51 protein-coding genes, 1 tRNA gene and 1 riboswitch (2 of these 53 only partly in view) are annotated in these 57,671 nt (G+C 49.5%); of the genes, 37 read left to right on the top strand and 15 right to left on the bottom strand.

Going from position 1 to position 57,671, the window contains the following annotated elements; translation table 11 throughout:
- From BN98_RS03615 to BN98_RS07865, 3 genes are all read left to right on the top strand, one after another.
- Positions 1–969 carry the 3' end of an oxidoreductase gene (locus BN98_RS03615; protein WP_019189678.1) on the top strand. It extends 1,323 nt beyond the left edge of the window, so 969 of the gene's 2,292 nt are visible here — the last part of the coding sequence; its start codon lies off the left edge, out of view; the stop codon is at positions 967–969.
- A 57-nt stretch (positions 970–1,026) separates the two neighbouring features.
- Positions 1,027–1,515, top strand: coding sequence for a hotdog domain-containing protein (locus tag BN98_RS03610; protein ID WP_019189679.1), 489 nt, complete (start codon positions 1,027–1,029; stop codon positions 1,513–1,515).
- A 352-nt stretch (positions 1,516–1,867) separates the two neighbouring features.
- Positions 1,868–3,163 carry a GIN domain-containing protein gene (locus tag BN98_RS07865; RefSeq protein ID WP_019189681.1) on the top strand — a complete coding sequence of 432 codons (1,296 nt, stop codon included), beginning with the start codon at positions 1,868–1,870 and terminating at the stop codon, positions 3,161–3,163.
- A 35-nt stretch (positions 3,164–3,198) separates the two neighbouring features.
- On the opposite strand, the gene BN98_RS08690 is transcribed toward BN98_RS07865, so the two are convergent.
- Positions 3,199–3,429 carry a hypothetical protein gene (locus BN98_RS08690; RefSeq protein WP_019189682.1) on the bottom strand — a complete coding sequence of 77 codons (231 nt, stop codon included), beginning with the start codon at positions 3,427–3,429 and terminating at the stop codon, positions 3,199–3,201.
- A gap of 22 nt (positions 3,430–3,451) precedes the next feature.
- A complete protein-coding gene (locus tag BN98_RS03595) occupies positions 3,452–4,192 on the bottom strand; it encodes an SDR family NAD(P)-dependent oxidoreductase (RefSeq protein ID WP_019189683.1) in 741 nt (246 codons plus the stop codon).
- Between the two features lie 188 nt (positions 4,193–4,380).
- Between BN98_RS03595 and BN98_RS03590 the strand changes: the two genes are divergently transcribed.
- From BN98_RS03590 to BN98_RS03530, 14 genes are all read left to right on the top strand, one after another.
- Positions 4,381–5,076, top strand: coding sequence for an ABC transporter ATP-binding protein (locus BN98_RS03590; RefSeq protein ID WP_019189684.1), 696 nt, complete (start codon positions 4,381–4,383; stop codon positions 5,074–5,076).
- Positions 5,076–7,379: an ABC transporter permease gene (locus BN98_RS03585; protein ID WP_040942523.1), complete on the top strand. Its 2,304-nt coding sequence runs from the start codon at positions 5,076–5,078 to the stop codon at positions 7,377–7,379. Before BN98_RS03590 ends, BN98_RS03585 begins: the two co-directional genes overlap by 1 nt.
- A 328-nt stretch (positions 7,380–7,707) precedes the next feature.
- Complete coding sequence (locus tag BN98_RS03580) at positions 7,708–8,283, top strand: CPBP family intramembrane glutamic endopeptidase (protein ID WP_195891101.1); 576 nt, start codon at positions 7,708–7,710, stop codon at positions 8,281–8,283.
- A gap of 52 nt (positions 8,284–8,335) precedes the next feature.
- Entirely contained in the window at positions 8,336–9,169 is an 834-nt protein-coding gene (locus BN98_RS08585; protein ID WP_242826673.1) for a DUF1538 domain-containing protein, read from the top strand.
- Between the two features lie 17 nt (positions 9,170–9,186).
- On the top strand, positions 9,187–9,813 hold the full coding sequence (locus tag BN98_RS08580) for a DUF1538 domain-containing protein (protein ID WP_242826672.1): 627 nt from the start codon (positions 9,187–9,189) through the stop codon (positions 9,811–9,813).
- Positions 9,806–10,471 carry a P-II family nitrogen regulator gene (locus BN98_RS03570; protein WP_019189687.1) on the top strand — a complete coding sequence of 222 codons (666 nt, stop codon included), beginning with the start codon at positions 9,806–9,808 and terminating at the stop codon, positions 10,469–10,471. Before BN98_RS08580 ends, BN98_RS03570 begins: the two co-directional genes overlap by 8 nt.
- Before the next feature lie 9 nt (positions 10,472–10,480).
- Positions 10,481–10,717, top strand: a complete 237-nt coding sequence (locus BN98_RS03565; protein WP_019189688.1) for a GlsB/YeaQ/YmgE family stress response membrane protein — start codon at positions 10,481–10,483, stop codon at positions 10,715–10,717.
- Between the two features lie 29 nt (positions 10,718–10,746).
- Positions 10,747–12,336, top strand: a complete 1,590-nt coding sequence (locus tag BN98_RS08150; protein ID WP_019189689.1) for a TatD family hydrolase — start codon at positions 10,747–10,749, stop codon at positions 12,334–12,336.
- A gap of 8 nt (positions 12,337–12,344) precedes the next feature.
- Positions 12,345–14,126, top strand: coding sequence for an ABC transporter ATP-binding protein (locus tag BN98_RS03555; RefSeq protein WP_019189690.1), 1,782 nt, complete (start codon positions 12,345–12,347; stop codon positions 14,124–14,126).
- Positions 14,123–14,887 (top strand): SDR family NAD(P)-dependent oxidoreductase, encoded by a 765-nt coding sequence (locus tag BN98_RS03550; protein WP_019189691.1) that lies wholly within the window; start codon positions 14,123–14,125, stop codon positions 14,885–14,887. Before BN98_RS03555 ends, BN98_RS03550 begins: the two co-directional genes overlap by 4 nt.
- 24 nt (positions 14,888–14,911) lie before the next feature.
- Complete coding sequence (locus BN98_RS03545) at positions 14,912–15,586, top strand: SGNH/GDSL hydrolase family protein (protein ID WP_019189692.1); 675 nt, start codon at positions 14,912–14,914, stop codon at positions 15,584–15,586.
- Positions 15,576–16,670, top strand: coding sequence for an Mbeg1-like protein (locus BN98_RS03540; protein ID WP_019189693.1), 1,095 nt, complete (start codon positions 15,576–15,578; stop codon positions 16,668–16,670). The genes BN98_RS03545 and BN98_RS03540 overlap by 11 nt, the downstream gene beginning before the upstream one ends.
- 40 nt (positions 16,671–16,710) lie before the next feature.
- Positions 16,711–18,129: a TldD/PmbA family protein gene (locus BN98_RS03535; RefSeq protein WP_019189694.1), complete on the top strand. Its 1,419-nt coding sequence runs from the start codon at positions 16,711–16,713 to the stop codon at positions 18,127–18,129.
- Between the two features lie 8 nt (positions 18,130–18,137).
- Positions 18,138–19,418, top strand: a complete 1,281-nt coding sequence (locus tag BN98_RS03530) for a metallopeptidase TldD-related protein (RefSeq protein WP_019189695.1) — start codon at positions 18,138–18,140, stop codon at positions 19,416–19,418.
- Between the two features lie 324 nt (positions 19,419–19,742).
- On the opposite strand, the gene BN98_RS03525 is transcribed toward BN98_RS03530, so the two are convergent.
- A complete protein-coding gene (locus tag BN98_RS03525; RefSeq protein ID WP_019189697.1) occupies positions 19,743–20,012 on the bottom strand; it encodes a hypothetical protein in 270 nt (89 codons plus the stop codon).
- A gap of 446 nt (positions 20,013–20,458) precedes the next feature.
- Between BN98_RS03525 and BN98_RS03520 the strand changes: the two genes are divergently transcribed.
- Entirely contained in the window at positions 20,459–21,280 is an 822-nt protein-coding gene (locus tag BN98_RS03520; RefSeq protein ID WP_019189698.1) for a hypothetical protein, read from the top strand.
- Positions 21,281–21,872: 592 nt separating this feature from the next.
- Here the strand turns inward: BN98_RS03520 and pdxT are convergent.
- On the bottom strand, positions 21,873–22,469 hold the full coding sequence (pdxT, locus tag BN98_RS03515; RefSeq protein ID WP_019189700.1) for a pyridoxal 5'-phosphate synthase glutaminase subunit PdxT: 597 nt from the start codon (positions 22,467–22,469) through the stop codon (positions 21,873–21,875).
- Positions 22,469–23,344 carry a pyridoxal 5'-phosphate synthase lyase subunit PdxS gene (pdxS, locus tag BN98_RS03510; protein WP_019189701.1) on the bottom strand — a complete coding sequence of 292 codons (876 nt, stop codon included), beginning with the start codon at positions 23,342–23,344 and terminating at the stop codon, positions 22,469–22,471. The genes pdxT and pdxS overlap by 1 nt, the downstream gene beginning before the upstream one ends.
- Before the next feature lie 57 nt (positions 23,345–23,401).
- Here pdxS and BN98_RS08465 point away from each other — a divergent pair, with 57 nt between their 5' ends.
- Positions 23,402–23,575: a hypothetical protein gene (locus BN98_RS08465; protein ID WP_207636712.1), complete on the top strand. Its 174-nt coding sequence runs from the start codon at positions 23,402–23,404 to the stop codon at positions 23,573–23,575.
- Positions 23,576–23,584: 9 nt separating this feature from the next.
- Positions 23,585–24,982: a MocR-like pyridoxine biosynthesis transcription factor PdxR gene (pdxR, locus tag BN98_RS03505; RefSeq protein ID WP_019189702.1), complete on the top strand. Its 1,398-nt coding sequence runs from the start codon at positions 23,585–23,587 to the stop codon at positions 24,980–24,982.
- 30 nt (positions 24,983–25,012) lie between these two features.
- Here the strand turns inward: pdxR and BN98_RS07860 are convergent, their stop codons facing one another.
- The 5 genes from BN98_RS07860 to BN98_RS03480 form a co-directional block, all read right to left on the bottom strand.
- Positions 25,013–25,885 (bottom strand): alpha/beta hydrolase, encoded by an 873-nt coding sequence (locus BN98_RS07860; protein WP_019189703.1) that lies wholly within the window; start codon positions 25,883–25,885, stop codon positions 25,013–25,015.
- Complete coding sequence (locus tag BN98_RS03495; protein ID WP_019189704.1) at positions 25,870–26,256, bottom strand: DUF1667 domain-containing protein; 387 nt, start codon at positions 26,254–26,256, stop codon at positions 25,870–25,872. The genes BN98_RS07860 and BN98_RS03495 overlap by 16 nt, the downstream gene beginning before the upstream one ends.
- On the bottom strand, positions 26,253–27,512 hold the full coding sequence (locus BN98_RS03490) for an NAD(P)/FAD-dependent oxidoreductase (protein ID WP_019189705.1): 1,260 nt from the start codon (positions 27,510–27,512) through the stop codon (positions 26,253–26,255). Before BN98_RS03490 ends, BN98_RS03495 begins: the two co-directional genes overlap by 4 nt.
- Entirely contained in the window at positions 27,499–28,956 is a 1,458-nt protein-coding gene (locus tag BN98_RS03485; RefSeq protein ID WP_019189706.1) for an NAD(P)/FAD-dependent oxidoreductase, read from the bottom strand. Before BN98_RS03485 ends, BN98_RS03490 begins: the two co-directional genes overlap by 14 nt.
- A 65-nt stretch (positions 28,957–29,021) precedes the next feature.
- Entirely contained in the window at positions 29,022–29,879 is an 858-nt protein-coding gene (locus BN98_RS03480) for an aminotransferase class IV (protein ID WP_019189707.1), read from the bottom strand.
- A gap of 146 nt (positions 29,880–30,025) precedes the next feature.
- Between BN98_RS03480 and BN98_RS03475 the strand changes: the two genes are divergently transcribed.
- On the top strand, positions 30,026–31,261 hold the full coding sequence (locus BN98_RS03475) for a diphosphate--fructose-6-phosphate 1-phosphotransferase (protein ID WP_019189708.1): 1,236 nt from the start codon (positions 30,026–30,028) through the stop codon (positions 31,259–31,261).
- Between the two features lie 105 nt (positions 31,262–31,366).
- A complete protein-coding gene (locus tag BN98_RS03470) occupies positions 31,367–31,951 on the top strand; it encodes a DJ-1 family glyoxalase III (RefSeq protein WP_019189709.1) in 585 nt (194 codons plus the stop codon).
- A gap of 463 nt (positions 31,952–32,414) precedes the next feature.
- Here BN98_RS03470 and BN98_RS03465 read toward each other — a convergent pair whose 3' ends face one another.
- Complete coding sequence (locus tag BN98_RS03465) at positions 32,415–32,843, bottom strand: flavodoxin (protein ID WP_019189710.1); 429 nt, start codon at positions 32,841–32,843, stop codon at positions 32,415–32,417.
- Positions 32,844–32,943: 100 nt separating this feature from the next.
- Entirely contained in the window at positions 32,944–33,588 is a 645-nt protein-coding gene (locus tag BN98_RS07855; RefSeq protein WP_019189711.1) for a DUF3793 family protein, read from the bottom strand.
- Positions 33,589–33,853: 265 nt separating this feature from the next.
- Here BN98_RS07855 and asnB point away from each other — a divergent pair, with 265 nt between their 5' ends.
- The 6 genes from asnB to BN98_RS07850 all read left to right on the top strand — a co-directional run bounded on the left by asnB (position 33,854) and on the right by BN98_RS07850 (position 43,902).
- Complete coding sequence (asnB, locus tag BN98_RS03455) at positions 33,854–35,698, top strand: asparagine synthase (glutamine-hydrolyzing) (RefSeq protein WP_019189712.1); 1,845 nt, start codon at positions 33,854–33,856, stop codon at positions 35,696–35,698.
- 91 nt (positions 35,699–35,789) lie between these two features.
- Positions 35,790–35,890: riboswitch (purine riboswitch) on the top strand.
- 51 nt (positions 35,891–35,941) lie between these two features.
- Complete coding sequence (locus BN98_RS03450) at positions 35,942–37,303, top strand: NCS2 family permease (RefSeq protein WP_019189713.1); 1,362 nt, start codon at positions 35,942–35,944, stop codon at positions 37,301–37,303.
- Between the two features lie 306 nt (positions 37,304–37,609).
- Complete coding sequence (locus tag BN98_RS03445; protein WP_040942680.1) at positions 37,610–37,831, top strand: FeoA family protein; 222 nt, start codon at positions 37,610–37,612, stop codon at positions 37,829–37,831.
- 41 nt (positions 37,832–37,872) lie between these two features.
- Positions 37,873–40,395, top strand: a complete 2,523-nt coding sequence (feoB, locus tag BN98_RS03440) for a ferrous iron transporter B (protein WP_019189715.1) — start codon at positions 37,873–37,875, stop codon at positions 40,393–40,395.
- A 738-nt stretch (positions 40,396–41,133) separates the two neighbouring features.
- Complete coding sequence (gene brnQ / locus BN98_RS03435) at positions 41,134–42,423, top strand: branched-chain amino acid transport system II carrier protein (protein ID WP_019189716.1); 1,290 nt, start codon at positions 41,134–41,136, stop codon at positions 42,421–42,423.
- A 648-nt stretch (positions 42,424–43,071) separates the two neighbouring features.
- Positions 43,072–43,902 carry a hypothetical protein gene (locus BN98_RS07850; protein ID WP_019189718.1) on the top strand — a complete coding sequence of 277 codons (831 nt, stop codon included), beginning with the start codon at positions 43,072–43,074 and terminating at the stop codon, positions 43,900–43,902.
- Positions 43,903–44,706: 804 nt separating this feature from the next.
- Here the strand turns inward: BN98_RS07850 and BN98_RS03425 are convergent.
- The 3 genes from BN98_RS03425 to BN98_RS03415 all read right to left on the bottom strand — a co-directional run bounded on the left by BN98_RS03425 (position 44,707) and on the right by BN98_RS03415 (position 49,310).
- Positions 44,707–46,398, bottom strand: coding sequence for an ABC transporter permease subunit (locus BN98_RS03425; protein WP_019189720.1), 1,692 nt, complete (start codon positions 46,396–46,398; stop codon positions 44,707–44,709).
- 16 nt (positions 46,399–46,414) lie between these two features.
- Positions 46,415–47,923, bottom strand: a complete 1,509-nt coding sequence (locus BN98_RS03420; RefSeq protein WP_040942522.1) for a sugar ABC transporter ATP-binding protein — start codon at positions 47,921–47,923, stop codon at positions 46,415–46,417.
- An 82-nt stretch (positions 47,924–48,005) separates the two neighbouring features.
- Positions 48,006–49,310, bottom strand: a complete 1,305-nt coding sequence (locus BN98_RS03415) for a substrate-binding domain-containing protein (RefSeq protein ID WP_019189722.1) — start codon at positions 49,308–49,310, stop codon at positions 48,006–48,008.
- Positions 49,311–49,676: 366 nt separating this feature from the next.
- Between BN98_RS03415 and BN98_RS03410 the strand changes: the two genes are divergently transcribed.
- The 9 genes from BN98_RS03410 to BN98_RS03370 form a co-directional block, all read left to right on the top strand.
- Positions 49,677–50,018: a hypothetical protein gene (locus BN98_RS03410; protein ID WP_019189723.1), complete on the top strand. Its 342-nt coding sequence runs from the start codon at positions 49,677–49,679 to the stop codon at positions 50,016–50,018.
- Positions 50,019–50,181: 163 nt separating this feature from the next.
- Positions 50,182–51,513, top strand: a complete 1,332-nt coding sequence (brnQ, locus tag BN98_RS03405) for a branched-chain amino acid transport system II carrier protein (protein WP_019189724.1) — start codon at positions 50,182–50,184, stop codon at positions 51,511–51,513.
- Entirely contained in the window at positions 51,510–52,190 is a 681-nt protein-coding gene (locus BN98_RS03400) for an aspartate/glutamate racemase family protein (RefSeq protein ID WP_019189725.1), read from the top strand. The genes brnQ (BN98_RS03405) and BN98_RS03400 overlap by 4 nt, the downstream gene beginning before the upstream one ends.
- Entirely contained in the window at positions 52,177–53,382 is a 1,206-nt protein-coding gene (locus BN98_RS03395) for a carboxylate--amine ligase (protein WP_019189726.1), read from the top strand. Before BN98_RS03400 ends, BN98_RS03395 begins: the two co-directional genes overlap by 14 nt.
- A gap of 285 nt (positions 53,383–53,667) precedes the next feature.
- Positions 53,668–55,056, top strand: a complete 1,389-nt coding sequence (locus tag BN98_RS03390; protein WP_019189727.1) for an MATE family efflux transporter — start codon at positions 53,668–53,670, stop codon at positions 55,054–55,056.
- A gap of 103 nt (positions 55,057–55,159) precedes the next feature.
- A complete protein-coding gene (locus BN98_RS03385; RefSeq protein ID WP_019189728.1) occupies positions 55,160–56,326 on the top strand; it encodes an iron-containing alcohol dehydrogenase in 1,167 nt (388 codons plus the stop codon).
- 42 nt (positions 56,327–56,368) lie between these two features.
- A complete protein-coding gene (locus tag BN98_RS03380; protein WP_019189729.1) occupies positions 56,369–57,145 on the top strand; it encodes a beta/alpha barrel domain-containing protein in 777 nt (258 codons plus the stop codon).
- Positions 57,146–57,233: 88 nt separating this feature from the next.
- Positions 57,234–57,306, top strand: a tRNA-Ala gene (locus BN98_RS03375).
- Between the two features lie 108 nt (positions 57,307–57,414).
- Positions 57,415–57,671, top strand: partial view of a nucleoside kinase gene (locus BN98_RS03370; protein WP_019189730.1) — the start only. The gene runs 1,426 nt beyond the window's last position; only the first 257 of its 1,683 coding nucleotides appear in the window; the start codon lies at positions 57,415–57,417; its stop codon lies beyond the right edge, outside the window.

Below are 57,671 nucleotides of genomic sequence, written 5' to 3'. Positions count from 1 at the left end.
GTGACGAAGCTCAAAGAAGGACGTCGCGATGAAATTCGCCCGTGCATCCTTTGCCACAATGCGTGCTTTAATATGAGCAAATGGGAAGGTACGCCGAATATGCAGGAGATGGAGGATTCGCTGCATTTGGCACGCTGTGCAGTCAATGCGGAAACCATGCAATGGGATAAACACCATATTGAAAAAACGACACAGAAAAAAACGGTGCATATCATTGGTGGCGGCGTGGGCGGCATGGAGGCAGCGCGCGTGTTGAAGCTGCGAGGCCATGAGCCGGTGATTCATGAAAAGAGCGATGCTCTGGGCGGCGTGGTGATTCCGGGCGGTGCCGAGTCGTATAAAAAGCCCATGCGCGATCTCTTAGATTGGTATCGCGGCGAAATGAAGCGACTTGACATTACCGTACAATTAAAAGATACGATAAGCGCCGATGAAAGCTTTGGAGACGATCCTGTGATCATTGCTACGGGAGCAACGCCCATTATGCTGAAAAAAGTATCGGGCTTTGAGAAGACGGTGGAAGCCACGGATTTTTTAATGGGTAAACAAGTTGGCGAAACGGTGGCCGTTATCGGCGGCAGTCTGACGGGCTGTGAAATTGCGTATGAATTGGCGTTGGAGGGGAAGAAGCCCTTTATTATTGAAATGAAGGAAGACCTGATCGCCACTCCGGGCGTGTGCCTAGCCAATTCGTCGTATTTGCGCGAATGGTTTGCTTGGAAGAACGTACCGGTGTATCTCAATGCAGCCTTAACCGAGGTGAAGGACGGTTGCATCGTATACAAGGATCAGTCGGGCGAGAGCCATGAACTGCCCTGCGATTCGGCTATCTCCGCTGTCGGCTACGTGCCAAAACCGCTCATCGCGAAGGGGACACGCACCAATACCTATTGGATTGGCGATTGCAATAGCGTCGGCAATATTCAAACGGCGGTGTGGCAAGCGTATGAAACGGCCATGCAAATTTAATGTGGCAGAATAGAACGTGGTCGGTTGCGACCGAATACAATCAAAAAGGAGCTTATCATGACAGAAAACAACCATACATCCATTGCCATTCAGGATTGCTACGGGGAGCGTTTCCAACATTGCTGGGGATGCGGACCGAAAAATAAGATGGGTATGCATCTGCATTCGTATCCGAGCGATGATGGGGAAATGTGTGTATGTCATTTTACGCCGGATGCGCAGTATACGGGCGGGGTGCCGGCGAATCTTTTCGGCGGTATGATAGCAATGGTCTTCGATTGCCATGGGACGGCGTCGGCAGCGTGGTTTGCTCATCATAAGAAGGGGCTGACGCTCACGCCGGAAACGGTGATCGGACGTTTTATTACCGCGCATTTGGAAGTGGATTTTAAGAAACCGGTACCCATGGAGCAAGAGATTACGATTCGCTCGTATCTGGAAGAACTTGGCGAAAGAAAAGCCATTGTGCGTATGGAAATGGAAGTAAAGGGCGAAGTGCGTGCGAAAGCGAAGATGGTGGCTGTGGCAGTAAAAGATACGATGTAACGTTAAGGGGGACAGATGGCGGAAACCTCACCGGCCTTGCGCCATGCGCAAAACCCGTACTGCTTTTGTTCTCTCTCTAGCCAAGAAAGAGTCTTCAGCAAAAGTACGTAACCATCTTTTGCAGTTTGAACAGTGCGCCGCCACATGGTCTAACGCCGGCGAAGCAGCAGATGAAAAGCAATTTGTTGCTTTATTAAAGGAAAAAGTCGGGCTCTGAGAGCTTAATAATATACAACGGAGAGTTGTACAACAAAGCGTTGCCGGGGAAAAGCCCTTTTTCAACCATCCGTATGTGGAAGTGGAATCAACCGACCGCTACGATGAGGACAGAAAGGGAGCAAAGGAGGCAACTATGTTTCAAAATGCACAAATCGGACAAATCATTCAAGAAAGACGGAAAACATTGGGCATGACGCAGACGGAATTGGCGGGACAGCTCGGGATATCGCCGCAAGCGGTGTCAAAATGGGAAAATGGGATGGGCAGCCCGGATATTTCGCTGCTGCCGGAAATTGGTAACATTTTGCACCTGAGTATGGATCAGCTTTTCGGGTTGGCATCGGTGGAGTTCGACGATGCGCCTTCCTATGGCGATGGCGGAGCCGCCAAGGCGGCAGACCACGCCGAAGAGGCGACGCAAGACGAACACGACGGAAATGCCACCTCGTATGCGGAATCGGCATCGGCGTTTCCAGAAACCTACCACGGTTTAACTTTTGTGGCCAGTTTTCGCAATCGCGCTTGTTATAGCAATGTACCACTTTCGCATCGCGATGGGGAACATTTGTATTTTGAGAACGGCTCGGAAGCGGATTTGTCGGAAAATGTCGTGGTGAATCACGACCGCAGTCGGATTGAGATTGTGTTTCTTGAGGAGATTCGCCGAGAGGCGGCAAAGGAAGCAAAAGAAGCATCGAATTTGGGCAATGCGGAAGAAATTTCGCGCTTAAATCTGGAGTTGCATGGCAGCTGCAAAGTGCAGATTCGCAAGACGACAGCTTCGCAATTTTCCTGGCGTGCGGAAGGCAGTCAATCCTTTCTTCGCTCGATCCAAGCCACACAAGAAAATCATTGCTTGCGCCTGACGATAGATCCAAAAGAAAATGCGCATTCCCTGCGCATTTTCAATAATCCAATTTTTGGAAAGGACAACAACACCATTACGATCGATTGCCCGAGCGATACTTTGGAGGAATTGCGCCTGCGCACCGCAGGTTCGAGCGATGTGGATGCTTCGGTTTCTTTTCAGAGGGCTTCGATTCGAACCGCAGGTTCTTCCGATGTCAATTTAGCAAGAGTAGAAAATCTCGAACTGAATATGGCCGGTTCCGGCGATGTGGACGTCGAAACGTGTTCCGGTGCCTCAATTCGTATGGCCGGCTCCGCCGACGCCTGCATTCATCAAATTTATGGTGTCCTGCACGTGGATTTAAGCGGCTCCGGCGACTTCAAAGTGGACCAAGGTGAAGTATCCGAGTTTCGCTGTTCTCTCAGAGGCAGCGGCGATGTGGATGCCCGCGGTCTTGTCGTTGATGATTCCGAGGTGGTCATTCGAGGCTGTGGCGATGTGGTCATCGGTCGCGTGAAGGGCAAGTCCGTGGAGCAGCTCTCCATGAGCAGCACGCTCGAGATTTTGCAGCGCGGCTGAGTCCGATAGAAACGCGCCGATGGTGCCATTTCTGCCTACCAGCAGGCAATGGCACCGTCGGCGCGTTTTTCAGTGCCACCGACGAGAACGCCGTTTTGTTTGCGCCAAATGATTTGGCCGCGGCCCATGGCATTGCCGCCCTTTTTTAACATGGCAAGGCCCGCCTGTGATGCTAGGGGCTGGGTGGTGCAAACCATGCCGCGGCGGGCGTAAACGACCTCACGCTGGGAGGTGTAGGTGCGTAGCGATGGCCCAAAATTGACCATGGATCCCCCTTTCTCCTTTGCGTCAGATGCGAGGGAAGCCGCCATCAACGGGCAGATTGACGGCTGTAATATATTTGGCCTCATCGGAAATGAGGAACAGTGCCGCATACGCGATGTCGTCCGGCTCACCGTTCTTTTTCATCGGTACCACTTGGGCAAGTTTTTCCAGCGATTCTTTGTCACTGACGGGCAGAATCGGGGTTTCGATGATGCCGGGGCAGATACCGTTGACGCGGATGCCTTGGGCGGCATAGTTTTTGGCCAGAACTTGCGTCAGCATATTGAGCGCAGCTTTGGAGGTGTTGTAGGCGTAGCCGCCGATGGAGGGCTTGAGACTCGCAACAGAGCTGATGTTCAGGATATTGCCATGACTCTTTAGAATGTGAGGCATGGCTTTCTTTGTGAGCAGGAAGACGGACTTTAGATTCGTATCGATGATACGGTTAAAGTCCTCTTCACTCATTTCCTCGAGAGAGAGCAGTTTAAAGATGCCGGCGTTATTGACGAGAACGTCCAGTTTGCCATACGTTTGAATGGTTTCATCCACCAGATGCTGAAGATCTTCTTCTTTCATCACATCACCGGGGACGAAGATGGCTTCGCCACCATGGGCTTTAATTTCCTCGAGCACGGCAGTGCCGCGCTCTTTATTGCGGCCGTTAATCACGACCTTGGCGCCTTCTTTTGCGAACAGAAGGGCACAATGTTTCCCGATGCCGGAGGTGGATCCGGTGACCAATACGACTTTGTTTTGTAATTTCATAGCACGCTCCTTATGTGTTTTTTTACGTATCCATTATAACGCATGCTCTATTGCCACGGTATTGTCGAAAATGTTAATATTAGCTAACAGAAGATTGCGTGGCATTTGTACTGATGTGGGCATCTATCGTCGTTTTGTGGCTTCCCGTGAGGAAGCCATCGGCTGGAAAATCGGGTGAGGAAATTCTTATGATTCAAATTCAAAGTCTCAAAAAATATTATGGGCGCGGAGAAAACCGGCAAGCTGTTTTGAAGGGCATTGACTTGTCCCTCCCACAAGGCAGCATTACGTGTATCCTGGGACCGTCTGGCAGCGGGAAATCGACGCTTTTGAACATTTTGGGCGGGATTGAAACCATCGACGAAGGAACGGTAACGGTGGATCATTTTACGCTCAATGGAAAAAATAAGCGCGCCTTGGAGAATTATCGTCGCAAGAATATCGGTTTTGTGTTTCAGTTTTACAATTTGGTAAGCAATCTTACTGTGCGCGAGAATATCGAGGTAGGGGCGTATTTGTCCGATGAACCTTTAAATGTGGACGAGGTGAGCGAACACTTGGGTATTGCCGATCAACTTGGAAAATTCCCAAATGAACTTTCCGGCGGACAGGCACAGCGCACCTCCATTGCTCGCGCGATGATCAAGCGTCCGGCACTTCTTCTCTGTGACGAACCGACGGGTGCGCTGGATTATGAAAGTGCGAAAAGCGTGCTCGAACTCATTGAATATCTGAATCAGGAATACGGCATCAGTGTGCTTTTAGCCAGCCACAATCAGCAGATTGCTAAAATGTGTGATACCGTCGTGGAACTGCACGACGGCAGATTGAAGAATGTGCGCGAAAACGAACATAAAATTTCCGCAGAGGAGGTAACTTGGTGATGAGAAATCCTCTACATAAGCGCATTTTTCGCTTGCTTTGGCATAAGCCTGGCACCTATTTGCCACTCTTTCTGATGTTTCTGTTTTCTACGACGTTTCTCTCAGCCTTTTTTATCGCGCAGAACTCGATCGAGCCCCTTTACTATCAGCAGTTGGAAGAAGGGAAAGTGGAAGACGGTCAAATCCTGATGATGGAGCCGCTCTCCGATACAAGCAAAAAAGCGGTGGAGGCGGATGCGTTGTCGCTGTATGAAAATTTCTATAAAGAGCAGAATTTTGGCGACGATACGCATAACGATTCGAATATGCTGCGTATTTTTAAGAATCGTCGTGCGATTAACCTTGCCATGATCAGTGAAGGTCGGCTACCGGAAAAAAACGACGAGATGGCGGTCAATGCCAATCTCGCTTTGGTGAACGACTATAAAATAGGACATCGTCTGCGCGTGGGAGATCGTGATTGGACACTGGTCGGCTTTGTATCTACGCCGGATTATTCCACCGTCCTGAAAAATCCGACGGATTTGGTGATGGATGCGAAGTATTTTGGGCTGGGCTTTGTCACAGATGCCGGTTTTGATGCCATCCGTGGCACCAAAACCAACTATCTCTACAGCTATCGCCTGCATGATACGCATACGGAGGAAGAAGCGCGTGATCTTTTTCAAGATGCTCTGACGCGCGCTGCGCACGAAGGAACCATCCTCTCTGCGATGAATCGCTACGATAATCCGGCAATCCGCTTTTTCATTGATGATATGGGTGGCGATGTACCGATGATGCGTCTGATTATGGTCTTTATGTTCCTGGCCCTGGCCTTCATGACTACGACGCAAACGCGTGGCCTAGTCCATGAAGAAGCGCCTGTGATGGGTACACTTCTGGCCTCCGGTTATTCGCGTAAAAGTCTCTTGGTGCATTACACCTTGTTGCCTTTTACGATGACCCTATTGGCAGCGGTATTCGGCAATCTTATTGCCTATGCAGGCGGTTATAAGCTCTATGCCGATCTTTATTATGAATCCTATGCCTTGCCCAAATTTAAACCCCTTCTGACCCTGCATTCCTTCTGCCTCACGACCCTGGTACCGCTTTGCATTGTGACAATTCTCAATGTTTTTATTTTGCTCTATTATCTGCGCCTTTCGCCATTGCGTTTTTTACGCAGCGACATCAGCAAACGAAGCAAGGGCTCCCACCGCAGCCTTCGTCATGTTCCCTTCCTTATGGCATTTCGCCTGCGCGTCCTCTGGGAGCATCGCGCTAATGTGCTGGCTCTCTTTTTCGGGCTCTTCATCGGTAATATGCTGCTCTTATACGGCGTGGAAGCCCGCACAATGTTTAGTGAATATGGAGAACGCGTCAAGAGCCAAATTCTCTACAACTATACGTATATCGTAAAACAGCCGGTTCCCGCCTATGACAACGAACAAAAGGCGTTACTGACGGAGCTTGACTATCGTATCGATGAGGAAAAAACAAAAAAGGATTCGGCGACCGGTGCACATGCCTTCGCAAAAAAGTCCATTATGACCTATGCGCTGGACAAAGGGTCCCGCTATCACGCAGATCGGTTGGATGCACTGAAAGAGAACGAAATCATTATTTCGCGCGGCATGGCAGATAAATATCATATTGCCGCAGGGGATGCGATTGCCATTAAGACGCGTAGCGATGCGCATTATACGCTTTTCAACGTCAAGGACGTTTTTGATGATGTCAGCGAGCAGCGCCTCTTCATGCCTATGAAAAATCTCAATCGCTTCTTAAAACAACCGGATAATTTTTTTAATACCTATCTCAGCGACCGCACGCTATCCTTCGATCCGGAAAATGTGCTGACTCGCATGGATCGTGAGAAGATCAACAATTATATGGAACATTTTATCGAAGGCTTCAGCGGCGTCTTTGTCTCCGTTCTCATTTTGGCCCTCGTGTTCTACTTTGTCCTTGTCACCACGGTGAGTCGCCAGGTGCTTGATAAATCACGGCGAAACATCACTTACCTCAAGGTCTTTGGCTATCACGACGACGAAATCGCCAGGATCTATTTGCATTCTCTGCTGTTTGCTATGCCCATCTTCTATATCGTCACGCTGCCACTTTTTGACCGACTGTTCACATTTTGTGTCCAATCAGCTCTTACCAAATTGGGCGTTACTCTCCACGTGTATGTTTCGCCCGCCCGCTACGCCATCCTATTCCTTATTGGCTTTGCGCTCTTCCTGCTGGTTCAACTCTTCGAGCGATTCCGTCTGCGCAAGATTGACATGGTGAAGGAACTGAAAGTCATGAATGGCTAACATCTGCTGCCTCGCAGCTTGCTTATTTCAGAACCTCATGGGAAAATAAATGTAGCGTTGCGTATTTCTGAAGTGAGCATGGAGGCGCGATGGAATGACAGAGGATAAGTATCGATCCGAGAGGGAAGAGCCGCAAATGGGTGCGAAATCCTATTTGCTTTGGACGTTTGTAATGACGTGGGGTTGTTGGTGGATAGAAGCAGTACTGCTTAACCTAGGGGTATTGGAGCCGGCGAATCCTATTGCAATGATTCTTTTTTTACTCGGGGGCTTCGGACCTACGATCGCGGCCTTCTTGTGTTCGAAACAAAGACGAACGAAAAAAGGAGTGGGTAATTTTTTGCTGCATTTCCGCAAAGAGGGGCTTCTGTGGTGGGGGCTTTTCATGCTGGCGGAGATTTTATTGTTCGTAGGGACGGCGGTGAAACCGCGGCAGTTGCTGTTTCCAGGAAATCCGGTGGGATCGGTGTTGACGCTGTTCTTGCTGACGACGGCATTAATGGGAGGCAATGAGGAACTCGGATGGCGAGGATCGCTACAACCGGCGTGGCGCGAAAAAGTGCCTTGGCTGCTATTGCCACTTGTTGTCGGATTGCTCTGGGCGTTGTGGCATGTGCCTCTGTGGTTTCTGAAAGGCAATTCGCATCAGGGGACGGCTTTTTTTCCTTTTATGGTGTTGAGCGTGCTGCTGAGTTATTGGCTGGGCGCGATATATGATCTGACCGAATCGGTGTGGGCGTGTGCGTTGACACATGGGTTGACGAATACGCTGCTATCGATGGTGGTGTTGTCAGAGGATAGTACATTTCTTTTGGGTATTGTATTATTGACGATTATAAGCATTTGGTTCAGCAAGACGGCACATGAAAGACGAAAACGTCAGCAAGAGGGCCTGGAAGGCTAGCAGACGAGGTGGTGACTTGAGTATCCTGTGGGAGAAGTGCAAGGAAGTATTGATGTCAGTGTTGCCGATTGTGGCCATTGTGTTGGTGTTGCATTTAACGGTGGCACCGTTGGATCCGACGGCATTGTATGCCTTTTTGATCGGTTCGCTATTGGTGGTGGCGGGACTGACCATCTTTTTATTTGGCATTGATCAGGGGCTGGAGCCTATCGGTAACTTTGCAGGGCGTGTCATTACGCGCAGCAATTCGTATCCGATTTTAATTACGGCCAGTTTGATACTGGGCTTTTTCATTTCTTTTGCGGAGCCGGATTTGCATATTTTAGCAAAGCAGGTAAATCAAGTAACGGGCGGCGCGTTTAATAACTGGATCATGGTGACGGCAGTATCGGTAGGTATCGGCGTGATGATGACCGTCGGAATGCTGCGCATCTTGCATAACGTAAAGGTTCGGCATGTGTTTGCCGCCGCCTATGGTACGATTTTCGTGTTGTCACTGTTTTCGAATTTTGATTTTATGGCGATTGCTTTTGATGCGTCGGGGGCTACGACGGGAGCCATTACCGTACCGTTCATGTTGTCTTTGGCCTACGGTATTTCAGCGATGAAAAAAGATAGTAAAGTAGGTGAGGCGGATAGCTTTGGTGTCATCGGTATTTCGTCGACAGGCGCTATTTTGGGCGTGCTCATTGTGGGCTTGCTGTTTGGGCAGAATCCGTTACAGGGCACTTTGCCGCAGAGTATGGCGGAAAATATGCCGTTGCATGAAGTGTATTTGTCACGCCTTGGCGTTTTGGCGCAAGAATCAGCGCTGTCTCTCTTGCCCATTTTAGTGACGTATCTGGTGCTGCAGATCAGCCCGTTGCGTCATAAAAAAAATAAATAGTCGCGTCTTTACGAGGTGTGGGGCTGACCTTTGCGGGTCTCGTGATTTTCCTGCTGGGTGTCAATGGCGGTTTCATGCACGTCGGCACGGAACTGGGCACGCAGCTGGCGAAAGCGGACTCCATGATCCCTGCTTTATTGGTGGCCTTTTTGCTGGGCGTGACGACTGTATTGGCCGAGCCGGCCGTGCATGTGCTGACGCATCAGGTGGAAGAAGTAACGGGTGGCTCGGTCAAGCGCGTGCTCGTATGCATGTTTTTATCCGTAGCGGTAGGGTTGGCGATATTCTTATCCGCGCTGCGCATTCTGGTACCGGGAATTTCTCTCTGGATGTATCTGTTGCCGGGCTTTGCGCTGGCGGTGGTGTTGTCATTTTTCGTCTCGGATCTATTTGCCGGTATGGCGATGGACACTGGTGGCGTAGCCTCGGGACCCATGACCGCTACGTTTTCTCTGGCATTTGTGCAGGGGATTGCCGCTCAGGTGCCAACGGCGGACGTGATTACGGATGGCTTTGGCATGATTGCCATTGTGGCGATGGTGCCCATTGTGGCGATTGAGCTATTGGGCGTTCTGTACCAAGCCAAGATGCGGAAAAATACATCGGCTCAGTCGGCGCAGAGAGAAGGAGGAGCCCATGAGTGAAATGAGAAGCATGCCCCGGACTGCCTTACTGACTTTGATTTTGAGCATACCGGATGCGAAAAAATGTATTGCCATTGCTCGTAAGGAGGGCGCACAAAACATGTTGGTGATGCGCGGTAAAGGCACGGTGAGCAGCCGTCATTTGCATCTGTTCGGCATCACCAGTCAAGATCGCGCGATCGTAAATATACTGATGGAAAATACCGCAGCCGAGGCGTTATTGGACACACTTACGGATCAGCTGCATCTGCATAAGCCGAACCACGGCATCGCCTATATGGCACAGGTTTCAACAATGGGGAAGTGTCCCGCAGCGCAGGAAGAAGGAGAATCAAAAGGGGAGGACAACGCGATGTTTAAAAAATTAACCATAGTTGTCAATTTGGGCATGGCCGATGATATAATGGATATTGCTCGCGCTGCCGGTGCGCGCGGCGGGACGATTCTGCATGGTCGCGGTACGGGCGCAGCGTATACGGAAAAACTCTTTGGCATAGCCATTGAACCGGAAAAAGAATGGATTGTAATTCTGGTTCCGACGGCAATGGCCGATCGCGTGATTGCAGCGCTAGAAGAGGCACATGATTTTGAGAGTCCGGGCAACGGCATTCTCTTCGTAGAGGATGTTTCGGATGTGCGCGGCGTGGTGGTAGAATAGGGGAAAATTATGATTGGAAGTTTAATCGTTGGTGCGATTATCGGTGGCATTGCGGGCTTTTTCATGCACCGTGAAAGAAAAGCAGGTTGTCTCGTGAATATTGTGGTAGGCCTGCTGGGCTCGGCACTGGGCCAGGGACTTTTTGGTACATGGGGACCATCGCTGTCGGGCATGGCGCTCATTCCCTCGATTTTGGGCGCTGTCATTCTTTTGGCCTTTGCCAATTTTATCAGCAGTAAGCGATAGATTCGTTGTAAGACGGATCGGAGGCATATATGTCGGAAAAGAACATTCCGCAGCGATTTGCACGGCTCGCGCTGTTACTCGGAAAAGAGGGACTAGCGCGTTTAGCAGAGGCACGAGTTTTCGTACTCGGGCTCGGCGGCGTGGGATCCAGCTGTGCGGAAGCGTTAGCAAGAGGAGGGGTTGGCACCCTCCTTCTTTTAGATGGTGATACGGTCGAAGAGAGCAATATCAATCGCCAAGCGCTGGCGTTTGTCTCCACAGTGGGAAAATCCAAAGTGGAGGTAATGCAAGCGATGATTGCGGATATTGATCCGGATTGTCGGGTAGAAACGCGAGATGTGTTTTTAACGCCGGACAATTTGAACGAGGTGTTGTCTTCGTTTCCGCGACCGGACTATGTCGTGGACTGCATTGATACGGTGTCGCAGAAATTGGGCATTGCTGCATGGTGTGCACAGGAGAAGATCCCGCTGCTTTCTGCGATGGGGGCTGCCAACAAGCTGGATCCCTCGTATCTGCGTTTTTCCACCGTGGAAAAAACATCGCAATGCCCGCTGTCGAAAGTCATGCGACGCGAATGTCGTCGGCGGGGGATAAAAAAACTCGAGGTCTTGTATTCGGAAGAGCCTCCGCTTATCTTGGAGCGCAAAGTGAGTACAAAGAAGGCGGATACGCTCGGTTCCATGAGCTATATGCCGCCTGTGATGGGTCAAATGCTCGCGGGGAAAGTGATTCGTCGTTTGGCGGGACTCGAACCGTTTCAGGTGACGCCGGTACGACAACGCCCGTTTTTATTGGATACGCATGCCCATCCGGATTTTTTAACGCCCGACACGAGAAAGGTGGTGCTTGAAGGATTGCATCGCGAACGCATGGCGGTGGTGGCACAAACCGTGCTGCCTTCCACCTATGACGCGCTGCAAAGCGAGTATGGCGCTGACGGTGCAGACGATAAGAGCAGGCCATTATTATCTCTTGGCTTTCATCCGTGGTACATTCGTTCGCCGCAACAGGCGGAAAGCGAATGCGCCCATTTTGATCGTGCCGCCGAAACGACGCGTTTTTACGGGGAAATCGGGTTGGATTATAGTCCGCGCCCGCTGGAACAGGCGGAGGCAGGACTGCAGGAATCCGTTTTTTGTCACATTTTGAACCGTATTAAAGAACGCATGGAAGAGGAGCCGACGCTTCAGCCGGTGGTTTCGATCCATGCGGTTCGTGCTGAGTCACGCGTGCTGGATCTTTGGGAGAAAATTCTCGGAGGAACTTGCGCTGTGCCCATCTTGCATCGCTTCCGTGGCACAAGCGATACATTGTCGCGTCTGATGCGCCTCGGGGGCTTTCTTTCCGTGCATCCGGAAATGCTTACGACAAAGCGCGGCCGTGCGTATGTGAAACAGATTCCCGCCGAGCGATTGCTGTTGGAGACGGATCTGCCGTCACAACAAGAGGGAGAGGGCACAGAGCCCTTCGTCGCGGAGGCCTTACTCTCTACGTGGAAAGAGGATCTTTCGCAATCCTATGCGGCGCTCTGTGCGATGCGTCGTGAGCCCATGGCCACGATTCTTATCGAGACACAGAAACGGCTCTACGGCGTTCCTGCGCTAAAAGAAGAATAGGAGGAACTATGTCACAAACGGTCACGAAGACGTACAAAACGAAAGATCTGCTGCATCGTTTTCTGCCGTATTTATTACGCTATAAAAAAATGCTGGCGTTTGATTTATTTTGTGCCGCGTTAACCACCTTGTGCGATATTGTGTTGCCGCGTATTATGTTTCATTTGACCAATACCGCCATGTATCAGCCGGCGGCACTTACCATCGGCTGGATCGGAAAAGTGGCAGGTCTTTATATTGTGCTGCGCCTCATTGATGCAGCGGCATATTATTACATGTGTTCGCGCGGTCATATTATGGGCGTATACATTGAAACGGATATGCGCATGGATGCGTTTCGAAAGCTTGAAACGCTCAGCGATGCCTATTTTTCGAATACGAAAATCGGACACATTATGGGCCGCATTACCTCCGATCTCTTTGATGTGACGGAATTTGCGCATCACTGTCCGGAGGAGTTTTTCATTGCGGCGATCAAAATCGTCGTCTCATTCATTATTTTGTCGTTTTCCTCATTGCCCTTGACGATACTGGTCTTTGCTTGTTTGCCGCTGATGCTGTTCTTATCCATTCGCCTCAATCATCGTTTCCGCAATGCGACCAAAACGCAACGCATCGAGTTGGGCAATCTCAATGCACGCATCGAAGATTCACTATTGGGCCAACGTGTCGTCAAAGCGTTTACGTCGGAAGATATTGAGCTTGAAAAGTTTGCAGACGGCAATGAACGCATGAAGGACATTAAAAAGGAACGCTATCGGGCGATGGCGAATTTCAATATGTCTACGCGCCTTTTCGACGGATTGATGTATACGGTGACCATCGCTGCGGGCGGCCTGTTTTTGGTGAACGGCGCCATCCGACCGGCGGATCTGGTGGCATATGTTTTGTATGTGACGACGTTAATTGCCACCATTCGCCGCATTGTGGAATTTGCCGAACAATTTTCCATGGGCATTACGGGCATTGAACGTTTCTTTGAACTTATGGATACGCCGACGGATATTACGGATGCGCCGGATGCGAAGGAATTGGAAATTCATGGCGGCGAGATCGTCTTTGATCATGTGTCGTTCGCGTATCCGGATGATCACAATCGCGTGTTGCACGATCTATGCCTTACCATTCATCCGGGTGAAAATCTGGCGCTGGTCGGGGAGAGCGGCGGCGGGAAAACCACGCTCTCTTCACTCATTCCACGCTTCTATGATACGACGGCGGGTAGTGTGCGCATCGACGGACAGGATGTCAAGGATTTGAAGCAGGAAAGCCTGCGTCGGCATATCGGCATTGTGCAGCAGGATGTCTATCTCTTCTCCGGCACGGTGGCGGAAAATATTGCTTACGGGCGTCCCGGTGCCAGCTTGGAAGAGATTCACGAGGCAGCAAAGCTAGCCGGAGCAGACGGCTTTATCCGTGAATTGACCAATGGCTACGAGACCTATGTGGGTGAGCGCGGAATTAAGCTTTCCGGTGGGCAGAAGCAGCGCATTGCCATTGCGCGTGTGTTCTTAAAAAATCCACCGATTCTCCTGTTGGATGAGGCCACCAGTGCGTTAGATAATGAAAGTGAAATTCTCATCGAGCGTAGCTTGGAGGCCCTTTCGGAAGGCCGCACCACGCTTACGATTGCGCATCGCTTAACGACCATTCAGAATGCGGATCGCATTGTCGTGCTGGGCAAGGAAGGCATTGAAGAGGAAGGCACGCACGAGGCATTGCTGGCCAAGAAAGGGACGTATTATCGCCTCTGGACGGGTGGCGGTCGGCATAAAAAGGAGCATGTATGAAAATCATCGATATCATCACTGGTGCTTCTTCCGGTATTGGACGTGAATTTGCGAAGGAACTTGATCCCTTGCACGAGTGTGATGAAATCTGGCTCATTGCACGCCGCCGTGAACGGTTGGAAGCACTTGCAAAAACGTTAAATACGCCGTGCCGACTGTTGGATGGCGATCTGACCGATCCGGCATTTTCGGAAACGCTAAAAAAGGCGTTGGCGGAAGAGAACGTGGTAATTCATACGCTTGTCAATGCGGCGGGCTGCGGCAAGATTGGCACGGTGGAAGAACTGGGCGTTGCTACCAATCAGGCGATGCTTGCGTTAAATGTGGATGCCTTAACGGCCATGACGGCGCTGTGTTTGCCCAATATGGAAACGGGCGGGCGCATTTTGCAGCTGGCGTCGGTGGCGGCTTTTTCGCCGCAACCGAATTTTGCTGTTTATGCCGCATCCAAAGCCTATGTGTTGTCCTTTGCGCGTGCCCTGCATCGCGAGTTAAAATCACGCCACATCACTGTGACGGCGGTGTGTCCCAACCCGGTGGAAACGGAGTTTTTTGATCACGCAGGTTCGCCGAGGGCTTGCGCACGCATTAAAAACATCGGTGTTGAAACAGCTGAAGCCGTGGTCAAAACTGCACTGCGCCGCTCCTCCCAAGGCAAGGATGTTTCGGTGTCAAGTCCCATCGCTAAGGCCATTCATCTGGCGACGAAGCTTTTCCCGCATTCTTTTGTCCTTTGGGTGGAAAAGCAGATGGGTTTTTAGGGGCGACCTCAATAGGAGAGCAAGATGAAAACCGTTATGTGTTATGGCGATTCCAATACCTTTGGGTATGATCCAACAAATGGCATGCGTTATCCGCGTGCCATTCGTTGGACAGGTGTATTGCAAAAGTTGTTGGGGGAAAACTATCAGGTGATCAGCGAGGGGTGTAACGGACGTACTACGATCTATGATGATCCGTTGGAAGGCTGGAAGAATGGCTTGGATTACCTGAAGCCCTGTCTTAATTCGCACAAGCCTTTAGACTGGGTGGTCATGATGCTGGGTAGCAATGATTTAAAGACGTGTTTTCATGCCTCGGCGGAAGCCATTGCAAAGGGAGCGAGTATTTTAGTCGATACGATCCAAACCTTTACGGCTGAGAAGCAGGGATTTGTGCCCAAAATTTTATTGTTGTCACCACCGGAAATCGGACCGGCTATTTCGGAGTCGCCCTTTCGTTTTGCTTTTGATGAAAGCGCAATTACGCGATCCAAGGCGTTTGCGCCTGCATTTCAAAAGATAGCGGAAGCCCAAAAATGCTATTATTTAAATGTCGCAAACGTTGCGACGGCAAGCACTTGGGATTCTTTACATCTGACCCCGGAAGCGCATCAGAGTCTGGCAGAAGCAGTGGCGCAAAAGATCCGATGCATCGATGCAAAAGAAAGCGACGAAGAAGAGGGAAAGCATGAATATTGAGGACTATATAGCGGAACAGAAGGATGTGCCTTTTACCGATTTGCCTTTTAATGAACTGGATAACGGTCTCTTGTCGGAACTTGCATACATGGACTTCGGCGGGGTGTTTCACGATACGGAAACAATGGTATCCATCGGAGACGTGACAGATCGCTATTTTGCAGAGCACAGTGCGGAGCAGATTCGTAAAGAAGGCGTGTTTTGGCAGCTCGCACCTTTACTGTTGTTGCCAATGAAAGAAGGCGTTCGTTTTCGCGATATAAAAGTTTCGCACTATGTGAACGATGTGGACGCCGAGACGAATATGCAGTTTGCGGCGATGGTATTTCATCTGACGCCGCATTTGCACTTTGTAGCCTATCGCGGTACGGATACAACGCTTGTGGGCTGGAAGGAAAGTCTGCTTTTAAGCACGCATGCGCAGACAGCGGGCGCACATGCTGCGGTGCGCTATCTTGAGCATTTGGGAAAAGAACTTGAAGGTGATCTTTTGGTGGGTGGCCATTCCAAGGGCGGCTATTTTGCCATGATGGCGGCAACCTGTTGCGATGCGGCGCTGCAGTCGCGCATTCAAACGGTTTATAACAACGATGGTCCCGGTCTACATGAAGACTTGATTTTTTCGGAGGGTTATCAGAACATTCGCGAAAAGATTCTGACCATCGTGCCCGAATCATCTGTGATCGGACAATTGTTTTTTAACGAAGGAGAACATCATGTCGTTAAGAGCAATGCGAAAGGCATTGTACAGCATGATTTGTTTTCCTGGCAGGTGGAGGATAGCCATTTTGTCCCTGCAGAACTCAGCCAATTCAGTCGCTTCGTGCAATCCGCCATGGGGAATTGGCTGGAAAAAGTGGATGAGGAAAGTCGGGTCTCCATCATTGATACGGTCTTTACGCTGCTGGAAAGCACAGGGTCTGAAGATTTCCATGAAATTGCGACGGATGCCCTACAAAGCGCGCAAACGGTGTTTAAGGGTCTCATGCAATTGCCGGAGGAGAATCGCAATGAATTGTTGGGAGCCTTACAGGCCCTTATCGGCAGCAGTGGCACGGTAGTATTAAAATCCATTCTGTCGTAAAATCATGATAAAACCAAAGCAAGAACGGTGAGGAGGCACTATGAAATTAAATCCGTCTCAATATCTGCTCGGGCAGAAAGAGAACTGTAAAGAGATTATCGCACGCTTGTCCAAGGAATTTTCCTATGTATCCATTTTAGGAACGGATGTGGACGGTGCGGATTATTTGGTGACCACAACAAAGTCATCCATCGGCCCCTGCTCGGACCAGGAGCGTGGCTTTGTGTTGCGCGTGTTCCAGGATACCGGTGTCAGCGAATATTCTTTTAATGATGTGGACGTGGACAAAGTTGTGGCGCGTGTGCGTGAAATTGCACTGGAGGATCGCAAGCGCTTTTTGAGCAAAGGCTATCTCCCTTATGCGCATGCGCCGAAGGATGAACCGGCCACGGTGTATTCCTTGGGAGAGGTTAAGAATTTGCCGGAAAACGACGATGCGGGGAAAATCCTTTCGGCGCTCAAACAAGCGCATGATGGTGCTATCGATCGCCACGAGGAAGTGAAATTCTTGCGTCTGTTCCTCTCGGTAACGCAAATTAATAAAATGTTCCTTTCCGTGCATCGCGACCTCTATCAATCCTATTGCTATGCGAACGGCGTTGCCATAGCGATGGCGGAGAAGGATGAGAAGACAAAGACTGAGTACAAGGGCATATCGCTCTTGGGCGGCTCGGAGCTGTTGGACACCTTGGTCAAAGAAGTACCTGGCGTCTGTGATCGTGCAGTAGAATTGCTTTCTGCCGAGCGCATGGTGCCGGGCGAATACGATATTCTTTGTGATCCGGATTTCACGGGTCTCATTGCGCATGAAGCTTTCGGCCATGGTACAGAGATGGATATGTTCGTCAAACATCGGGCGAAGGGAGAGGAATACCTCAATAAACGTGTGGCTTCGGATAGGCTTGTCATGCATGATGGCGCTACCGCTATTGATGAGGTTTCGAGCTATGCCTTTGACGATGAAGGAAATCTCGGCAGCGATACCGTGATTATCCGTAACGGCATCTTCAAAAACGGTATGTGTGATGCGCTTTCGGCCATTCAGCTGGGCGTTGAACCCACGGGCAACGGAAAACGCGAGAGCTACAAGCGCAAGGCCTACACCCGCATGACCAACACGTTCTTCGAAGGCGGCACCGATTCTCTGGAGGACATGATAGCCTCCATCAAGCACGGTTATCTTCTCGAGGGGCTTGAATCAGGCATGGAGGATCCGAAGAACTGGGGCATTCAGTGCGTGGCGGCCAAAGCACGTGAAATTAAGGACGGCGCCTTCACCGGCAAGATCTGTTCGCCTGTTTATTTAACCGGTTATGTACCGGACCTTCTGGAATCCATTTCTATGATCTCTCCCGAAGTCGAAATGAGCGGTACGGGCTATTGCGGCAAGGGATGGAAGGAATGGGTGAAGACCTCCACCGGTGGCGCTTATATTAAAGCAAAAGGCATGTTAAGTTAGGAGCGGTTATGATCGATACAATTATTCAAATTCTCAAACAGAAAGACATTGCCGGCTGGATTCTCAAGCAGGAGAAGACCAAATCCGAAGAATTATTTTTCGTGAAAGACAAGCTGGATCAAAACCGTCTCTGTGAAACCAACGAATATCATGTGACTGTTTATGTGGACTTTGAAGAAGATGGCGAGCGCTATAAGGGTAATGCAGAAGCGCTCATCTCGGCAGGCGATTCTCCTGCTGAGATTGAAGCCCGCTTGGATCAGGTGATTCGCTCCGCTCGTTTTGTCAAAAACCGCTGGTATCCTTTAGCAACGAACGCGTCACAGGATGTCGAAAAGCCGGAAGAGATCTCCAACATCGCTATCCTGAAATCCCAATACGATGCGCTGCATGAAGCCATTTTTACCGACTACGGCACTAAATCCAAAGTGAACTCTGTAGAGATCTTTGCAGTGGACGGCACCATTCGGCTCGTCACCTCTACCGGCACGGACGTGACCTTTCCTTCGAATCGCTTTATGTTCGAGCTGGTAACGGATTGCCAGGGCAATGAGGAGAGCGTCGAAATCTTCAACGACTACACCTTTGGCATTTTGGACATCGACCAGATCCGCTCCATTGTGCAAGAGCAGCTTCGCAACACCGAGGCGCGCGGCATCGCTGTAAAAGCGCCCAAGCTCGACAATATTAATATCATTCTGCGCGGTGCGGCAGTCGAGGAGCTTCTCCAATGCTATATCACCCAGGCCACCGATGAAGCCGTCTACAATCGCTATTCACGTGCGAAACGCGGCGAGCGCTTTAATGCGCCCGATGCCCTCCAGTCCCTCAACATTCGCATGGAGCCCAATCTGTCTCATGCCGTTTCTAAAGCGCCGCTTGACCGCGATGGCGTGATTTTGCATCCCTACACGCTTTATAGCGATTCCGTAGTAGAAAATTTCCGCACCACCCAGCAAATCAGTTCTTACATGGGAGAAAAGAACATCGGCTGTCCGACTCCCTTTGTGGTTGAAGGTTCCGATACTTCCTACGACGATTTCTTGAAAGAGGACTATCTCGAAATTGTTGTCTTCTCCTCTTTCATCAGCTCGCCGGTCGAAGGTGACTTCGGTGGCGAATATCGCCTGGCCAAGCTCGTCCAAAATGGCAAAGCCACCTACATTACCGGCGGCTCCATCTCCGAGAATCTCTTCGAAGCCCAGAATCGCTTTATCTTCAGCAAAGAGAGCGAACATCGTCAAAACTCCATCACCCCGAAAGCCATCTTGATTCGCAAACAAGATTAAGCAGAGGGCGGCCCGACGGGCCGATTCGTAAACATAAAATGTCGGCTGCAGGCCGACAGTTGGTAAAAGCAGAAGACGGCCCATCGGGCCGCCTTCTTTTTTTTATCGCCGAAGGCGGCTTACAAACTGCGTCACATAAGCAGCGCACCTTATCGTATCAATTGCCGCCGAAGGCGGCTCCTTTTTGAAATGACGGCGAAAATGCCCTGTATCAACGGTTTATCCCATGTTAAAATGCGAATTTTGAAAATAACATGGGGTGCTGAAACTCGAAAATCGATGAAATACCCCATGTTAAAAGGCGATTCTGCAAATGACATGGGGTTAAAGTCTTTCAAAATCGTCGAAAAGCCCCATGTTAAAAGGCGATTCTGCAAATGACATGGGGTTAAAGTCTTTCAAAATCGTCGAAAAGCCCCATGTTAAAAGGCGATTCTGCAAATACCATGGGCTAAATTTGGTTGCCTCACCCCATGTTAAAACCCGAAACTTCAAAATAACATGGGGGAATTGCAAAAAAATGTACGCATCGAGCCCCATGATAAAAACTGATTTTGAAAATAACATGGGGTAAAAGCCAAAAAATTCATTCATCGCGCCCCATGTTAAATGCGAATTCTGCAAATAACATGGTCAAGTACAGCTGCGCCACTCATGCTAAACGCGAAAATCAAAAATAACATGGGGTAAAGCGGTTCAAAACGGCACCTATAACGTATTCGAGTTGCAAAACATCTTGCGGTATCGTCGCTATAAGCGCTTCAAAGCCGCTGCGCCAGCCACGACACTCCCTGCGCCAGCCACGACACTCCCTGAGACAGCCACGACACGCCATGAGACAGCCACGACACGCCTTGTTACAAATACGGCGCACCGCCCGATATGACAGCATCCGATGTGGCAGTTCTCTATAGTGATGCAATAAAACGGAATGTGATGACCAAAAAATGGAATTCGCGCTTTCTCGATCTTTGGAATAATAGAAGAGTAGAGAGGAATCAGTCTTGTAGCGTTTATGATGCAACACGCAGGGAGGGCGCATGGTTGAAGAATCTGTGGAAACACTAACAATATTTCAAAATCTATTAGAAAAGTATGAAGACTTGTGGCGAAAACTGAAACCGTCGCCAAAAATTAAAGGCCATTTGGAAATTGATCATCGGCGTAATCCGCCGGAATATTACCATTGCTGGTATGACAAGGAGACGAATCGAAGGGTGCGAAGATACTTGGATAAGTCGCAATTTGATTTAGCGAGGAGATTGGCACAGCAATCGTATGATCAACGAATCAGCAGGTTGATATGCAAGCGTTTACGGCAATTACTTCCATTATGTCGTGATTTTAGCGATGAAGAAATTGATGCGACTTACGAAATGATGGATGTATCGAAGCAGCCTTTGGTACAACACATAACGCGTACAAAACGGGAAAAGCTGGAAGAATGGTTAGCAAAACCCTATACGCCGTTAAATTTTGCGCAGGGCGCCACCTTTTATCGTACAAAAAACGGAGAAACCGTACGTTCAAAGAGCGAAAAAATTTTGGCAGATTTATTTTATGACAATCACATTGTTTATAAATATGAATGTCCATTACAAGTTGGCACGCGTATCTTTCATCCGGATTTTACCTTCTTTGATGCGATACATGACGAAGAGCTATATTGGGAGCATCTGGGTATGATGGGGAATCCGGACTATCAGAATCGAGCGCATCAAAAAATTCGCTATTACCAGAAACACAACTTTATCGTTGGTAAAAATTTGATTGTGTCTGCGGAGACGGAAGCCCTACCTCTGGATATCGAAGAGGTTGAAACGCTAGTCCGTGAGCATCTGCGGTATTGTGCAATCGACTAGAAAAACGGTTAAAAGCAGAAGGCGGCTCGACGGGCCGCCGTCTTTCTTATCGCCGAGGCGGCTCCTTTTTGAAATGACGGCGAAAATGCTCGATATCAACGGTTTATCCCATGTTAAAATGCGAATTTTGAAAATAACATGGGGTGCTGAAACTCGAAAATCGATGAAATACCCCATGTTAAAAGGCTATTCTGCAAATGACATGGGGTTAAAATTTTACAAAATCGTCGAAAAGCCCCATGTTAAAAGGCGATTCTGCAAATAACATGGGCTAGATCTCACGGAGCCACCCCATGTTAAAACCCGAAACTTCAAAATAACATGGGGGAATTGCAAAAAAATGTACGCATCGAGCCCCATGTTAAAAACTGATTTTGAAAATAACATGGGATAAAAGCGCGAAAAGGTGAGCGCCGCACCCCATGTTAAACGCGAAAATCAATAATAACCTGGGGCAACAGGCAAGTGAAGCAGGCGCAAGCGCCAGAAAGGAGTCGACGCTAACGCCAGAAAGGAGCTGGCGCAATGCCCGACAGTTGATAAAAGCAGAAGGCGGCCCGTCGGGCCGCCTTTCGTTGGTTTTTTTACGTTACTAATTCTTGCTTTTCACCATTGCTACAAAAGCCTCATGCAGGCGGGTGTCGTCAGTTAATTCGGGATGGAAGGCCAGACCGATCTGATTGGCCGTACGCACACCGACGATTTTGCCATCGACACGAACGAGCACCTGCACAGCGTCGGTACTTGTCTCATCCTTTGCGCCTTTGTTCACATCCGCAATATAAGGAGCGCGAATGAAGACGAGCGGAAAATCCTTTAAACGACCAACATCCGCAGCGGTTGAAAAGCTGGAGAGCTGTCGGCCGTAGGCGTTGCGCTTCACGGTGATGGGAAGAGTCGCGAGATGGGTGGTGGGGTCATCGGCAATGTGTTCGGCCAGAAGAATGAGGCCGGCGCAGGTGGCAAGGACCGGAAGCCCGGCTTGGATTTTTTGACGCAAGGGCTCGAGCATATCGAGTTCGCGCAGCAATTGGCCCTGTACCGTGCTTTCGCCGCCGGGAAGGACAATGCCATCGATGGCATCCAGATCCTTACGCTGGCGCACTTCTACGGTGTCGATGCCCAGGCGTTGCAACATTTTCTCATGTTCGAGGAAGGCACCTTGGAGACTTAATACACCAATTTTCATTATTGGCCTCTTTCCTCCATGATGACTTTGATTTCATTGGCATTGATGCCGACCATGGCCTCGCCCAAATCCTCGGAGAGTTCGGCAATCATCTTGGCGTCTTTGTAATTGGTAACGGCCTTAACAATGGCATTGGCGCGTTTGGACGGATTGCCGGATTTGAAGATACCGGAGCCGACGAATACGCCTTCGGCACCAAGCTGCATCATGAGCGCAGCATCGGCCGGAGTGGCAACGCCGCCTGCGGCAAAGTTTACGACGGGCAGTTTGCCATTGTCATGCACAAATTTTACCAGATCGTAGGGGACACGCATCTCTTTGGCTGCTTCGTAGAGCTCATCTTCGCGCAGGGCGGTAAGCTGATGAATCTGGCCGTTGACTTTACGCAGGTGACGGACGGCCTGGACAACATCGCCGGTACCCGGTTCGCCCTTCGTACGAATCATCGCTGCGCCTTCATTGATGCGGCGGAGTGCTTCGCCAAGATCGCGGGCACCGCACACAAAGGGGGCTTTAAATTTAGTTTTATCAATGTGATAGACATCATCTGCCGGCGAGAGCACTTCGGATTCATCGATAAAGTCGATTTCGATGGCTTCGAGAATCTGTGCTTCTACAAAGTGACCGATACGACATTTAGCCATGACCGGGATGCTGACAGCTTCCTGAATGCCGCGGATCATTTTCGGATCGCTCATACGGGACACCCCGCCGGCGGCGCGAATGTCCGCAGGAATGCGTTCGAGTGCCATGACGGCACAAGCGCCGGCTTCTTCAGCAATTTTCGCTTGCTCGGGCGTCGTAACGTCCATGATGACGCCGCCCTTGAGCATTTGTGCCAAACCCTTGTTGAGCTCATATTGTGTTTTTTCCATTTCACCCTCCTTGTGCTTTCTTATTCCCCAGTTTACAATTGATCTGGATATACTTAAATGATCAAATTGATATATTTTTATATACCAGATGGCAATGCGCTGAAGCGTCAAGACGATGGCAACGCGCTGAGACGTCGAAACGATGGCGATGCGCCGAAGCTCCGCGCCACAGCGTCGAAACGATGGCAATGCGCCATAGCAACGCGCCACGCAGTCGCGCCGAGCCGCTAAGGGAGGACTATGTTAACCTACGTCTTAAAAGAAAACAGCGATCCACTTTACGAGCAGCTGTATCGCGCGCTCAAACGAGACATTCTGCGTGGTCGATTGGCGTCGGGGCAAAAATTGCCGTCCAAACGGACATTTGCGGGCAATCTCGGGGTGAGCACGATTACGGTGCAAAATGCTTACGAGCAGCTCATGAGCGAGGGTTATGTCATCGCAAAGCCGCGTCAGGGCTTTTATGTGGCGGATCTGGTTATCACGCAGGCAATGAAACCGGACAAAAAGCGGATGCAGCCCATTGCATTGCCGGAAACGACCCCTTTTTCGGGCATTGACCTCTCGGATGCGCGTATGGATCCGTCGCATTTTCCGTTTTCGGTGTGGGCAAAATTATTGCGTGAGGCGCTATCCCATCGGAAAGAGGCGTTGATGACGGCATCGCAAACGGGTGGCGTACGTGAATTGCGCGAGGCCATTGCTGAGCATCTGGCGTCGTTTTGCGCGATGCCGGTCGATCCCGATCAGATCATCGTCGGTGCAGGAACGGAATATTTATATGGCTTGTTAGTGCAATTATTGGGAAAAGAAAAAATTTACTGTGTTGAAAATCCGGGGTATCGGAAACCGGTTCTGATTTATCGACGCTTCGGCTGCACGTGTCGTTTTGCAGCGATGGATGCACAGGGGATATCCATGCGCGATGTGCGTCGCACCCGAGCGGATGTGGTGCAACTGAGCCCGAACCATCATTTTCCAACGGGGCGTACGATGCCGGCGGAAAGACGGTACGAAATGTTGGCTTGGGCAGCCGAAAAGCCGGGTCGCTTGATTGTCGAAGATGATTATGACAGCGAATTTCGCCCCAGTGGAAAGCCGTTACCGACGCTCTTCAGCATGGCATCGCACGGCAAGGTCATCTATATGAACACCTTCTCCAAATCGCTCACGCCCACCATTCGTATCAGCTATATGGTTTTACCGCCGGATCTGGCGCAGCAATTCTATGAAGAATTATCCTTTTATGCTTGCACGGTATCGAACTTTGAGCAATACACGCTCGCCGCATTTATTCGTCGCGGCTATTTTGAGAAACACATCAATCGCATGCGTCTCTTTTATCGCCGCCGGCGGCAGCAGATTTTAGAGGCTTTTGCAGCCAGCCCGCTGTCACAGCATAGCGAAATACTCGAAAATGAATCGGGTTTACATTTTTTATTGCAGGTACACACATCGCTGTCGGATCGGGCCTTACAAGAAAAATTGCACAAAAAAGGAGTGCGCATGGTGCCTGTTTCGTCCTACGATTTAACGGGCAAGCAGCGCGACTCCCATTTGTTTCTCATTCAATATGCCAATTTGTTACCGCAAAAGGCTTCGGAAGCCTTTCACATTTTAGACGAGGCCGCACTGTAAAAGCGGTCTCATTTCTTTTTAGGGGCAATGCTATGCTTTCATAAAATCCAATATATCCTGCATGACCTCGTCCGCCCCGTTTTCATTTAAAATTTCATGTGCCATGTTCGGATAAAAATGCGTAGTGACATTTTTTCCGGTCGCACGATAACGGCGGGCGGCTTGCTCCACACCTTTTGTGTAGGCACCGACGGGATCTTTTTCCCCGGCAATGAGCAAAATCCTTTTGGCGGTGCAGGCTTCGTAGGTTTCCTCGCGATTTAAGGCACAGACGATATCCATGAGCGCATGGTATCCTTCACGCGTGAAGGGCTGTCCGCAAAGCGGATCGGCTGCATAGCGCTTCTGATTTTCTTCGTTGACCGACAGCCAGTCCAAGGGGCCTTCGCTCCGTTTTTGAAAGCCGCCCATGACGAGTTTTTGTATGCTTCCGAGCGGCGCGTGTTTGGGGAAGAAGAAGAGAATGGCTTGCACAACGCGCGCCATGAGCGTAGGCGTTTGTCCCGTGCCGCAGGCAATGAGAAGATCCACCGGCCGTTGTGCGGCATAGAGGCGAGCTAAAAAGGAGCCCATGCTGTGCCCAAAGCAGATGGTACGCGGCGCTTCCGGCACGGCATGCCGAACGCGGTCAATGTCTTCCAGCACATTCTCCATGGTTACCATATCGCCCAGCGGATGTTCGGCACTGACGCTTTTGCCGTGGCCGAGATGGTCATGCAGGAGGACATCATAGCCGTTGTCGCAAAGAAAGCGGGCAAAGGGCAAGTAGCGTTCCTTATGCTCCTGCATACCATGCAAAATTTGTACAAGTCCGTGACTTTCTGTCGCACCGTCGTGGGTACAAAGCATGGCTGACAGTGGAAAACCGGCAGAGCTCTGTACCGAAATCATTCTTTCTTGCATGCAATCTCCTTTCGTTCCAAATCGTGGGTGGCTACGATATTCACATCCGAGCCGAAAAGGTTCGGAATCAGCACTTGTCCGGCGGCCACCGGTGCGTCGACGACGGTGTGATTGATGCAAGCCATGGCCTCAAAGATTTTATCTTTTGGAATGGCAGCATCTGTTTTGACCGATACGACGGGGCGAATGCCATGGCGCACACGAATCGTCGAAGCAATGTTTCTTTCCGGAGTGATGCATTCCTGCATGGCGTAGCGTGCGCCGCGCGGACAGGCATTGCCTTCCACATGAAGGGAATCGCCACTTTTTGTGACCTTCAGAGTACAACCCACAGGACAAACAATGCAGAGCATTTCTCGCGGTGTATTCATGCCTTTACCTCCTTTTCACAAACGCTTAGCGTCAGCGTCCCCTCCGCCATGGCCAAGAGCGATGGCTTTACCGGGAGATTGCCCATCTGGGATGGTACAAGGACGCGTCTGGGGAAACGAGCAAGGACGGTATCGCCGGAGGAAAGCACAAGCTCCGCTTGCGTAAATTTTTTTGTGGGACGAAACGATAAAGAGGCACCCGTCGCATCTTCTGTATCAATGGTGGAGGGCAGTACATAGGCGATGCCATCGCCGGCTTTGGTTTCAAGGGTTGTGTGGGCAAAGGCACCGTCGAGCAGATAGTGAGCGGCATTTCTTCCGGCTTCACGGCTTTCGCGGGTGACATAGTCCACGATGTCATGTACATGCAAGACATTGCCGCAGGCAAAAATGCCTTCCTGCGTTGTTTCCAAATGCGAGGTGACCAGAGGGCCGCGCGTTTTCGGATGAAGTGGAATGTGTGCTTGGCCTGACAGTTCATTTTCCGGAATAAGACCAATGGAGAGGAGCAGGGTATCGCAAGGAATGTCCTGTTCTGTACCGGGAATTTCTTGGCGATGCTCGTCAACCTGACAGAGGGTAACGCCTGTTACGCGGTCATGTCCGTGCACGGCATGGATATTGTGTTGGAGTAATAAGGGAATGTCATAATCGTCAAGGCATTGGGCCACATTGCGCGCGAGACCGCTTGAATGCGGTTCGATTTCCACAACGCAGGCTACGTGTGCGCCTTCAAGCGTTAAGCGACGTGCCATGATGAGACCGATGTCGCCCGAGCCGTAGATCACGATCTCTTTGCCTACCATCAGACCTTCCATATTGATTAGCCGCTGTGCGGTTCCTGCGGTCAGAATGCCGGCGGGACGTGTTCCGCCCATGGCCACCGCACCGGCGCTTCGTTCTCGACAACCCATGGCTAAAATGACGGCGCGCGCCTGTATTTCCAACACGCCCTCTTGATTCATGGCCAGGATCTGTTTTTTTTCATTGAGTTCCACCACCATGGTGTTGAGCAAATAGGGGATGCCTAACGCCTTCACATCATCGATGAAGCGACGAGCATATTCCGGCCCGGTGAGTTCTTCCTTAAATTCCTGCAGGCCGAATCCGCTGTGGATGCATTGGTTTAAAATGCCACCAAGTTCGCGATCGCGCTCTATAATGATGCTGTTCGTAATGCCTTGCTTATGAGCTTCGATCGCAGCAGCCAAACCAGCCGGTCCGCCGCCGATAATGACCAAATCATAGTGTAGCATGCGGCGACTCCTGTTCTTTTAAGTGCTTTGTGATGAGTTCGGATCCGCGATATTCTTTGCGTATCGTTGAAGGATCAACATGACATTCGCGGGCAAGGATGGCTAAGACGCGCGGCAGGCAGAATCCGCCTTGACAGCGGCCCATGCCGGCACGCACCCGTCTCTTCACACCGTCCACCGTCCGTGCACCGCCTAAGCGATGAATGGCATCTACAATTTCGCCTTCGGAGATGGTTTCACAGCGACAAACGATATTGCCATAGCGTGGATTTTTTTGAATCATCGCTTTTTTCTCTTCCAAGGATACATCGCGTAAACGCACGAAGGGGTGGCGTTTCGGCTGAAAATGTGTTTTTTTCGCATACGCAAAACCGTGATGTAAGAGGAGATCCAAGACGTATTCCGCAATGGCAGGCGAGGAGACTAGCCCCGGGGATTCAATCCCGCCGACGTGTACCAGTCCCGGTACGGTGCGGGAAGGATAAATCATGAAATCACCGGTATCCGGCTTGGCACGCACGCCGGTAAAGACACGAATGGTTTGTTGCAGTTTTAAATCCGGCACAGACTTGCGCCCGAGACGGTCCACCATGGCTAAGGAGGCGGCATCGACAGATGTGTCGTCCGCATTGTCTGCTATGGTGGCAGTGGGACCGACCAGGGTGCTGCCGTCATAGGTCGGAGCCACCAAGACACCCTTGCCACGTTTGGTAGGCGTCTGGAAAAGGACGGTGTGAATTTCCTCTCCATTGGTTTTGTCCAACAGGCGATAGACCCCTTTGGTGGGGGTTAATCTGAAGTCGTGTTCCTTTGCCATGGCAGCAATGGCTTCTGCCCCCAATCCGGCAGCGTTAATCAGAGTGCGCGTCGTAAAATCGCCTTGGGTGGTGTGCACGCATATACCTTCGGATACCTTTTCAAGCCCGGTGACTTCCGTTTCCGTAAACAGTTCCAAGCCGTTTTCCATGGCATTTTCCAACATCCCGTAGGTAAAATTAAAGGGATCCAGCACGCCAGAATGCGGGCAGTAGAGGGCTTTTTTCACCTCTCGTGATACGCGCGGTTCCAATGCATGAATGGCCGGCGGATCGATCAGCTGAAGATCGGCAACACCGTTTTTCAAACCGCGCTCCATTAAAATATTCAATTCGGCGATATCTTCTGCGTCAAAGGCAAGCACGAGTGATCCCACCTCATGGTAGGCGAAGCCCAGTTCTTGACTAAGCTGTGCCATCATGGCATTGCCACGCACATTGAGTTTGGCTTTCAGTGTACCGGGCACACAGTCAAAGCCGCCGTGGACAATGGCAGAATTAGCTTTTGTCGTACCTTGGCAGACTTCGACATTCTTTTCCAAAAGCCCAAGTTTTAGCGCATACTGCGACAAACAGCGTCCGATGGCACATCCCACAATACCGCCACCGATGATTAAAACATCAAACATGTATCCCCCTCGTAAAAATGCCCGGGGCAGGGATGCTCCCGGGCATGCGTTCCGAAAAACAGAGGCTACGCTTCTGTGGCGTCGCCTTCGGTTTCCGTTAAAAATTCATCGATGACCGCTTGGCGCAATTTTTCATACAGTGCGCCGTCCTTACCGCCGACAGCCTTGCCATCACATTCGGTGGCGCGTAGGCACAAATTGCTGGAACTCGTGACGAGCACCTCGTCCGCGGCAAAGAAATCTTCGAGGTAATAGGGCTTTTCCAGGTAGCGCACGCCCAGTCGATCACAGGCATTTAATAAATGGCGACGAGCGATGCCCGGCAAAATCAGATGATCTGTCGGCGCTGTGATCAAAGTGCCGTCCTTAAGAATATGGACATTGCTATGCGCACATTCCGTAATGCGGCCGCCCGGACGATAGAACACGGCTTCATGGCAACCGGCGCGTTTGGCTTTTTGCGCCGCCATGACGGTCGGAATCAAATTCAGCGTTTTAATGTCGCAATGGAAGAAACGCGTGTCTTCACAGGTCACGAGCGATACGGGTTTTGTGCCGTCGTTGACCTTTTGCGGCTTAATCATGATCCACAAATTGCCAGGTCCCGGTTCATAGGTGTGTTGCCGCATGGCTGTCCCACGCGTCACCTGATAGTAGACGAACGAATCGCCATCATCCAATTTTTTCACCGATTCCTGCAGTAATTTTGCGAGCGCTTCTTTTTCCATGGGGATTTGCATGTCCAGTTTTTTCGCATTGCCGTAGAAGCGTTCCAAATGCTCTTTTAAGGCAAAAATATGATAGTTATGGCACGGGCCGGCATCATAGACGCCGTCTCCGAACCAGCAGACGCGATCGTTCATGGGAATTTTGATGTTTTCGATAAGGTCCGATTGTCCGTTGTAATAGCCGAAATTTCTCATATTCCACTCCCCTCAGTTCCTCTGACAGCCTCAGTATAGCCCGCTTGCGGAATTTTGTAAAACGGTTGCCCCGTTGCTACTTTTTTTTCTGCAAAAAAGTGGCACATTGGATACTATTAAGGAAGAAGAAAGCAGGGGAGGAAAGCATGAATCTTTTAATCGCACAATCCGGCGGTCCCACGGCCGTCATCAACGCTACCTTGGCGGGGGCTATTACGGAAGCGCTGGAGCAACACTTTACGCACATCTATGGCAGTTTGAACGGTATAACGGGGATCATGGAAAATCGACTCGTGGAGATCGATAAGGAAGCGTTCCGCGAAAAGGAAGTGGCGGAAGCTTTAAAACGCAGGCCGTCTTCCATTCTCCGCAGCTGTCGTTTTCAGTTGCCGGCAGATCCCGACGACGTGTTTTATGACCATCTTTTTGCCAATCTGCGAGCGCTTGCCATCACGCATTTGATCTATATCGGTGGCAATGACTCCATGGATACTGTGATGAAACTAAACATCGCTATGCGCCAGCGCGGTATCACGGATCTGCATATCGGCGGTGCGCCGAAGACCATCGATAATGATCTTTGCGGGATGGATCATTCACCGGGCTTTGCGTCGGCTGCCAAATATGTCAATAACACGCTCATAACGATTCGTAATGATATTGCCATTTATGCTGAACCGTCTTGCACCATCGTAGAAATTATGGGGCGCAATGCCGGGTGGTTGGCGGCCAGTGCAGTGGCTTGCAATGGCGGTCAGACGGAGCGAAGGGTGGATCTTCTCTATCTCGGGGAGCATCCGCAGTCCTTGGATGCCATGATGGAAGAAATTGCGGCTGCGGTGAAGTCGCATCGCAATGTGTTAGTTGCCATTTCGGAGGGGTATCGAGATACGGAACGTCTTCTCGAACGGCGCGAAACGGTAGCTTCGCAGGACGAGGGCTTTCATCATCCAGTGCTTTCTGGGGTGGCGGCGAATCTGGCAGATGAAGTGCATACCCGTCTTGGCATTAAGACGCGTTCCGTAGAACTTAGCATTACCCAGCGTACGGCTGCGTTACTCTCGGCAACGGATGTCGAAGAGGCGTTTTTGCTGGGACGCAAGGCCGTCTTGGCCAACCTCCATGACACCAACCGTATTCCGGTCTTGTTGCGTGAATCCTCTGCTCCTTATACGGTGACGTATGACGCCGTACCTTCGGAAACGATCGCTAATCGCGAGAAAAAGATTCCCCAAGACTGGTTTCAGGATCGGGACACCTTGGAGCAGAAGATGTGTACCTATGTGCTGCCATTGCTGCAAGGCGAGGTGGCGCAGCGCTATGAGAACGGACTTTTGAAATTCATTGCGTTGGAGGATTTTACGAAAGAGGTTGTACGGTAACTTGTTGCCGGCATTCCTAAAGCCATCGATGCCGCTTGCTTCGATAGGGAGAAGGAGTAGAGTTCTAAAGCATAAGATGTTTCCAAGAATACGAAAGGAGCAGCAATGAAAAAGTTTCTCGTTTTATTGGCGGAAGGCTTTGAAGAAGTGGAAGCGTTGACGCCGGTGGATTATCTGCGTCGTGCAGGACTTACGGTGGACATGGTTTCAATTTCAGGGCAACGCCTGGTGACCGGTTCGCACGGTGTTCCTGTCATGGCAGATCTGTGCTTGGACGCCCTGAAGGAAGAGGAGTATCTGGGTCTCTATTTGCCGGGCGGCATGCCGGGTTCCGTTCATCTGCGCGACGACGAGCGCGTGCTGAATTTAGTCCGTCGCTTCACGAAAGAAAACAAGATCGTCTCGGCCATCTGTGCGGCTCCGATCGTTTTAAACGCCGCCGGCGTCGTCAGCGATAAAAAAGTAACCAGCTTTCCGAGCACGGCGCCCCAGCTTACCGATATCGGTAGCTATGTGGATGACGCCCTAGTGGTTCAAGATGGTAATATTATTACCGGCCGCGGTGCGGCCATTGCTGCGTATGAAGCATTTCATCTGATTCGTGAGATTTGCGGTCCCGATGTCCTCGAAAAGGTCAAAGAAGGCATTCAGCAACATAAAGTGGAAGACTACTACGGCTTTGAATCGTAAAGCGCTGCTATTTTAAACGATGAAGGGCAGCGATCCTCTTGGAAACATGGCAGGCCATTTCCGGATTTTCGACTTTACAGTGCTTTTTTGAAATACGACGGGAAGTACTGTAGGATTTCGGCCTCTTTTACAGTGCAAATTGAAATTTTGTTCAAAAGTACTGTAGTTTTCAGCGACGAAATACAGTACTTTTAGAGATTATCAATATTTGCACTGTATTTTCTTTCCTTTTTTTACAGTACAAATTAAAGTTTTCGGCGAAAGTACTGTATTTGCCTCGCGATTTGTACAGTACAAAATAGGATTATCGATAAAAACACTGTATTTCACTCATTTTTCCTACAGTGTTAAATCGATGTATCGTAAAAAGCACTGTGTGCCCCGCGTTTCGCGGCGAATAACGGCGAATTAAAAGGCGGTCCGAAGGACCGCCTTCTTTATTATATTTCGGAAGAACCGAGGATTATTTCGCCAGCAATTTCGCCAGATCCACCAGTGCTTCTTTTTTCTCTTCATCGTCAGGTGCTTCGTAGCAGGCGACGCCATCATCCAACAGATTCAGGCCGGCGCTGCGGGCATCATCGGTCCAATCTTCCATCCACTGTCCTTCGTTCCAGGAGTAGGAACCGAAGAGAACCACGGGCTTGTCGCCGCCGATGGCAGCCTTCAGATCCTCATAGAATGGCTCAAACTCGACTTCTTCCAGCTGTTCGTCGCCCATGGCGGGGCAGCCCAGCGCCAGCTTGTCGAACTGCAGTGCCTGGTCGACGGTGACATCGCTGACGGGATGCACTTCAACGGAAACGCCCTCTGCTTTTAATGCCTCTTCCAGCACGCCGGCCATCTGTTCCGTGTTACCGGTGCCGCTCCAATAAATAATTCCGACAGTCATGATTACTCCTTTTCTTCCTATTAGGAAGCTGTTCTGCTGCGATTCGTTTCACAGCCATTGCTGCATTTCCTGCGTTTGGTAGCGATGGAAATGTCTTAGATCAAGCCGGCACAGGGCAGGCAACCGCATCCAGAAGGCGAAAGAGATCATCGCCATTTTGTAGGGCGGCAAGCCAGCATTGCCGACAGGCATGAAATGCCTCAAAGGTCTTACGGGCTTCGCTGGGATTGTGATAGACGCGCCAGTACCCGCGCATGGCGTAGGCGTTGCGTCCGCGATCCTTGGCGTAACTTATGACGTCCTCGACGGGATAGCCGAGGAACAGGCCGATTTCATCCGAGATGGAGGGGCATTGCGTCATGCGGCAAAGCAATTGTTGCAGGAGTGACCCTACCAACGGATAGTGGTTTTGTGGAACAGAGCCGGCAGTAACGATGTCCGTCGCAGGCGGAAGGCTGCAGTCGTAACCAAAGACTTCCAGCGCCTTTCGAACATCGCCTTTATGTAACCAAGCGTTCAGGCGTTCTTCGCGATAGATGAGGATGCGTTCTGCCTTACGGCATCGTCCCAGCGCAAAAAAGCGAATCCCGAAACGATTGAATTGCGCATTTCCGTAGTCGACGGCGTCCTGACTTTGCAACAATGCATCGGAGCGAAGACATAGCAGAGATGCAGGCTTAAGGCCGGCTAACGTTTCGGCGCAATGGTGAACCAATGCTCGTTCCCATTCTTTTTGGTGCGGCAAGATAGTCTCCTTCTGTTTCTCCCGTGGGCGGGAGATGATAGCCTAGGCTAACAATGAGGGAAAGGATATCCATATTCCTTTCGAATGAGGGGGCGCCGGAGAAAGGACAGCCCCATCTGTTAGTTAAAGATAACATCATGATAAAATCTTGTCAACGCTTGTCCTTCTCCTTTTCGAAAATCGAGATTTTTTTATTGAATCAACGTCAATATCGTATAAAATATTTTTGCACGTGACAGAAAAAAGCAAGAAAGAAGGAACAGCAATGGCTGGTTTTGTAGCAACTTTTCACACCCAAACACCGGACAATACGGTAGACAAAATGATGGAAACAATGGCGTATCGCGGAAAAGACTATACGCTACACTATAAGAAGAACGGCTTGGAGCTGGGGTATTTGGGCATGGATTTGCACTATGCCTTTGATCATAAGGAGCTTGCCGAGACGGATGAAGCCGTCGTGCTCCTTACCGGCTTCGTGAACAATGTGGATGAAGTGCGTCAGCATGCGCAAGAACTGGGCGTGGAAAATGCTCTGTCCTTGTCGCCGGCCGAAGCGATTGCCGCGATTTATACGCGAGAGGGGATGGGCTTTGCCACGGTGATTAAAGGCGGCTACATCGTTGTCGTACACGATAAGAACACTCAGAAACTCTATGTGTTGCGCGATCGCTTTGCAACGCAGCCGGTGTATTACTATAAAACCAAGGACGGAGGCGTTGTTTTTGCATCGGAAACCAAGGCATTCCTGGCTTTTCCGACCTTTGAGAAAGTCCTGAATCGCGACGCCCTCGTGCCGTATTTGATTTTCCAATCCCCAACGCTGGATGAAACTTTCTTTAAAGGGGTGTTCTCTTTCCCGGGAGCCACGTATCTCGTCGTGACACCGTCAGAAACGGGCGTCACGTTGGAACAAAAGCAGTATTGGGACGTGGATTTTGATCCGCAGGAGATGACACTTGAGGAGGCTTCTACGCGGATTAACGAGCTGGTGGGCAAATCCATTGCCGATAAGCTTAAATATTTCAGCGATCCTTCAATGATCGGCCAGTCTCTCTCCGGCGGTGTGGACAGTTCGTACTTGGCCAGCCGTCTGCGTCCCAAAGAGACGTTCACGGTGGGCTATCACGACAAAGAGTTTTCGGAAATTGATAATGCCCGTGCCCTTTCGCAAATCATCGGCGCCGAACACTACAGCCAAATTGTGGATTCGGATAAGACTTTTTCCGAACTGTCAACGATTGTGTATTTGTGCGATCAACCCTTTGCGAATCTTTCTGCCATTCCTATGTTCTATCTCTCGGAACTCATGAGCAGCCACACAAAAGCTGTGTTCTCCGGCGAGGGCGCCGATGAATTTTTCGGCGGTTACTTTGAATACACGGAACCGCAATATATGAATACTTATAAAATCCTACCGCTTGCGTTGCGTCGTGCGATCGGTAAGCGCATGTTGCGCTCTCTGAAGGACTTCAAGGGCAAGAATTTTGCCATTAAGGGGATGCCGGTGGAGGATTGGTATATTGGCCAGGCGAAGATCTTCCATGAAGAGGAGGCACGTCGTCTCGTGCATTTATCCTATCGCCAGGCGCCGCACGTCAAAGATTTATTGGCACCGTATTTTGAAAAAGTGCAGGATAAATCGGATATTCAGAAAAAGCAATACTTGGATTTTCATGTATGGGTGAGAAACGATATCGCGTTAAAAGCAGATCGTATGAATATCGGACATGGCGTGCAATTGGTAACGCCTTTATTGGATGAAGATTTACTGGATTTTGCGCGCACGCTTCCGGATGATTTAAAGATCCAAGGCAATAAGGTAAAAATCGCCTTCCGAAATGCTGCCCTCCAGTATCTGCCGGAAGACTGGGCAAAACGTAAAAAGAAGGGCTATGTCGTACCCCTGAAGTATTGGCTGAAGGAGCCCAAATATAGCGACCGTATTACCGAAATGCTCACCGGCGATTTAGCGGCGCAGTTCTTTGACGTCAAGCAACTGAAGCATTTGATCGATGAGAACTTGTCGGGAAAGCGTCCGCTGCATCGTAAGATTTGGACGGTTTATATGTTCCTCGCATGGTACGAGGAATATTTCATCAAACGCTAATATTTCATGAAACGTTATGTTTTTCTCTAAAGAATAGGTTTGAAGAGAGTGTCTGTGGGCACTCTCTTTGCTTTTCTTGCCGCTTCCTCTATAATGAAACTTGTGTCACGACCGTATAGGCTTTCGAATTTGGCGAAGGCGTCTCTACCCGATTCCCGGAAGAATCGGACTACGGCATCGCTAATCGTTTGAGTAACCTCCGGAGCGGATGAACCGCACGTGACCGAAAAAGAAGGAGGAGTTATGTTTGAGAAATTATTCCATATGAAGGACAACGGAACCACGTTGCATACGGAACTCATTGCCGGTGTTACGACCTTTATGACTATGGTCTACATCCTGGCGTTGAATCCGACCATCCTTAGCGCCGCGGGCATGGACGCCGGCTCGATCCTGACAGCAACGGCACTGGCTTCGGCGATTGCCTGCTTCTGTATGGCAGCATTTTCCAATAAGCCTTTTGCATTGTCGGCAGGCTTGGGCTTAAACGCCTATTTTGCATACTCCGTTTGCGGCGCCATGGGCTATTCTTGGCAAGTCGCGTTAACGGCTGTTTTTGTGGAGGGTGTGATTTTCATTCTCATGTCCCTGACCAATGTCCGTGAAGCCATTTTCAATGCGATTCCGGTACAGCTGAAAACTGCCGTGGCAGTCGGTATCGGCTTTTTCATTACCTTTATTGGCGTACAAAACTGCGGCTTGATTGTCAAAGGACCGACGCTTGTCGGGCTGTATTCCTTTACACAGGGCGCAAAGACAAATGCTTCGCAAGGCGTGGCTATCCTTTTGTGCCTGATCGGTGTGGTGATTACGGCATGGATGCTCATTAAGGGCATAAAAGGCTATATGCTTTGGGGTATGCTTGCCACTTGGGTACTGGGCATTGTCGCACAGTTGCTTGGCATCTACGTACCAGCCCCGGATGCCGGCTACTATTCTGTCATCCCGACGGCCTTCGTATCCATGCCGTCTTCGATAGCGCCAACCTTCTTTAAGTTGGACTTTTCCTTTATCGCTAACCATTTCTTGAGTTTTGTGGTGGTTTGCTTTGCGTTCCTCTTTGTGGATATCTTTGATACCTTGGGAACGGTTATCGGCTGCGCATCCAAGGCGAATATGCTGGATAAGGATGGAAAGCTACCGGGCATTAAAGGCGTTCTGTTGGCGGATGCCGTCGGTACCACGGTCGGCGCTGTTTTGGGCACTTCGACGATTACCACCTTTGTGGAATCTTCCGCGGGTATTACTGAAGGCGGCCGCACGGGCTTGACCAGCGTGGTGACGGGCATCTTATTTTTAGTGGCTTTATTCCTGACACCGTTATTCCTAACGATTCCTGCCTTTGCAACGGCGCCGGCCTTGATTATTGTCGGCTTCCTGATGATGCAGCAGGTTTCACACATCGATTGGAGCGATCTGACAAAGGCGATTCCATGCTTTGCCTGCATTACGATGATGGGCTTTGCTTATTCCATTTCGGACGGTATCGCTTTTGGTTTCATTACGTACACGCTGTTACATGTGCTGACCGGCAAGGGCAAGGAACTGTCTTGGCTGATGTATCTATTATCGATTCTGTTTGTCCTGAAGTATTTCATCATTTGAGTTGTGCGAAAGGATCGCATAACGCGTAGCGCAATACGGCCTCCCCGCTGAAGCGGGGAGTTTTTTTTATAAAACGCTTGACGGATGATAAAAAAATCGGTAGAGTATAGGCGAGTTAGTTCAACCTAACTATGTTCCTGTGAGGGGAAGCGTGTGCTTCACCAAACGGCGATCCTGTTTTGGAACAGGTCATATTGCGACGAAGGTGGGAACGCAAATTCGGCGTAAGTGCATTGCTTAGTTAGCTAAAACTAACTTAAAGTTTTTTAGGAATTATCAAAGGATAAGTGGAGAAGGAGAAAGATGGTGAAAACTTTACGGGATGCTGCGGTTGGTGAAACCGTCAAAATTGTAAAGCTACACGGCGAAGGCGCTGTTAAGCGCCGCATGATGGACGTGGGTCTGACCAAGGGAGCGGAAGTCTATATCCGAAAAGTAGCGCCGCTCGGCGATCCGATTGAAATTACGGTTCGCAGTTATGAATTATCGATCCGCAAAGCAGATGCGGAGATGATCGAAGTACATTAACACTTTGGGAAGAACGTGCTTTTTGAGCAGAAAGGAAAATCATGAGTATTCGCATTGCTTTAGCAGGCAACCCGAACAGCGGTAAAACGACCCTGTTTAATGCATTAACCGGATCCAGCCAATATGTAGGTAACTGGCCCGGCGTAACGGTTGAGAAAAAAGAAGGAAAGCTGAAAGATCATGCAGACGTGAAAATCGCTGACTTGCCGGGTATCTATTCACTTTCCCCGTACACAATGGAAGAAGTAATTGCGCGTCGCTATTTGATGGAGGAATCGCCGGATGCGATCCTGAACATCATCGACGGCACTAACTTAGAGCGCAACCTCTACTTGACTACACAACTGTTGGAACTGGGAATCCCGATGGTTGTTGCCGTCAACATGATGGATGTTGTGGAGAAAACCGGCGACAAGTTGGATATCCAAAAGTTATCCGAAAAACTCGGCGGCTGCGAGATTGTTCAAATTTCAGCATTAAAGAACCGTGGCGTCAAGGAAGCGGCAGAAGCGGCTATTCGCGCGGCGGAGAAGAAAGTAGCACCGGATTGGGAGAAGCCCTTCCAGACGGATGTGGAAGATGTTTTAAGCGAGATTCAGGGAATGCTGCCGGATAGTGTTCCGGAAAACCATCGTCGCTGGATTGCTACGAAATTATTTGAACATGATGAAAAAATCAATGAAGCTATCACGCTTTCGGAAAGTACATTAGCAGAAATCGAAAGCAAGGTGAGCAAGGTCGAAGAAGCCAGAGACGATGACGCTGAGAGTATCATGACCTTTGAACGCTATCATTACATAGAGAATGCGTTGAAGGGCTGTTACAAAAAAGAGAGCGCCGGTAAACTGTCCGTTTCGGACCGCATCGATAAAATCGTTACGAACCGTGTCTTAGGTTTGCCGATTTTTGCGCTGGTGATGTTCATTGTGTATTGGATTGCTATGGTCGGCCTCGGTAAGTCCGCTACCGACTTTACGAATGATAATATCTTCGGCGACGGTTTCCATCTCTTCGGTAATGGCACCGCGCAGTTCGAAGAAAAGAAAGGCGCTTACGACGAAGCAATGTTAGCCATTAAGGCCTACGTTGATGTGGACCCGGAAGCAGAAGATTTTGACGCGGACAAGGCTCTTGCCGAAGTGAAGGCGGTGCAGAAGGCTGAACCGACCGCACAGGTCAAGACGACGGATGAAGAGACCTTGGAAGAAACGATGAAAACCGTGTACTTTGATGCGCTTCCGAACAAAACTGAGAAGGAGCTGGAAGACGAAAACATTATTCCGACGACCTTCAAAGATGCGCAAAGCTATGTGGAAAAGAACGGTTTTGAGGCACCGGATCCGGCCGATTACGGCACTTGGATTCCCGGCGTCCCGGTCTTAATCGAAAACGGACTGAACAAAATTCATGTGGACGGATGGCTGAAGGGCTTGATCCTGGATGGTATTGTGGCCGGTGTCGGCGCAGTTCTTGGCTTCGTTCCACAGATGCTGGTCCTGTTCTTCCTATTGGCCATCCTCGAAGACTGTGGTTACATGGCACGTATCGCCTTCGTTCTGGACCGTATCTTCCGTAAGTTTGGTCTTTCCGGTAAATCCTTCATCCCGATGCTGATCGGCTCCGGATGCGGCGTGCCGGGCATCATGGCCAGTCGAACGATTGAAAACGAAAGTGACCGCCGCATGGCGATTATAACGACGACGTTTATTCCCTGTAGTGCGAAGCTTCCGTTCATCGCTCTGGTTTCGGGTGCGATCTTCGGAGGCAGCTCCATAGTATCCACTTCGACTTATTTTGTGGGTATGGCAGCGATCATTATCTCTGGTGTGATGCTGAAGAAAACTGCCGGCTTTGCCGGTGAACCGGCTCCGTTTGTCATGGAGCTTCCGCAGTATCATATTCCGACGGTAGGTAACGTACTTCGCTCCATGTGGGAGCGCGGCCGTTCCTTTATCATGAAAGCCGGTACGGTCATTCTTCTGGCGACGATTGTAGTATGGTTCACCTCGTTCTTCGGTTTCACCGATGAGGGCTTCCGTATGTTGGAAGAAGATGAACTGTCCATGTCGATCTTAGCGACATTCGGTAATGCCATCGCTTGGATCTTTAAGCCTCTGGGCTGGGGTAATTGGCAAGCAGCTGTAGCCTCGGTCACGGGACTTATTGCGAAGGAAAATATCGTTGGTACCATGGGCATCCTTTATGGTGGCAGCGGGTCGGTCTGGACTGAGATGGGGCGTGTATTCACCGGCCTCTCCGGCTACTCCTTCCTCGTCTTCAACTTGCTCTGTGCTCCTTGCTTCGCAGCGATGGGTGCGATCAAGCGTGAGATGAACAACACCAAGTGGACTCTGTTCGCGATCGGCTATCAGTGCGTATTTGCCTACCTGATCTCTCTGATGATCTATCAGTTTGGCACCTTCTTCAAAGGCAACGGATCGATCGTTGGTTTGATCGCTGCCGTGATAGTTCTGCTGGTAATGCTCTACATGCTCTTTATCAAGAAGCCGAACACGAATTCAGCGGGTATCAGCAATCCTGTAAAAGCGGCAGAGAACAACTAACATAATTGAGTTAATGAGTCCGGTCAAACCTGTCTTGCACTCACCATGCACCTGATCATTCCACTCCACCAATGCCTATAAAGGAATGTGACAGTGAGGGCCGAAACTGACCTATAGATATACGATAACTCCTTTCTTTGCAGTTTCCCGGCAGATCTTCTGCCGGGATGGCTGCAAGAACTTGCACTGAACAGGCGGTGGGCTTGACAGGCAGCAATGGGGGTAAGCATTAAAACAGAAAGGAAAAGACTATGCTGCAATGGATTGCCAATCATCTGTCCACAATACTTGTCGGCCTCGGCCTTTTAGCCGTTGTCTGTCTGATTATTGCGAAGATGGTTTCAGATCGTCGAAAAGGGAAAACCAGTTGCGGATGCGGTGGTAGCACCTGTGACGGATGTTGCGGTTGCTCGCACCACGCTATACACTGATCCTTTCATTCATAGGTTGACCGGGAGGGAATAGGGATGTTCCCTTTTTCTTCCATCTCGTGTTAGCCAAAACAAACAAGTTATAAACGAATGTGCTCCCACCACATTCGTAGACCATCCTTCACTCCATAAGGAAGAGGGGAGCTCCCACGGCTCCCCTTTTTCGTTTTTTTAGCTGACTAACGACATGTCGATCGTGACGGATAGTTTATATTTGTGTACCTCGGAGACTTTCCTCTCCTCTTGCTTGTTACAGTCGTATGCTTTTGGTAAAATACTTCCAATATTGATAGCAAGGGAGGGCATAATGATGAAGAAAAGCACAAGAGACGTTTTAGTCGTAGGCTTCGCTCTATTCGCTATATTTTTTGGTGCAGGCAATTTGATTTTTCCACCGACGCTGGGTATTGTTGGGGGCCAGGAATGGTGGAAATCTACGCTGGGCTTTTTAGTGACGGATCCGCTCCTGCCTATTCTCGGTATAATCGCTACGATTCGTGTCGGCGGACAAGCCGATGATCTTGGAAAACGCATCAGTCCCAAGTTTTCTGCTTTTCTTGCTGCCGTTTGCATGCTTGCGATCGGGCCATTCTTCTCCGTGCCGCGTACCGCTGCGACAACTCACGAAATAGCAACGATTCAGATCTTCCCGAATATGCCGGTTTGGGTAACGACCGTGCTCTTTTTTGCTTTGACATTGTGGCTTGCATTGAATCCCTCCCGTGCGATGGATCGCATCGGTAAGATTCTAACGCCGGCGCTACTTGTGGCCCTTACGATTCTTATTGTCGGCAGTTTTCTCTATCCGGACAGCGCAATGGCTGTGCGCAAGCCGCAGAATTTCTTTCTAATTGGCTTTCGCGAAGGCTACCAAACGATGGATGCTCTCGGCGCAGCTCTTATGAGTGGCATTGCCATCACCCACTTAATTTCCTGTGGCTATGATAGCACCAAAGAACGCAATCGTATGGCGTTACGCTCCGGTATTGTTGCTTTCATCCTGTTGGCTTATGTCTATGCCGGTCTCAGCTTTATGGGCGCTCGTCTGTCCAGTCACTTTGCTATCGGCACCGATCGCACCATCGTCTTGCTCGAATCCGTGCGACTCCTGTTTGGCAAACCCGGTGCATTGATCTTAGGCGCCGGTGTCTCTCTGGCTTGCTTGACGACGTCAGTGGGCCTGACCGTTGCCTGTGGCAATTATTTTGATCAATTGACGAAGGGGAAGCTTCCGTATCAAAAAGTGGTTATCATTTCGACTCTGTTCAGTTTCTTTGTATCGCTCTTGGGTGTTGAAGGCATTATCAAAAGCGCCGTTCCTGTCCTGCAGATGGCCTATCCGGTCATGATCGTTCTGATTGTGCTTACCTTCTTTGATCGTCATATCCGTTCGTCCTGGACCTACACGGGCGCCGTGATCGGTGCCTTTGCCGTCAGTGCGCTGGAAACCATCGGCAGCTTTTTTAGTGGAATGAGCTCTCTCGTGGATGCGTTGAAAGCCCTTCCCTTCGGCAATGTCGGTATGGAATGGCTCTTGCCGGCAGCGGTGTTGTCGTTGCTCTGCACGATCGTTGCGCGTATGGGTAAGAAGGCGTAGGAACAGCTCGGCGAAGGTACGGTAGAATGTCTGTCTCTACAGTACTTTTGAGATACAAACGAATTTGTACTGTATGAAAACGGGGCAAAATACAGTACTTTCATTGAAAATTGCATTATGTACTGTACAAAATTGGGTGGAAATACAGTACAAAAATAAGAATATAAGAAAAGTACTGTATTTTGCGACTTAAAAATACAGTACTTTTTTTATAAATGGCCTGTAAGCACTGTCTAACTGCTCCAAAAACTACAGTACTTTTCTTATCATTTGAAAAAAGTACTGTAAATGTTGCTGTTTTCGTACAGTACTTTTTGTGCAAAATGCATTTTGTACTGTAGGCTTCGGCTTAAATGCCGCCATTTGCTTCACCGCTTCGCTTTTTATAATGTGCAGAAGATGGGAGATTCCCATCGCTAACCTTCTTTTTTGTTTCCTGTCTATCTTTTACTGTATTCTTGTGCCGTTGCTCTTTTTGACTTTATTAAAGTCGCTACGGAAATATTGAGATCTAATGGGACATTGTTGGGACACACAGACATTTGCGATTTGGAATAATAGTTATGGATAGACTGGTCACGAATTGCTGATCAAGGAGTTTTAGAACGGACCAGCAGAGGCAAATCGCAGATGATATCGGAGGGAGCGATGATAAATTTTAAGCAACATCTTGGCACGATGCTACGGAAATACGGAGAATTACTTAAAAAAGTGCGTCAAGAGCAGTCGAAAAAGATCCCCGGATTCTTAGAGATCAATGATGGCTATGATCCGCCGCAGTACTATCATCGACTACAAAAAGATGGCGATGTCAAACAAAGCAAAAAGTATTTGGCGCGAAAGCAAATGGATCTCGTAAAAAAGCTGGCCCAACAATCGTACGATAAGAAAGTTGAGGCATTGCTGGAGAGCCGCATTCACCAGTTCAGAAAATTGTATCAAGTGTATGAGGATGAAGAAGTGGACGGTATTTATGAACGATTAAAACCATCGCGAAAGGCTTTAGTGTGTCCTATTGTCCCGACGCTACAACAGCAGTATGAAGCATGGAAAAACAAGACGTACGAACCGACGCACTATTTTCAGGAGAACAAAATTTTTGAGACCAAACAAGGAGAAACGGTACGTTCCAAAACGGAAAAAATACTGGCAGACACGTTTTTTGATGAAGGAATTTTTTACAAGTATGAATGTCCACTCAGAGTGGGGGAAAAAACGATTTATCCGGACTTCACATTTTTTGATTGGTCGAATGGTAAGGAGATATATTGGGAACACTTTGGCATGATGGATGATCCTACGTATCTGAAAGCAGCAATCCAAAAAATTGATTTTTACGATAAGCAAGGCGTTACACGTTATGCTCGTGTCATCACTACGTTTGAAGCGCAGTGCTGTCCTTTAGACTATAAAGCGGTGCAGGCACTGATTCACAATTTCCTGATGCCCAAGAAGCAATCCGCCATTGAGGATCAGTAATCCATATTAGTACGAAGCGATGCCCACGCTGCGGCTTCAGTCATACGAAAAGAAGGAAGCTTAGCAGCTGCGTTCTATATGGCAACGGTATGAACCTAGGATACGATGACATCGGTACGAACCTGGGTTACGATGACAACGGTACGAACCAGGGTTACGATCGCAACGGCACGATAGAAAAGGCGTCTCTACAGTACTTTTGAGATATATATAAATTTGTACTGTATGAAAACGGGGCAAAATACAGTACTTTCATTGAAAATTGCATTATGTACTGTACAAAATCGGGTGGAAATACAGTACAAAAATAAGAATATAAGAAAAGTACTGTATTTTGCCACTCAAAAATACAGTGCTTTTTTGATAAATGGCCTGAAAGCACTGTCTAACTGCTCCAAAAACTACAGTACTTTTCGCATCATTTGAAAAAAGTACTGTAAATGTTGCCATTTTTATACAGTACTTTTTGTGCAAAAAGCATTTTGCACTGTAGACCTAGAGAAACCGTACGCAAAGCTTACACAACCCTTAAACAAACCGTAAGCAAACCTTGTAAGAACGCATCGCTGCGGCGATGCCCGCCACATAAAAAAGGCTGTGTCGAACGATTCGTTCGACACAGCCTTCCGCTATAAGTTGTTCCCATTCGCTGTAGCCGTGTGCGCCTTGTGCCGGTGATCTTGCTATCGCCATCACTCGTTAGGTCTATCGCCATCACTTGGCATAGCTAACGCCATCCGATCGTATGTGGCATTACTAGCGCGAAAGCGAAGGGGCTTGTCATACTTGGAACTCGTACTTTCTTTACTTCTTCTGTACGTACTTCAGGGAGTCCAGCGTGACAGCGGAGATGATGATGATACCTTCGAAGACGAACTGGAGGTTGGTATCAATGCCCAAGATGGTGAGGGAGTAGGTGAGAGCGGTGAAGATCAATACACCGACGACGACGCCGGAAATCTTACCGATACCACCGGTGAAGGATACACCGCCGACCACGCAGGCAGCGATGGCGTCCATATCCCAACCTTGTCCATAGGCAGCGGAACCAGAACCGACCATGCGCATGCACTCCAGCCAGGAGCCGAATCCGTAGAGGATGCCGGCCATGATGAAGGCGAACATGGTGACCCAGAAGACGGATATACCAGAGACCGAGGCCGCTTCCGGGTTACCGCCGACAGCGTAAAGGTTCTTACCGAAGGTAGTTTTGTTCCAAATGAACCATACGATGATGATCGCAGCAACTGCCCAGAGAATAATCGTGGGGAAGCCGTTGATCTTCGGAATCATCATATTCGGAATCTCCGGTTCAATGGCACCAAAGGAAACGCCCTTAGTGGCATAGGTGATGAGACCGAAAATGATGAGCATGTTACTCATGGTCGTGATAAACGGATGGATCTTAAAGCGCGCAGTGAAGAATCCGGCGATGGCCGTGAATAGCGTGCAGAAAATAATGCACAGGAACAGGGCTAGCAAGATGCGCACCCAGATGGGGAGGGCAGTCAGATCAAACACAATTCCAAAGAACTGTCCGGTATTGATCCCCTTATGCATGACAATGGTGGAGATCACCATACCCATGCCCACCATACGTCCGATGGAGAGGTCGGTACCGGTTAAAAGAATCAGTCCGGCAACGCCCAAACCGAGGAAGATACGTGGCGATGCTTGCTGCAGAATGTTCACGACGTTCGTGTAGGTGAACAGATCCGTGTTCTTAATAATCGGCGTAATAATACTCAAGGCGATAAAGATCAGGATAATGACCAGATATAGACCGTTCTTTAATAAGAATTGCTTGGTGTTAAAACGATAACGGTAGTTTTCCCATTTTTGCGCATAGGTTTGTCCCATCGTAAAACGAGAAGCACGTAACCGATCAATCATCTGGTATTGCTGCATAAATGCTTCATGGCGACGATCCTTAATGTCTTGCAGAGCAACATGGTAGCTCATCTTGGCATCAAAGGTTTTGTTGCGGTACACGAAGTTGAGTTCCTTTAGGGCCTTTTTCTGCTCTTCGCCGTCGCCTTCTTTTCGCAACGCAGCAAGATCCTGTTCGTGTTTTGCTTTATGATCCGCCAATTGACGTTCGTATTGCTTTTTTGCGTCTTCTTTTGCTCGCTTGCAATTCTCTTCTACCGACTTGTAGTAATCACGGTTGAAGTGTTCTTTCAAGTAGACTTCGCCTTCAGCAACGAGTTTATCTATCTCGCTCTTATTGGCGGACTCTACCTCTTTTGCCTTTTCCAGTTCTTTATTCAGGATGGCAATTTGATGATTCCGCTCTTCTTTTCCGAAATTTTTGTCTTCGCGGATCAATGTGATTTTATTGCTCAGATCCGTAACCTTGGCACTTCCGTCCTTACGAAGAGCATCGATACGACTTTGCAGCGCATCCATATGGTCCTGAATGGGCTGGAGGAGCAATTCCTCTTGCTCTAGGGTCAGGATGCCGGATTCCGGCGTCATTTTGTTATTCTGGCTCATAAGTCCTCTTTTCCACTTACAGATACTTCGTACTCAGACGGAGGAGCTCTTCCTGATTCGTCTCATCTGTGTTGACAATTCCCGATAAGCGTCCGTTGGACATCACACCGATGCGGTTCGTGATACCGAGGATCTCAGGCATTTCGGAAGAAACAACGATGATGGTTTTGCCGTCTTTTGCCATTTGAATGATCAGCTCATAGATTTCATATTTCGCACCGACATCAATACCGCGCGTCGGTTCATCCATGAGAAAGACATGGGGTTGACGCTCCAGCCATTTGCCGAAGATCACCTTTTGCTGATTGCCGCCTGAAAGGCTGGTAATCATATCCTCCGGCCCCATGGCTTTTGTGTGCATGGTATCTAGCTCACGCATGGTTGCCTTCAGCATCTTTTGGTTGGAGAGGGCAAACCCGGACTTATAGCGATCCATATTGGCGATGGTGGTGTTGAAAATCAAATCCCCTTTGGCGAAGATGCCATTGAGCTTGCGCTCCTCGGTAATCATCGCAAAACCATGGTCCATCGCATCCTTTGTGTTTTCAAAATTCATGCGCTTTCCACGATAAAACACCGAGCCCGCGGCACGGGTTCGTACGCCGAAGATGGTTTCCAAAAGTTCTGAGCGTCCGGCGCCCACCAAGCCGTAAAGGCCGAAAATTTCGCCTTTGCGCACATCAAAGGAGATATCGGTGAGGTAGGGCTCATACTTTGTAGACAGATGCTGAATGGACAGTACCGGTTCACCCGGTTCATTATCCACCGGCGGGAAGCGATTTTCAAGCGATCGTCCGACCATGGCCGAAATGAGCTCGTTCATATTCGTTTCCGCAGTGTCTTTTGTTGCGATGAGCTTGCCGTCGCGCAAGACAGAAACCTGATCGCAGATCTCAAAAACTTCATCCATCTTATGGGAGATATAAATCAGAGAAATACCGTTATCACGCAGTTTTCGCATCATGTTGAAAAGCTTCTTGACTTCCGGTTCCGTCAGGGAGGAAGTAGGCTCATCCAGAACGATGAGGCTGGAGTGATACGAGATGGCTTTTGCAATTTCACACATTTGTCGTTTGGAAACCGAAAGCTGGGACATCGGTACGTCCAAAGGCACAGAAATGCCTAAGTTTCGAAAAAGATCGGCGGCTTCCTTGCGCATGCGCGCCTCATCCACAAACCCAAAGGGAGTGCGAGGATAGCGCCCCAAGAACAAATTATCCACAACCGTGCGTTCCAATGCCTGATTTAACTCCTGATGCACCATAGCAATGCCGTTTTCCAGTGCCTCCTTTGGCCCGGAAAAATCGATCGCGCGCCCATTCAAATAGATTTCACCCTCATCTTTTTGATAGGTGCCAAACAGACACTTCATCATGGTGGACTTACCGGCACCGTTTTCGCCCATGAGTCCCATGACGGATCCCCGCTTCACATCCAGATCAATGCGATCCAAAACACGGTTGCGCCCGAAAGACTTTGACATGCCACGAATGGATAGAAGAAAATCGTCTTTCTTTTCTGTCATAAGCATTCTCTTTCTAATTCAATTCTGAAAAGAGGCTATCAGGAGAATCCTGATAGCCTCTTTTAACAGGAATTTTTAACGATTATTGATTCAAAATCGTGGTGTAGGAAGAAGCGTTATCCGTCTTCACCATGTTGATGGCAAAAGCATCATACTGGCTCGGGTTACCTAAACGGTTCGTGATGTTGGATTCCGTCTGTCCGTCGCCGCCGATGTATTCGACTTTGAGGTTCAAAAGCTTGTCATATTTCTGCAGCAGCGGCTGATAGGTCGAGCTCAGGAAGTTATCCGAAGCGTTGTAGAGGTTCAACCAAACCGTCTTTTCCGGCGATTTAGCAGCATCCAACTGTTTGGAAACCGGCTCATAGACCTTGGTAGCATCCATGAAGTCTTTGTAGTTATCTTCCGTTACTGCCAAGTTCAAAGCATAGTACGAGCGATCCTCTTCGACGTATTTGTAGTCTTTGTCGGTCAGAACGTTACCCGCTTCATCCGGCTTGCTGATACCGGTGTTGATATCCACGCCGTCCAATGCGTTACGCAGTACGCGCAAGGTCAGGTAAGCTTGAACGTCAGCGTGCTGGCTGATGGTGCCGGCATAACCGTCTGCGATAGCAGCAACAGCGTCACTGTTGGCATCGTAACCAAAGGTCGGAACCTTGTTGGCTTTTGCCCAGCCGTTGAACATGGCCATGCCCATGCCGTCGTTGTTCGAAACGATGACATCGATCTTGTCGCCAAAGGAAGCGGACCAAGTCGAAATACCGTTACCGGCAGTAGCAGCATCCCACGTTGCACCAGCGGAGTTCTTCATTTCCTGGGAAGCCAGCTCACGAACGACATATTTCTTGCCGTTGAGTTCCAACTCGCCATCTTTCACGGTCTTTGCAGTGCCGTCAACGTTCGTGCCGGCCGGGGAGGAATCGACTTTACCGTCTTTTTCCACGCCAGTACCTAACGCTTTACGAATACCACGCGTACGAGCGATGGAGTCGTTATGACCGACATCGCCGATAGCCAAAACATAACCGATGGTGCCATCGCCGTTACGATCGAGCTTATCAGCATGTTTCTTAATGTAATCCACAATCATCTGCCCCTGGGCTTCACCACCCTGGTTGGCATCAAAACCGACATAGTAGGTTTTGTCGTTGAAATGCAAGGCGTCTTTATCCAACTGACCAGTGGTGCTGTTGGACGGCTGACGGTTATACCATACCAGCGGTTTTGCGTTGTTTTTCACTTCGCCCGACGGGGCAGCCGTAGAGGTAGCAGTGCTCTCAGCAGGCGCACTCGAATCCTTTTTGTCGTTTCCTGCTCCACCACCACATGCAGTCAGCGCTAAAGCGCCGGCCAACAGTAGGCCCAGTAACTTAACAGATTTCATAAAACTTTCCTCCTTATTAATTAGGGAATGAGACGTCGTTGCGGAAACGATTTCTCATTCTCATAAAATAAAAACTGATGGAACACTCCGTGTTTTTCAGTTTCCGATAGTTAGTATACCACATTCTCCGTTATGGTTTCCATTTTTATCGAAATCCGTGGAAAGCACGCAGGCAAGCGATTTGCAAGACCAGCCTTTGCAATATGTCGTCAAAAACAAGCGAACGCGGTAAAAAAAACTCTCCGTATGGACATTCGCGGCAAAGAAACATAAAATAAAAAGACGAAAGTCGACGATGAAGGTCGGCAACAGACGCTTTGTCTGTGCGAGTGTGCACAAGTAGAGCATTCGAAAGGGAGGAAAATTATGTCGGATTCGAATCGCCATTTCCGTGATGAAAATCGTTACGACAGTAGAAATGAAGAAGCGCATCGGGATATTTTTTCTCTGGATTTTTGGAAGGAACTGTACGATGCCAATACGCAAGGCGTGTTGGGATTCGGAGCGGCAATTTTATCGTTACTGTTTCATCGCTCCGGCTTACTGAGCTTCGCATTGTGGATTGCCGGCATTGTACTATCGGTGATGGGACTGAAAAAGAAACCGCAATGGCCGGCTGTTGCGGGCCTCGGACTCAGCGTGATCGGTCTTTTCGTCCTCATTTTCTTTATTGGCATTATTGCCGTACTGTTCTCGCTAGTGTTTTAAGTTTACGTTATCTTGGAACCTACAAAGCGTGCTACTTCTTCTTTGAGACTTTTTGTGCATAGCACATTGTTGGCGGCACTTTCTCAAAGATATTCATCAGAATATCCATTGATACATAGAAATCGGCGATTTGGAAGTCCTAAATAAGTTTGGAGTGTGGGAAATGAAAGAGAAAAGGCATTATAACCGGCGATGGCTACTGGTGGCTTCTTTCGCCTTGTTTGCTATGTTTTTTGGAGCAGGCAATTTGATTTTTCCGACCAGCCTGGGAAAGAACATGGGCGATCAGGTCATGCAAGCTTTTGTAGCGTTCTTTATTCCTGCGGTGGGCTTGGTCTTGTTGGGGGCCATTGCGACGATTCGCGCCGGCGGTACCATTGAGTGCATCGCACGGCATTTGGGGCCGGTGCTTTCAGCGGCATTCGGCGCCATCATTTTAATTTGCATCGGACCGGGACTGGCTATCCCACGAACGGCAGCCACCAGTCACGAAATGCTCTCTGGCGCTTTTTTCCCGCAACTGTCTCCTTGGGTGACAACGGTTGTGTTTTTTGCCATTACCTTGTTTTTTGTCATCAAACCGAGTCGCGTAGTCTCCGGCTTGGGCATGGTGTTAACACCGGCGCTGGTTACGATTTTAGTGATTTTGATTGGTAAATCCATCCTCCAGCCGCTCGGACCGCTCGTGCCGACGGGTGCTGTGAATGTGTTTTCAGGAAGCTTTTTAGAAGGCTATCAAACGATGGATGCGCTTGCTTCCATGGCTTTCGCCATTGTCATCATTAAGGATTTTAAACGTCGCGGCGTGAAAGAGCCCGCCCTTATTGTTCGTTATACCTCACTATCTTCCATCTTTGCAGCCTTGGGATTGGTAGCGGTGTATGGCGGATTAATGTATATTGGTGCGACGATGTCCTCTCTGGGCGTAAAGGAACTGGGACGTGTTGATTTGTTATTGTTTGCTGTAGACGGCCTTTTGGGTACGGCTGGAAAAGTTCTCATTGCATTGGGCACCTTTTTAGCCTGTCTTACAACGTCCATCGGTCTCACCTCTACTTTCTCTGACTTTATGGAACGCTTGACGAAAGGTAAAGTCTCCGCTATCGTGTGGAGCATAGCGTGTGTTGTTTTCAGTGCGATTATCTCCGTTTTGGGAGTGGATCGCATTGTCGCCATTTCTGCACCGATACTGGTTGCTATTTATCCGATTGCTATGGCGCTGATTGTGCTAAACCTCATTCAAGGTCCGCTCGATCGGCGTTCGATTCATATCGGAGCGGTGCTGGGGGCTTCACTGCCGGCCGTTGATTTCTTGATCGGCTTGATAATCGGAACACCGATTCTTGGCGGTAAAAACGGCATGATTACGGGTATCTGGCAGAACTTTTATTGGATTATCCCGAGCATCATCTTGGCGATTGTCTGCTATGTGGTGATGCCGAAAGAACGCGCCGGGGAGCGTACGCTCGCCATGCAAAGACAGGATATTTTATGACCTATGAACTGGGTGTCATTGGCGGCATGGGGCCGCTGGCGACGAATGTGTTTTATCAATATCTGATCGATCATACGGTGGCTCATAGTGATCAGGATCATATCAATACGATCCTTTTAAGCCATGCCAGCATGCCGGATCGCACAGCATCCATTCTTTCCGGAAACACAGAGGCGCTGTTGCGCGCCATGCAATCGGATTTTGCGTTGTTAAATCCATTGGGTCTTAAGGCCATTGCCATTCCTTGCAATACGTCACATTATTTTTATGACACCTTGACGTCGTTTACGGATACGCCCATTATAAATATGGTCGAAGAGACCATACGCACGTGCGCCGCACAAGGAGAGAAAAAAGTGGCAGTTTTGGCTACTGCGGGAACCCTTAGAAGCGGCGTATATGCGCAGTATGCCGATCGCTATGGGATTACCTGTACGGATATTGCGGAAGACGATGCCGCCAAGGTGATGGACATCATCTATGCGGTCAAGAGGGAAAATCGGCGTGATTTTCCTGCCTTATTAGAGATGATCGATCGCTATAGTCGTTCGGCTCGTGTGATTTTAGCGTGCACGGAATTGTCGTGTATTCCCATTGGAAAACGAAATGCGGTAGATGCGCTGAAGGTTTTAGGAACGGAAGCTATCAGAAAGTGTAGGGGAGATGTTAAACTTTAAACCGGTGATTCTGGGAACCGATTTGAACGCGTACGGCACGGCACGCGCTTTTTACGAAGCGTATGGCGTGCGTTCGTTATGTTTGGGGATACGACCGTTAATTTATACGCGTCATTCCAAAATTTTGGACGTGGAAACTAATCCGAATTTTGAGGACGATGCGGTTTTTTTGTCTGTTTTAGAAGAAGTAGGGCAGCGCTTTCAGGAGCCGCTTGTACTGATTACCTGCGGCGATGGATACACGGCACTATTAACGCGACATAAGAAAGAACTGGCCAAACGCTATCGGTTTAACTACGTAGATCCGGAAATGCAGCAGCGTCTGGAAAATAAAAAAGATTTTTATGCGGTTTGCGAGAAGTACGGTTTGCCGTATCCAAAGACCTATATTTTGCATTACGAAGACAGAGATCACTTCGAAACACCCTTTGCGTTTCCGATGGCGCTGAAAGCCAATGACTCCATTGCTTTTTTGGAAGCGGAGTTTCCGGGAAAGAAAAAGGCGTATTGCATTTCGAGCGAAGAGGAATTGCGTGAGACGGTGGCGACAATTTATGCCAGCACATATCACGGCGATTTGATTCTCCAGGATTTTATTCCCGGCGATACGTCCAAAATGTATGTGTTAAATGCCTATGTCAATACCCGGGGCAAGGTCAAAATGATGTGCCTCGGCAAATGCTTGTTAGATGAATGCCTGCCCGAAGCCATCGGAAACTATACTGCGCTGGTTTCCATGGGAAATACGGAAATTTATCGCACCTTTCAGAAATTCTTGGAGGATATCGGGTATCGTGGCTTTGCCAATTTTGATTTAAAATACGATGAACGCGATAACACCTTTAAGGTGTTTGAAATTAATATCCGACAAGGACGTTCCTCGTCCTATATGCTGTCTGGCGGCTGCAATTATACGCAGTATTTGGTGGAAGATTTGATCGAAGGAAAGGATCTGCCGGTTCATTATCACGAAGACTCTGCGCTGTGGCTTTATGTAGATCCCAAGGTGCTACGCAAGTACTGTTCTCCGGTGGATCGCCCTCTGGCCGAGCGCATGTTGCGCGAAGGATACTTTTTCCCGACCTGGTACGAAAAGGATCGTTCGTTGGCGCGATACTTGCTATTTTGGCGTCGTCGCATTGCTACGTTGCGTTACTATCCAAAGTTTTGCAAAGTGCCGGAAGAACGTTAATCCTCAACGGAAAACAGTGTGCCCGAAGCCGTTGCGCCTGTGCAGAATCCGCCCTTTCCATGAATATCAATGGAGGGGGCGTTTTTTGTGAGGCAAACACCATCAATAGCACAGCGGCGCGCGTTGCCTTGACGCCTTTTTCATTATCTGTTAGTATCCTCTTTTGCTGTTTGTCTTGTGATGCTATGACAGCGATTAAGGCTTTACTCCTTGGGATGCGACTTCTGTAGCATGAAAGTGAAGATTCGACGAATAAGGCTATCATAGAAAATGAAAGGAGAAACTATGCCGCCTCATGTCCAAGAAAATGTCCGTCGCAACTGGTTCTTTCAGGATCATCGTTTTTTAAAAGAAGTTTTCGCAGTGGCGTTACCCATTGCTTTTCAGCTGCTGATCACGACGTCGATTAATATTACGGATACCGTCATGATCTCTTCCCTCGGCAGTGCAGAGATTGCCGCTGTCGGGTTGGTAAACCAGTTTGTATTTTTTTTCCAAATCATTTGTTTTGGCATCGGCGGCGCTGGCGCGGTTTTTATAGCGCAACATTTCGGTAATCGCGATGAGCGCAAAGTACGTATTTATTTGAGTATCACGATGCAGGCGGCTGTTTTTCTGAGCATCCTTTTTTCCATTGGCGCTATTTTCTTTCCCGATCGCATTATGGGGCTCATTGTGCAGGATCCCCGTGTACAGGATTTGGGCATGCGATACTTACGCCCGGTGGGCTTTACCTTCCCGTTCTTTGCCGTGTCCTTTTCACTCATTACGGTATTGCGCGGCGTGAATCGTGCCAGAGAACCGCTAATGGTCTCGATCATCTCGTTTGCGACCAATGTTGCTTTTAACTACATCTTTATCTTTGGTAAATTTGGCGCCCCCCAGTTGGGCGTTGTCGGTGCTGCCGTAGGTACGGTGATTTCCCGCGTGGTAGAGACCGTCATCTTAATCATTATCGTGACGCACCATCGTCCCGGCTTCATGGATGTGCGCCCGCTCGAACTGCTCCATTGGCATGGGGAAGAGGTACGGCGCTGTCTGCCGGCTGCCACGCCAATTGTGCTGGCCGAAACTTCTTGGTCCTTTGGTCAATTGGTGCAGGCGGTGGCCTTTGCCATGGCAGGAAAGGAAGTGGTGGCAGCGGTACAGCTCACAAACTCCATCAACAACATCTTTTTCATCATTATCGATGCTCTTTGTTCGTCGGCATCAGTGCTATTGGGACAGCGCTTGGGCGCCGGAGAACTGAAGCGTGCAGAAACGATGGCAACTTATTTCATGCAATTTGTTACGGTCGTGAGCGCCATCTCCGCCGCCATCCTCATTCTATTTCCGGATGCATTAATGATGCTTTTCAGCGGCATTGAGCCTGTGGTTGCCGAGCGATCCCATAATTTGCTTTTAATACGCGGTGTGGCCGCGCCGTTTCGCTTCTGGAACAGTATGATCTTTGTCGGCATTTTACGTGCCGGCGGCGAAACGAAGTGGTCGTTCCATTTTGAATTGATGTCCATTTGGCTCTATGCTGTGCCCATTGCTTTCTTGGGCGTCGCCGTGTTCCATTGGCCTTTTGAACTGACCTTTTTCCTAGTCAGCGCCGAAGAAATGGTTAAGATGCTTTTTATTTATCCCTTGTATCGAAAAAAAACCTGGGTACGCAATTTGACTCGTTGAGGACGATCGGCATGGGGTATAAGAAAAACAGTTTCTGAGGTGTAAAATTACGAATAGCGGTAGTTCGCTTAGGTGCTATGGACCAGGACAGAGGGGAGAGTTTATGCATAACTTTGTATTTCATGTTCCCACGGAAATTCTTTTCGGAAAAGCGATGGAGAAAGACTTTGCCAAGCGCGTGAAAGCCTTGGGCAATAAGGCGCTGCTTGTCACGGGTGGTGGCAGCGTAAAGCGTCTCGGCATCTTTGACACGATTGTGGAGGCATTGCATGCTGCGGGCGTCGAAACGGTCGAGTGTGCAGGCATTTCTCCGAATCCGCGTTTGGAAGAAGCCAAGCGGGGCATTGCCATGGCAAAAGAGGAAAACGTCGACGTGATTCTTCCGATCGGCGGCGGCTCCACGATTGACTGTGCGAAGCTGATTGCGGCAGGAAGCAAAACGGAGGGCGATCCCTGGGATATCGTTCTGGGAAAAGTGGACGTGAAAGAGGCACTTCCCATTGCTGTTGTGCTGACGGTTGCAGCGACGGGCTCTGAAATGGATCCCGATTCCGTGATTTCCAATCCCGAGACCAAGCAAAAACTGGGCTGGGCCAGCAATAAGGTTCTGCCGCGTGTGTCGTATCTCAATCCGACCTTTACCTATTCTGTCAACGCCTGGCATACGGCAGCGGGTACGGCGGACATCATGAGCCATACCATGGAAAATTATTTTTCTGTCGACGATAGTGCTTTCCTGCAGGACAGCATGGCGGAAGCGATTTTACGGACTTGCATCAAGTACGGTCCCATTGCTCTCGAAGAACCGGAGAAGGAAGAAGCTCGTGCGAATCTCATGTGGGCGAACTCCTGGGCCATCAACGGGCTCCTTTGCACCGGAAAGACACAGTCTTGGAGTGTACATGCCATGGAGCATGAGCTGTCGGCGTACTACGACATCACTCATGGTGTCGGCTTGGCCATATTAACGCCGCATTGGCTGCGTCATTTTATGAATGATCAAACGATGCCGCGTTTGGCACGCTTTGCGGAAAGAGTTTTTGACATTCATAAGGATTCTCTCGAGGAGCAGGCGGAGGCAGGCATTCAAGCCCTTTCCGATTTCTTCCGTTCCTTACACATTCCAATGACCCTTCATGAGGTGGGAATCGATGAAGAACATTTGGCGGAGATGGCTGAGCATAGCGTATCCCGCGCCGACGGTACGATTGAGGGTTTCCAACCGTTGAAAAAAGAGGATGTAGAAGCGATCTATCGCTCCGCACTGTAAATACAGAGATATAGCGATGCCTCGTCCGAAAAGGAGATCTGTATGGCCGAGAAAAAAGAAAATAAGCACAAATTTATTCCTCAGGTGGGCGGCGTGTTGCGCCACAACATTTTGGAATTACCCCCGGTGATGCGTGAATCCAGCGGAATTCTCGTCTTTGGACGCCGTATAAAAACCTTTGTGTTTTCAACGGATCTGGCGATCATCCGCAATTGCGATGCCGATGCAGTGTTTGCGGTCTATCCGTTCACGCCGCAACAATCCATTACGGACGCGATCATCAAGAATTCCTACATTCCGGTTTTTGCCGGCGTGGGCGGTAGCATCACCCAAGGGCAACGGTCGCTCGATTTGGCGAAGGATGTCGAAAGTCAGGGAGCGATGGCAGTCGTTGTGAATGCAGCATTTTCTAATGAAAATCTGAAAGCCGTTGCCGAGGCCATCGATATTCCGGTGGTGGTGACCATTACCTCTATGGATCAGAATATTGCCGGTCGTATCCATGCCGGCGCCCGCATCTTAAATGTGGCCGGCGCGCGTCATACCGCCGCCATTGTGAAGAAGATCCGTCAGCAATATCCGAGCATCCCCATCATCGCTTCGGGTGGAAACCGCGAAGAGTATATTCGTGAAACGATTGAAGCCGGAGCCAATGCTCTGACCTACACTCCGCCAAGCACGGCAGAGCTCTTTACGATGTCCATGAATGAACACTATCGCACAGGTGATCCGGCATCGTCTGAAAATGATGGCTCTCTGGTGCTGGTGGAAGACGCCGAGGTGCCGGACCTTGTGTCCCCAAATCCGGAATCCAACTAAAGATAAACGTAGTGTACGACACTTCCTCCGTGAGACAGGCGGTTGCAATTTGGCCTAAAAAGGAGTAGAATTTTTTCATTGAGTCCATGGGTCTGTAACTCAGCTGGGAGAGTGTCACGTTCGCAACGTGGAAGTCGTGGGTTCGAATCCCATCAGATCCATTTGTAAAAAAGCCCGCCCTTGTCCTTACAAGAGCGGGCTTTTTCGTCTCCCCATAATGGGTATCAGAAGAGTATTAATAAAGCGTTTTGAATAACTGGGAGGTTACTATGCGCACATTGTCTATAACGATTTCTTCTATGGGTGCCGTGCCTTCACAGCGTCTGCCGGACACCCCCATGACGTTTGCTCAATTGGCTCAATCGTTGGAAAAGAGGGCGCAGGGGAAAATAGTGTTGGCGCGTGTGGGCAATCAACTCTTTGAATTGTCGCATGTCGTGCCGCAGGTAGCCAAGGCGGTCACGCTCATTGATACCACGGACACGGACGGCTATCGTGTGTATATGCGCAGTCTCTCTTTTGTGTT

Source organism: Levyella massiliensis (assembly GCF_000308275.2).
Lineage (GTDB): Bacteria > Bacillota > Clostridia > Tissierellales > Peptoniphilaceae > Murdochiella > Murdochiella massiliensis_A.
Note: the sequence above shows the minus strand (reverse complement) of the source record. Positions and strands in the feature narration are given on the sequence as shown.

Coding starts and splice junctions, on each gene's coding strand:
- BN98_RS08465 (WP_207636712.1), top strand. CDS start 23,402: ATGATCAAATTGATATATTTTTATATACCAGATGGCAATGCGCTGAAG.
- BN98_RS03595 (WP_019189683.1), bottom strand. CDS start 4,192: ATGAAATTACAAAACAAAGTCGTATTGGTCACCGGATCCACCTCCGGC.
- BN98_RS03535 (WP_019189694.1), top strand. CDS start 16,711: ATGAAATTAAATCCGTCTCAATATCTGCTCGGGCAGAAAGAGAACTGT.
- BN98_RS03525 (WP_019189697.1), bottom strand. CDS start 20,012: ATGAATGAATTTTTTGGCTTTTACCCCATGTTATTTTCAAAATCAGTT.
- BN98_RS08585 (WP_242826673.1), top strand. CDS start 8,336: ATGTCAGTGTTGCCGATTGTGGCCATTGTGTTGGTGTTGCATTTAACG.
- BN98_RS03495 (WP_019189704.1), bottom strand. CDS start 26,256: ATGAATACACCGCGAGAAATGCTCTGCATTGTTTGTCCTGTGGGTTGT.
- BN98_RS03570 (WP_019189687.1), top strand. CDS start 9,806: ATGAGTGAAATGAGAAGCATGCCCCGGACTGCCTTACTGACTTTGATT.
- BN98_RS03585 (WP_040942523.1), top strand. CDS start 5,076: ATGAGAAATCCTCTACATAAGCGCATTTTTCGCTTGCTTTGGCATAAG.
- BN98_RS03465 (WP_019189710.1), bottom strand. CDS start 32,843: ATGACTGTCGGAATTATTTATTGGAGCGGCACCGGTAACACGGAACAG.
- BN98_RS07860 (WP_019189703.1), bottom strand. CDS start 25,885: ATGCAAGAAAGAATGATTTCGGTACAGAGCTCTGCCGGTTTTCCACTG.
- BN98_RS08150 (WP_019189689.1), top strand. CDS start 10,747: ATGTCGGAAAAGAACATTCCGCAGCGATTTGCACGGCTCGCGCTGTTA.
- BN98_RS03540 (WP_019189693.1), top strand. CDS start 15,576: ATGAATATTGAGGACTATATAGCGGAACAGAAGGATGTGCCTTTTACC.
- BN98_RS03415 (WP_019189722.1), bottom strand. CDS start 49,310: ATGAAATCTGTTAAGTTACTGGGCCTACTGTTGGCCGGCGCTTTAGCG.
- BN98_RS03520 (WP_019189698.1), top strand. CDS start 20,459: ATGGTTGAAGAATCTGTGGAAACACTAACAATATTTCAAAATCTATTA.
- BN98_RS03410 (WP_019189723.1), top strand. CDS start 49,677: ATGTCGGATTCGAATCGCCATTTCCGTGATGAAAATCGTTACGACAGT.
- BN98_RS03555 (WP_019189690.1), top strand. CDS start 12,345: ATGTCACAAACGGTCACGAAGACGTACAAAACGAAAGATCTGCTGCAT.
- BN98_RS03530 (WP_019189695.1), top strand. CDS start 18,138: ATGATCGATACAATTATTCAAATTCTCAAACAGAAAGACATTGCCGGC.
- BN98_RS03420 (WP_040942522.1), bottom strand. CDS start 47,923: ATGACAGAAAAGAAAGACGATTTTCTTCTATCCATTCGTGGCATGTCA.
- BN98_RS03400 (WP_019189725.1), top strand. CDS start 51,510: ATGACCTATGAACTGGGTGTCATTGGCGGCATGGGGCCGCTGGCGACG.
- BN98_RS03380 (WP_019189729.1), top strand. CDS start 56,369: ATGGCCGAGAAAAAAGAAAATAAGCACAAATTTATTCCTCAGGTGGGC.
- brnQ (WP_019189716.1), top strand. CDS start 41,134: ATGATGAAGAAAAGCACAAGAGACGTTTTAGTCGTAGGCTTCGCTCTA.
- BN98_RS03450 (WP_019189713.1), top strand. CDS start 35,942: ATGTTTGAGAAATTATTCCATATGAAGGACAACGGAACCACGTTGCAT.
- BN98_RS03385 (WP_019189728.1), top strand. CDS start 55,160: ATGCATAACTTTGTATTTCATGTTCCCACGGAAATTCTTTTCGGAAAA.
- BN98_RS08690 (WP_019189682.1), bottom strand. CDS start 3,429: ATGGTCAATTTTGGGCCATCGCTACGCACCTACACCTCCCAGCGTGAG.
- BN98_RS03610 (WP_019189679.1), top strand. CDS start 1,027: ATGACAGAAAACAACCATACATCCATTGCCATTCAGGATTGCTACGGG.
- BN98_RS03485 (WP_019189706.1), bottom strand. CDS start 28,956: ATGTTTGATGTTTTAATCATCGGTGGCGGTATTGTGGGATGTGCCATC.
- BN98_RS03480 (WP_019189707.1), bottom strand. CDS start 29,879: ATGAGAAATTTCGGCTATTACAACGGACAATCGGACCTTATCGAAAAC.
- BN98_RS07865 (WP_019189681.1), top strand. CDS start 1,868: ATGTTTCAAAATGCACAAATCGGACAAATCATTCAAGAAAGACGGAAA.
- BN98_RS03475 (WP_019189708.1), top strand. CDS start 30,026: ATGAATCTTTTAATCGCACAATCCGGCGGTCCCACGGCCGTCATCAAC.
- BN98_RS03565 (WP_019189688.1), top strand. CDS start 10,481: ATGATTGGAAGTTTAATCGTTGGTGCGATTATCGGTGGCATTGCGGGC.
- brnQ (WP_019189724.1), top strand. CDS start 50,182: ATGAAAGAGAAAAGGCATTATAACCGGCGATGGCTACTGGTGGCTTCT.
- BN98_RS07850 (WP_019189718.1), top strand. CDS start 43,072: ATGATAAATTTTAAGCAACATCTTGGCACGATGCTACGGAAATACGGA.
- pdxS (WP_019189701.1), bottom strand. CDS start 23,344: ATGGAAAAAACACAATATGAGCTCAACAAGGGTTTGGCACAAATGCTC.
- pdxR (WP_019189702.1), top strand. CDS start 23,585: ATGTTAACCTACGTCTTAAAAGAAAACAGCGATCCACTTTACGAGCAG.
- BN98_RS03590 (WP_019189684.1), top strand. CDS start 4,381: ATGATTCAAATTCAAAGTCTCAAAAAATATTATGGGCGCGGAGAAAAC.
- BN98_RS03425 (WP_019189720.1), bottom strand. CDS start 46,398: ATGAGCCAGAATAACAAAATGACGCCGGAATCCGGCATCCTGACCCTA.
- asnB (WP_019189712.1), top strand. CDS start 33,854: ATGGCTGGTTTTGTAGCAACTTTTCACACCCAAACACCGGACAATACG.
- pdxT (WP_019189700.1), bottom strand. CDS start 22,469: ATGAAAATTGGTGTATTAAGTCTCCAAGGTGCCTTCCTCGAACATGAG.
- BN98_RS03470 (WP_019189709.1), top strand. CDS start 31,367: ATGAAAAAGTTTCTCGTTTTATTGGCGGAAGGCTTTGAAGAAGTGGAA.
- feoB (WP_019189715.1), top strand. CDS start 37,873: ATGAGTATTCGCATTGCTTTAGCAGGCAACCCGAACAGCGGTAAAACG.
- BN98_RS03490 (WP_019189705.1), bottom strand. CDS start 27,512: ATGCTACACTATGATTTGGTCATTATCGGCGGCGGACCGGCTGGTTTG.
- BN98_RS03395 (WP_019189726.1), top strand. CDS start 52,177: ATGTTAAACTTTAAACCGGTGATTCTGGGAACCGATTTGAACGCGTAC.
- BN98_RS03550 (WP_019189691.1), top strand. CDS start 14,123: ATGAAAATCATCGATATCATCACTGGTGCTTCTTCCGGTATTGGACGT.
- BN98_RS03390 (WP_019189727.1), top strand. CDS start 53,668: ATGCCGCCTCATGTCCAAGAAAATGTCCGTCGCAACTGGTTCTTTCAG.
- BN98_RS03545 (WP_019189692.1), top strand. CDS start 14,912: ATGAAAACCGTTATGTGTTATGGCGATTCCAATACCTTTGGGTATGAT.